Annotated in this window: 50 protein-coding genes (2 of these 50 running past the window's edge); 30 read left to right on the top strand and 20 right to left on the bottom strand. The window is 71.8% G+C overall.

Annotation, left to right across the window (positions count from 1 at the left end; all coding sequences use genetic code 11):
* The 3 genes in view from AB0M54_RS05855 to AB0M54_RS05845 are tightly spaced (each overlapping or abutting the next) and all read left to right on the top strand, a layout consistent with a single transcriptional unit that may run on beyond the window.
* Positions 1–1401, top strand: the 3' portion of a protein-coding gene (locus AB0M54_RS05855) for an FAD-binding dehydrogenase (RefSeq protein WP_364320008.1). Its footprint begins 240 nt before the window's first position; only the last 1401 of its 1641 coding nucleotides appear in the window; its start codon lies beyond the left edge, outside the window; its stop codon occupies positions 1399–1401.
* Positions 1398–2780 (top strand): acyclic terpene utilization AtuA family protein, encoded by a 1383-nt coding sequence (locus AB0M54_RS05850; protein ID WP_364469382.1) that lies wholly within the window; start codon positions 1398–1400, stop codon positions 2778–2780. Before AB0M54_RS05855 ends, AB0M54_RS05850 begins: the two co-directional genes overlap by 4 nt.
* The gene (locus AB0M54_RS05845) at positions 2770–3090 is read left to right on the top strand and encodes a DUF4387 domain-containing protein (protein WP_364320004.1); all 321 of its coding nucleotides are present in this window, start codon (positions 2770–2772) and stop codon (positions 3088–3090) included. The genes AB0M54_RS05850 and AB0M54_RS05845 overlap by 11 nt, the downstream gene beginning before the upstream one ends.
* Here AB0M54_RS05845 and AB0M54_RS05840 read toward each other — a convergent pair.
* Positions 3064–3633, bottom strand: a complete 570-nt coding sequence (locus AB0M54_RS05840; RefSeq protein WP_364320002.1) for a helix-turn-helix domain-containing protein — start codon at positions 3631–3633, stop codon at positions 3064–3066. The two genes, AB0M54_RS05845 and AB0M54_RS05840, sit on opposite strands and share 27 nt — an antisense overlap.
* 85 nt (positions 3634–3718) lie before the next feature.
* On the opposite strand from AB0M54_RS05840, the gene AB0M54_RS05835 reads away from it, so the two are divergent.
* Positions 3719–4600 carry an SDR family oxidoreductase gene (locus AB0M54_RS05835; RefSeq protein WP_364469380.1) on the top strand — a complete coding sequence of 294 codons (882 nt, stop codon included), beginning with the start codon at positions 3719–3721 and terminating at the stop codon, positions 4598–4600.
* Positions 4601–4604: 4 nt separating this feature from the next.
* Here the strand turns inward: AB0M54_RS05835 and AB0M54_RS05830 are convergent, their stop codons facing one another.
* Positions 4605–5684 carry a hypothetical protein gene (locus AB0M54_RS05830; RefSeq protein ID WP_364319998.1) on the bottom strand — a complete coding sequence of 360 codons (1080 nt, stop codon included), beginning with the start codon at positions 5682–5684 and terminating at the stop codon, positions 4605–4607.
* Between the two features lie 392 nt (positions 5685–6076).
* Between AB0M54_RS05830 and AB0M54_RS05825 the strand changes: the two genes are divergently transcribed.
* Complete coding sequence (locus AB0M54_RS05825; RefSeq protein ID WP_364469378.1) at positions 6077–14818, top strand: DNRLRE domain-containing protein; 8742 nt, start codon at positions 6077–6079, stop codon at positions 14816–14818.
* Between the two features lie 75 nt (positions 14819–14893).
* Entirely contained in the window at positions 14894–15259 is a 366-nt protein-coding gene (locus AB0M54_RS05820) for a DUF2750 domain-containing protein (RefSeq protein ID WP_364319994.1), read from the top strand.
* Between the two features lie 28 nt (positions 15260–15287).
* On the opposite strand, the gene AB0M54_RS05815 is transcribed toward AB0M54_RS05820, so the two are convergent.
* Complete coding sequence (locus AB0M54_RS05815) at positions 15288–17363, bottom strand: ATP-binding protein (protein ID WP_364469376.1); 2076 nt, start codon at positions 17361–17363, stop codon at positions 15288–15290.
* 168 nt (positions 17364–17531) lie between these two features.
* Here AB0M54_RS05815 and AB0M54_RS05810 point away from each other — a divergent pair, with 168 nt between their 5' ends.
* Entirely contained in the window at positions 17532–18122 is a 591-nt protein-coding gene (locus tag AB0M54_RS05810; RefSeq protein ID WP_364469374.1) for an RICIN domain-containing protein, read from the top strand.
* 51 nt (positions 18123–18173) lie between these two features.
* On the opposite strand, the gene AB0M54_RS05805 is transcribed toward AB0M54_RS05810, so the two are convergent.
* On the bottom strand, positions 18174–19697 hold the full coding sequence (locus AB0M54_RS05805; protein WP_364469372.1) for a M1 family metallopeptidase: 1524 nt from the start codon (positions 19695–19697) through the stop codon (positions 18174–18176).
* Between the two features lie 102 nt (positions 19698–19799).
* Here AB0M54_RS05805 and AB0M54_RS05800 point away from each other — a divergent pair, with 102 nt between their 5' ends.
* Complete coding sequence (locus AB0M54_RS05800; RefSeq protein ID WP_364469370.1) at positions 19800–21356, top strand: serine/threonine-protein kinase; 1557 nt, start codon at positions 19800–19802, stop codon at positions 21354–21356.
* Positions 21357–21361: 5 nt separating this feature from the next.
* On the opposite strand, the gene AB0M54_RS05795 is transcribed toward AB0M54_RS05800, so the two are convergent.
* Genes AB0M54_RS05795 through AB0M54_RS05785 form a run of 3 tightly spaced genes read right to left on the bottom strand, consistent with a single transcriptional unit; the run spans position 21362 to position 23776 of the window.
* Positions 21362–22063: a VIT family protein gene (locus AB0M54_RS05795; protein ID WP_364469368.1), complete on the bottom strand. Its 702-nt coding sequence runs from the start codon at positions 22061–22063 to the stop codon at positions 21362–21364.
* 50 nt (positions 22064–22113) lie between these two features.
* On the bottom strand, positions 22114–23247 hold the full coding sequence (locus AB0M54_RS05790; RefSeq protein WP_364469366.1) for a hypothetical protein: 1134 nt from the start codon (positions 23245–23247) through the stop codon (positions 22114–22116).
* Complete coding sequence (locus tag AB0M54_RS05785) at positions 23183–23776, bottom strand: SigE family RNA polymerase sigma factor (protein WP_364319980.1); 594 nt, start codon at positions 23774–23776, stop codon at positions 23183–23185. The genes AB0M54_RS05790 and AB0M54_RS05785 overlap by 65 nt, the downstream gene beginning before the upstream one ends.
* A gap of 98 nt (positions 23777–23874) precedes the next feature.
* Here AB0M54_RS05785 and AB0M54_RS05780 point away from each other — a divergent pair, with 98 nt between their 5' ends.
* A complete protein-coding gene (locus AB0M54_RS05780; protein ID WP_364469364.1) occupies positions 23875–26325 on the top strand; it encodes a tetratricopeptide repeat protein in 2451 nt (816 codons plus the stop codon).
* Here the strand turns inward: AB0M54_RS05780 and AB0M54_RS05775 are convergent.
* From AB0M54_RS05775 to AB0M54_RS05750, 6 genes are all read right to left on the bottom strand, one after another.
* On the bottom strand, positions 26319–27095 hold the full coding sequence (locus tag AB0M54_RS05775) for a glucose 1-dehydrogenase (RefSeq protein WP_364319976.1): 777 nt from the start codon (positions 27093–27095) through the stop codon (positions 26319–26321). The two genes, AB0M54_RS05780 and AB0M54_RS05775, sit on opposite strands and share 7 nt — an antisense overlap.
* A 70-nt stretch (positions 27096–27165) precedes the next feature.
* Entirely contained in the window at positions 27166–28347 is a 1182-nt protein-coding gene (locus AB0M54_RS05770; protein WP_364319974.1) for a UDP-N-acetylglucosamine--N-acetylmuramyl-(pentapeptide) pyrophosphoryl-undecaprenol N-acetylglucosamine transferase, read from the bottom strand.
* 6 nt (positions 28348–28353) lie between these two features.
* Positions 28354–28962, bottom strand: coding sequence for a D-Ala-D-Ala dipeptidase VanX (gene vanX / locus AB0M54_RS05765; protein ID WP_364319972.1), 609 nt, complete (start codon positions 28960–28962; stop codon positions 28354–28356).
* The gene (gene vanA / locus AB0M54_RS05760; RefSeq protein ID WP_364319970.1) at positions 28952–29998 is read right to left on the bottom strand and encodes a D-alanine--(R)-lactate ligase; all 1047 of its coding nucleotides are present in this window, start codon (positions 29996–29998) and stop codon (positions 28952–28954) included. The genes vanX and vanA overlap by 11 nt, the downstream gene beginning before the upstream one ends.
* A complete protein-coding gene (locus AB0M54_RS05755) occupies positions 29991–30956 on the bottom strand; it encodes a D-isomer specific 2-hydroxyacid dehydrogenase family protein (RefSeq protein ID WP_364469362.1) in 966 nt (321 codons plus the stop codon). Before AB0M54_RS05755 ends, vanA begins: the two co-directional genes overlap by 8 nt.
* A gap of 415 nt (positions 30957–31371) precedes the next feature.
* Positions 31372–32226: an SDR family oxidoreductase gene (locus AB0M54_RS05750; protein ID WP_364469360.1), complete on the bottom strand. Its 855-nt coding sequence runs from the start codon at positions 32224–32226 to the stop codon at positions 31372–31374.
* 88 nt (positions 32227–32314) lie between these two features.
* Between AB0M54_RS05750 and AB0M54_RS05745 the strand changes: the two genes are divergently transcribed.
* The 11 genes from AB0M54_RS05745 (at position 32315) to crcB (ending at position 41852) form a co-directional block, all read left to right on the top strand.
* A complete protein-coding gene (locus AB0M54_RS05745) occupies positions 32315–32857 on the top strand; it encodes a helix-turn-helix domain-containing protein (RefSeq protein ID WP_364469358.1) in 543 nt (180 codons plus the stop codon).
* Positions 32858–32879: 22 nt separating this feature from the next.
* Positions 32880–33488, top strand: coding sequence for an SDR family oxidoreductase (locus AB0M54_RS05740; RefSeq protein ID WP_364469356.1), 609 nt, complete (start codon positions 32880–32882; stop codon positions 33486–33488).
* Positions 33489–33569: 81 nt separating this feature from the next.
* On the top strand, positions 33570–34622 hold the full coding sequence (locus AB0M54_RS05735; protein WP_364469354.1) for an NAD(P) transhydrogenase subunit alpha: 1053 nt from the start codon (positions 33570–33572) through the stop codon (positions 34620–34622).
* On the top strand, positions 34619–34915 hold the full coding sequence (locus AB0M54_RS05730; RefSeq protein WP_364469352.1) for an NAD(P) transhydrogenase subunit alpha: 297 nt from the start codon (positions 34619–34621) through the stop codon (positions 34913–34915). The genes AB0M54_RS05735 and AB0M54_RS05730 overlap by 4 nt, the downstream gene beginning before the upstream one ends.
* Entirely contained in the window at positions 34912–36300 is a 1389-nt protein-coding gene (locus AB0M54_RS05725; RefSeq protein ID WP_364469350.1) for an NAD(P)(+) transhydrogenase (Re/Si-specific) subunit beta, read from the top strand. The genes AB0M54_RS05730 and AB0M54_RS05725 overlap by 4 nt, the downstream gene beginning before the upstream one ends.
* Before the next feature lie 139 nt (positions 36301–36439).
* Positions 36440–37303, top strand: a complete 864-nt coding sequence (locus AB0M54_RS05720) for a WD40 repeat domain-containing protein (protein WP_364319954.1) — start codon at positions 36440–36442, stop codon at positions 37301–37303.
* A gap of 57 nt (positions 37304–37360) precedes the next feature.
* The gene (locus AB0M54_RS05715) at positions 37361–39250 is read left to right on the top strand and encodes a hypothetical protein (protein WP_364469347.1); all 1890 of its coding nucleotides are present in this window, start codon (positions 37361–37363) and stop codon (positions 39248–39250) included.
* Positions 39251–39272: 22 nt separating this feature from the next.
* On the top strand, positions 39273–40121 hold the full coding sequence (locus tag AB0M54_RS05710; protein WP_364319950.1) for an EamA family transporter: 849 nt from the start codon (positions 39273–39275) through the stop codon (positions 40119–40121).
* 142 nt (positions 40122–40263) lie between these two features.
* Positions 40264–40746 carry a hypothetical protein gene (locus AB0M54_RS05705; protein ID WP_364319948.1) on the top strand — a complete coding sequence of 161 codons (483 nt, stop codon included), beginning with the start codon at positions 40264–40266 and terminating at the stop codon, positions 40744–40746.
* 294 nt (positions 40747–41040) lie between these two features.
* Positions 41041–41481, top strand: a complete 441-nt coding sequence (locus AB0M54_RS05700; protein ID WP_364469345.1) for a CrcB family protein — start codon at positions 41041–41043, stop codon at positions 41479–41481.
* Positions 41478–41852 carry a fluoride efflux transporter CrcB gene (crcB, locus tag AB0M54_RS05695; protein WP_364469343.1) on the top strand — a complete coding sequence of 125 codons (375 nt, stop codon included), beginning with the start codon at positions 41478–41480 and terminating at the stop codon, positions 41850–41852. The genes AB0M54_RS05700 and crcB overlap by 4 nt, the downstream gene beginning before the upstream one ends.
* A gap of 433 nt (positions 41853–42285) precedes the next feature.
* Here the strand turns inward: crcB and AB0M54_RS05690 are convergent, their stop codons facing one another.
* Both AB0M54_RS05690 and AB0M54_RS05685 read right to left on the bottom strand, forming a co-directional pair.
* Complete coding sequence (locus AB0M54_RS05690) at positions 42286–43680, bottom strand: serine hydrolase domain-containing protein (protein ID WP_364469341.1); 1395 nt, start codon at positions 43678–43680, stop codon at positions 42286–42288.
* 450 nt (positions 43681–44130) lie between these two features.
* Entirely contained in the window at positions 44131–44604 is a 474-nt protein-coding gene (locus AB0M54_RS05685; protein ID WP_364319940.1) for a hypothetical protein, read from the bottom strand.
* 102 nt (positions 44605–44706) lie between these two features.
* Between AB0M54_RS05685 and AB0M54_RS05680 the strand changes: the two genes are divergently transcribed.
* Positions 44707–46641 carry an EAL domain-containing protein gene (locus AB0M54_RS05680; RefSeq protein ID WP_364469339.1) on the top strand — a complete coding sequence of 645 codons (1935 nt, stop codon included), beginning with the start codon at positions 44707–44709 and terminating at the stop codon, positions 46639–46641.
* On the opposite strand, the gene AB0M54_RS05675 is transcribed toward AB0M54_RS05680, so the two are convergent.
* Positions 46625–47434, bottom strand: coding sequence for a phytanoyl-CoA dioxygenase family protein (locus AB0M54_RS05675; protein WP_364469337.1), 810 nt, complete (start codon positions 47432–47434; stop codon positions 46625–46627). The two genes, AB0M54_RS05680 and AB0M54_RS05675, sit on opposite strands and share 17 nt — an antisense overlap.
* Before the next feature lie 53 nt (positions 47435–47487).
* Here AB0M54_RS05675 and AB0M54_RS05670 point away from each other — a divergent pair, with 53 nt between their 5' ends.
* Together AB0M54_RS05670 and AB0M54_RS05665 are read left to right on the top strand one after the other, a co-directional pair.
* Positions 47488–48492 (top strand): LacI family DNA-binding transcriptional regulator, encoded by a 1005-nt coding sequence (locus AB0M54_RS05670; protein WP_364469335.1) that lies wholly within the window; start codon positions 47488–47490, stop codon positions 48490–48492.
* Between the two features lie 78 nt (positions 48493–48570).
* Positions 48571–48873 carry a hypothetical protein gene (locus AB0M54_RS05665; protein ID WP_364469333.1) on the top strand — a complete coding sequence of 101 codons (303 nt, stop codon included), beginning with the start codon at positions 48571–48573 and terminating at the stop codon, positions 48871–48873.
* On the opposite strand, the gene AB0M54_RS05660 is transcribed toward AB0M54_RS05665, so the two are convergent.
* Together AB0M54_RS05660 and AB0M54_RS05655 are read right to left on the bottom strand one after the other, a co-directional pair.
* Entirely contained in the window at positions 48852–49097 is a 246-nt protein-coding gene (locus AB0M54_RS05660; RefSeq protein ID WP_364469331.1) for a hypothetical protein, read from the bottom strand. The genes AB0M54_RS05665 and AB0M54_RS05660 overlap by 22 nt on opposite strands.
* A 77-nt stretch (positions 49098–49174) precedes the next feature.
* Positions 49175–49948, bottom strand: a complete 774-nt coding sequence (locus AB0M54_RS05655) for an SDR family NAD(P)-dependent oxidoreductase (protein WP_364469329.1) — start codon at positions 49946–49948, stop codon at positions 49175–49177.
* A 156-nt stretch (positions 49949–50104) separates the two neighbouring features.
* On the opposite strand from AB0M54_RS05655, the gene AB0M54_RS05650 reads away from it, so the two are divergent.
* Genes AB0M54_RS05650 through AB0M54_RS05640 form a run of 3 tightly spaced genes read left to right on the top strand, consistent with a single transcriptional unit; the run spans position 50105 to position 51346 of the window.
* Positions 50105–50563 (top strand): SRPBCC family protein, encoded by a 459-nt coding sequence (locus AB0M54_RS05650; protein ID WP_364319929.1) that lies wholly within the window; start codon positions 50105–50107, stop codon positions 50561–50563.
* Entirely contained in the window at positions 50563–50907 is a 345-nt protein-coding gene (locus tag AB0M54_RS05645) for a metalloregulator ArsR/SmtB family transcription factor (RefSeq protein WP_364320484.1), read from the top strand. The genes AB0M54_RS05650 and AB0M54_RS05645 overlap by 1 nt, the downstream gene beginning before the upstream one ends.
* On the top strand, positions 50900–51346 hold the full coding sequence (locus tag AB0M54_RS05640) for an SRPBCC domain-containing protein (protein ID WP_364469327.1): 447 nt from the start codon (positions 50900–50902) through the stop codon (positions 51344–51346). The genes AB0M54_RS05645 and AB0M54_RS05640 overlap by 8 nt, the downstream gene beginning before the upstream one ends.
* Before the next feature lie 104 nt (positions 51347–51450).
* On the opposite strand, the gene AB0M54_RS05635 is transcribed toward AB0M54_RS05640, so the two are convergent.
* Positions 51451–52899 (bottom strand): PepSY domain-containing protein, encoded by a 1449-nt coding sequence (locus tag AB0M54_RS05635; protein WP_364469325.1) that lies wholly within the window; start codon positions 52897–52899, stop codon positions 51451–51453.
* Positions 52900–53000: 101 nt separating this feature from the next.
* Between AB0M54_RS05635 and AB0M54_RS05630 the strand changes: the two genes are divergently transcribed.
* Genes AB0M54_RS05630 through AB0M54_RS05615 form a run of 4 tightly spaced genes read left to right on the top strand, consistent with a single transcriptional unit; the run spans position 53001 to position 57238 of the window.
* Positions 53001–55064 carry a cytochrome c oxidase assembly protein gene (locus AB0M54_RS05630; protein WP_364469322.1) on the top strand — a complete coding sequence of 688 codons (2064 nt, stop codon included), beginning with the start codon at positions 53001–53003 and terminating at the stop codon, positions 55062–55064.
* Positions 54991–55560, top strand: coding sequence for a copper chaperone PCu(A)C (locus AB0M54_RS05625; RefSeq protein WP_364469320.1), 570 nt, complete (start codon positions 54991–54993; stop codon positions 55558–55560). The genes AB0M54_RS05630 and AB0M54_RS05625 overlap by 74 nt, the downstream gene beginning before the upstream one ends.
* On the top strand, positions 55557–56690 hold the full coding sequence (locus tag AB0M54_RS05620) for a Dyp-type peroxidase (protein WP_364319920.1): 1134 nt from the start codon (positions 55557–55559) through the stop codon (positions 56688–56690). The genes AB0M54_RS05625 and AB0M54_RS05620 overlap by 4 nt, the downstream gene beginning before the upstream one ends.
* Complete coding sequence (locus AB0M54_RS05615) at positions 56687–57238, top strand: copper resistance CopC family protein (protein WP_364469318.1); 552 nt, start codon at positions 56687–56689, stop codon at positions 57236–57238. The genes AB0M54_RS05620 and AB0M54_RS05615 overlap by 4 nt, the downstream gene beginning before the upstream one ends.
* Before the next feature lie 30 nt (positions 57239–57268).
* Here AB0M54_RS05615 and AB0M54_RS05610 read toward each other — a convergent pair whose 3' ends face one another.
* Positions 57269–57671, bottom strand: the 3' portion of a protein-coding gene (locus AB0M54_RS05610; RefSeq protein ID WP_364469682.1) for a methyltransferase domain-containing protein. It continues 389 nt past the right edge of the window; only the last 403 of its 792 coding nucleotides appear in the window; its start codon lies beyond the right edge, outside the window; it ends in the stop codon at positions 57269–57271.

Genomic DNA, 57671 nt, shown 5'->3' with positions numbered 1-57671 from the left:
TTCGACCGGGACGAGGACGCCTGGCCGCGGCGCTGGGCCGAGGCGTACGTCGACTTCGCGGCCGGCGAGAAGCGCTCGTGGCTGCGTACCCAGGGGATCAAGCTCTTCCCGATCGTCGGCTGGGCCGAGCGGGGCGGTTACGACGCGACGGGGCCCGGCAACTCGGTGCCGCGCTTCCACATCACCTGGGGTACGGGGCCGGGCGTGCTCGAGCCGTTCATCGCGACCGTCCGTTCGTCCCCCAGGGTGACGCTCGCCTTCCGCCACCGGGTCGATGAGCTGACGACCGCCGGCGGTCGTGTCACCGGTGTCTCGGGGGTGGTGCTCGAACCCAGCGACGTCCAGCGCGGCCAGGCCAGTTCAAGAGTCAAGATCGGCGATTTCGCGTACGAAGCGCAGGCCGTCGTGGTGACCTCCGGCGGCATCGGGGGCAACCACGACCTCGTACGAGCTGCCTGGCCGGCGCGGCTCGGCCCGCCGCCGGACCACATGATCAGCGGCGTGCCGGCGCATGTGGACGGCCGCATGATCGGCATCACCCAGGCGGCCGGCGGCGCGGTGATCAACCCGGACCGGATGTGGCACTACGTCGAGGGCATCCAGAACTGGGACCCGATCTGGGCCAACCACGGCATCCGCATCCTGCCCGGCCCGTCGTCGATCTGGCTGGACGCGCGCGGGAACCGGCTGCCGGTGCCGCTCTACCCGGGCTTCGACACCCTCGGCACCCTCGCCCACCTGCGCACCACCGGCCACGACCACAGCTGGTTCGTGCTCACCCAGAAGATCATCGAGAAGGAGTTCGCGCTCTCCGGCTCGGAGCAGAACCCGGATCTGACCGGCCGCAGCGTCCGGCAGGTGCTGGGCCGGGTGCGGGCCGGGGCGCCGGGGCCGGTGGAGGCGTTCAAGCGCAACGGCGCCGACTTCGTGGTCGCGACCGACCTGGACGAGCTGGTCAAGGGCATGAACGCGCTGACGCCGGCGCCGCTGCTGGACGCGGCCGAGGTGCGGCGGGTGGTCGAGGCGCGCGACCGGGAGCTGAACAACACTTTCACCAAGGACATGCAGATCGCGGCCATCCGCAACTTCCGCACCTACCGCGGCGACAAGCTCATCCGTACGGCCGCCCCGCACCGGATCCTCGATCCCGGCGCCGGGCCGCTGATCGCCGTACGCCTGCACGTGCTGACCCGCAAGACGCTCGGCGGCCTGCACACCGACCTGGACGGCCGGGTCCTCGACGCCGCCGGCGAGCCGGTGCCGGGGCTGTACGCGGCCGGCGAGGCCAGCGGGTTCGGTGGTGGCGGCATGCACGGCTACCGGTCGCTCGAGGGCACGTTCCTGGGCGGCTGTCTCTTCTCCGGACGCCAGGCCGGTCGCTCTCTGAAAGGAACCTTGTGACCCAGGCCGAAAGCAAAGTCGAAGTACGCATCCTCGTCCCGTCCGGCATGCTCGGCTCGGGCTTCCCGGCCTCCATCGTGGACCGGGGACTGGAGCTGGGCGCGGACGTGATCGCCGTGGACGGCGGCTCGACCGATTCCGGGCCGCACTATCTCGGCACCGGCACCGCCAAGACCACTGCCGCGGCGGTGAAGCGTGACCTGCGCATCCTGCTGCGCGCCGCGGCTACGGCCCGGATCCCGCTGATCGTCGGCTCCTGCGGCACCAGTGGCACCGATTCCGGCGTCGACTGGGTCTTCTCCATCGCTTCGTCGCTGCTGGACGAAGAGGGCCTCGCCCTGCGGATCGCCCGGATCTACAGCGAGCAGCCGGCCGCCGACCTCAAGGAGCGCCTGGACCGGATCCACCCACTCGCCCCGCACGGCGACCTCGACCCCTCGACCCTGGAGAGCTGCGAGCACATCGTGGCGATGATGGGCCACGAGCCGATCGCCGACGCTCTGGCCACGGGAGCCGACGTGGTGCTGGCCGGCCGCGCGACCGACACGGCCGTGGCGGCGGCGTTCCCGCTCATGCACGGCATGCCGGCCGGGCCCACCTGGCACGCCGCGAAGATCGTCGAGTGCGGCGCGCAGTGCACCACCAACCCGCGCTCCAGCGGCGTCTTCGCCACCATCGACGCCACCGGGTTCACCATCGAGCCGCTCTCCGACGGTGTCGCCTGCACACCCCACTCGGTCGCGGCGCACATGCTCTACGAGACGGTGAACCCGTTCTCGATGCGGGAGCCGGCCGGCACCCTGCAGGTCGCCGACGCGGTCTACACCGCGCTGGACGACCGGCGCGTACGCGTGGAGGGGTCGCGTTTCGAGCTGGCCGAGCAGTACACGAACAAGCTCGAAGGATCAAGAATCACCGGGTACGAGACGATGTCGTTCACCGCGATCCGCGACCCGCACATCCTCGGCCAGCTCGACACCTGGGCCGCGCTCCTGCGCCGGATCCTCACCGAGCGGGTCAGCCAGACGCTCTCGCTCGGGCCGGACGACTACGCGTTCGACATCCGGCTCTACGGCCACAACGCGGTGCTCGGTGCCCTGGAGGAAGCGACCGCGCCGCCCCGCGAGGTCGGCGTGATGCTGCTGGTCAGCGCGCCCGACCAGCCGACGGCCACGGCGATCGCGAAGATCGCCAATCCGCTCATGCTGCACCTGCCCACGCCGGACATGGACTACCTGCCCAGCCTGGCGTTCCCGTTCTCGCCAGCGGAGACCGAGCGCGGCGCGGCGTACGAGTTCGTGCTCAACCACGTGGTCGACGTGGACTCTCCCACCGCCCTGTTCCGCACCGTCATGCTGGAGGCCGGCGATGTCCGATAAGGTCGGCGACCTCGCCGTCGAGGTCCGGTCCAAGAACGCCGGGCCGTTCTGGACGACGATGGAGCTCTTCATGCGCGACGAGAGTGGCTTCCAGGCAGTGTCGTTCGTGGACGCCACCGTGGTCGCCCGGCTCTACGACGTCGCCGAGGACAGCGTGCAGATCTTCCGCATCCCGTCGCTGAAGGCGGTCAAGATCTCGTTCCCGCGCCCGGTCACCCAGGGCAGCCTGCGGGACCGGGACATGCACGCCGGCCAGCACCACGTGCCGCTGGCCCAGTTGGCGTTAGAGGGCGGAGCTCGCGGCGCGTAGCTCTTCCAGGGCCGGGAGGGCGTAGTCGGCCAGGTCGTCCTCGCGGTCGCCCTCGGACCAGGCCGCGAAACCCCGGCTGAAGGCGAGGGCGCCCAGCTCGGCCGCGACGGCGGCGGTCGCGTCGGGCACGCCGCGGGCGATCAGCGCCGCGGTCATCGCGGCGGCCAGGCTGACGCTCTTGAGGGCGGCCCGCTCCTGGAGTTCGGCGCTGGCCGCGACGGCCGCCTTCAGCCGGGGGGCGATCTGGCGGTTCACCGGACCCATCGCGCTGGACACCCGCCGCAGACCCTCGGCCACCGCCTGGAGCGGGCCGGACCCGGCGGGCACCTCGGCGATCCCCTCGGCGAGCAGCCGGCTCAGCGCCTCCTGCCCGGCCACCAGCAGCTCGCGCTTGTCGGGGAAGTGCCGGAAGAAGGTGCTCTTGGTGACGCCGGCGCGCTCGGCGATCTGCGCGACCGTGGTGTCGTCGTACCCCTGCTCGGTGAACAGGTCGACCGCGGCCACGACGAGACGTTCACGCGCGCCGGGTTCCCATCGAGCCATGGGTCCATCATAGGTGACGGGACTTTGGTCCCATCACGGTGCTACGGTGACGGGACAAGAGTCCCATCACTTGCGGGAGCGAACCATGCGCGTCTTCATCACCGGCGGCACCGGCCTGATCGGCTCCGCCGTCGTGGCCGAACTGCTCGGCCACGGTCACACCGTTCTCGCCCTCGCCCGGTCCGAGGCCTCGGCGGAGGCCGCCGCGACGGCCGGCGCCGAGGTGATCCGGGGCGGCCTCGCCGACCTGGACACCCTCCGGGCCGGCGCCACCCAGGCCGACGGCGTGATCCACCTGGCCTTCAGCAACGACTTCAGCAGCGCCGAGGCGGTCGCGAACGCGGTCGCCGAGGAGACGGCCGCCCAGGAGACCCTGGGCGAGACGCTCCTCGGGAGCGACCGTCCCTTCGTCACCGTGTCGGGCACACCCTGGATCCCCGGCCGCGCCTCCACCGAGTCGGACCCGACGTCGACCGAAGGGCCGGTCGGCGGCCGGGGCCGCGCCGTCGACGCGGTCCTCGGCCTGGCCACCCGCGGGGTGCGGAGCACGGCCATCCGCCTGCCCCGCACGGTGCACAACAACGGCGACGGCGGGTTCGCCGGCCTGCTGACCGCCATCGCCCGCCGGACCGGCGTCTCCGGCTACCCCGGCGACGGCACCCAGCGGTGGCCGGCCGTGCACGCGCTGGACGCCGCGGTTCTCTTCCGGCTCGCCCTGGAGCAGGCGCCGGCCGGAACCGCCTGGCACGCCGTGGACGACGAGGGCGACCAGGTGCGGGACATCGCCGAGGTCATCGGCCGGCGCCTGGGCCTGCCGGTCGAGGCGGTGCCGGCGGAGAACTTCGGCCCCCTGGGCGCGATCTTCGCGGCCGACCAGCCCTCGACCAGCACGCACACCCGGCAGGCCCTGGGCTGGGAGCCGAAGCACCCCAGCCTCCTCGAGGACCTGGCGAACATCCAGCCGTGAGCGGTCAGCTCTTCCAGTCGTGGATGACGTGCAGCTCGGGGGCGCCGCCGGCCGGCGGGACCGTCACCGCGTACAGGTGTTCCATGTCGTCGGACCAGGTGAGGCCGCGCGGGGCGAGCACGTCGTCGCTGATGTCGATGCGTTTCTCGGGGACGACGCCGCCGGTCTCGTAGAGGTAGATGTCGTCGGCGGTCGAGCGGACGCCGCTGACCACGTAGCAGTCGTCGGGCGCGGCGGCGACGGCCAGCGGGTGGTAGCCGGTGTAGTAGGAGCCGCGGCCGGACAGGTCGGCGGTCGCGTACGCCTGGGTGGCGTTGCGGCCGCCGGCGCCGGTCAGCAGCGTCTCGCCGTACTTGTCGAGGCCGATGTCGAACAGGTTGCTGCCCGGCGCGGTGGACGACGCCCGCTGGGTCAGCCCGTTGTCCTCGTTGATGTCGTAGACGTACACCGTGGACAGGCTGAGGTTGAGCTGCGCGGCGACCAGCGTCCCGGCCTCGAACGGCTGGTCGTACTCGGCCGGCGTCGACGGGTGGGCGGCGAGCAGCGGCGCCCGCTGGAACCGAAGGTCACCCTGCACGTTCAGTTCGTAGACCGGCTCGGGGTCGGGGTTCTCCTCGGTCGGCTCGGGCCAGGTGACCCGGCCGATGCCGCCGTTCCAGTTGCCGTCGCAGCCGTGGCCGAACCACAGCACGTCACCGGCGTAGACCAGGTGGGTCGGGCAGGTGTTCGCGGGCAGCTGGATCTTGTCGCTCTCCTTGAGGGTGTGCACGTCGATCTCGGTGATCGCGTCGCCCGCGGCCAGCGCCGCGTACACCCACTCGGTGTCGTCGTCCTGGGCCAGGCCGGTGGCGCCGTACTGGTTCTTGATGTGTTTGACGACCTGTCCGTCGAGGTCGGTGACCGTGATGCCGTTGGACGATGCGCCGCCGCTGACGAAGACCCGGTCGTGCTCGTCGTTGGCGACCAGATCGCCGTAGCCGGGCAGGCCCAGGTCGGTCTCGGCCCGGGCCGGGCCCGCCGCCGCGAGAACGCCGAGCGTGGTCGTCAATAAGACAGACGACGACGCCGCGAGCGCACGTTTCATGGACAGCCTCATTTGTACTCCCCCCGTGGGCCACAAAAGCCTTGGCGGAGGAAGGCTATCCACACCAGTCATGATCGCGCGGGGCAGGTCGAATGCGATTATCGGCTTCCGGGAAAACGGACAATCTGTCACGGGGGAAGAGACTGACCATTGAGGATGGTCGTTGCTGTTGTCGTACCGCGCTGCTAGGTTCACGGGCAGTTGCCTCATGGCAACCACACACACGGGGGGCCGGATCTGCTCGGTCCGACGCGCACAGCACGCGTCCTTAAAGGTTGTTACCGAGACGGCCGACAGACGTTCACAAAGGCTCTTCGTAATGGCGCACTCCCACCTTTGGTCAAGGGCGTGCGGCGATGAATCTTGCGCAATTCCGCAACGGGGGAACCGGAATGCAAAGCACACCCGACCGCACCCGCCGGCGCCGGCGCACCGCCATCGGCGCCGGCCTGCTCGCCCTGGCCGTCGCCGGGACCACCGCCGTGGTCGCGCCCCGCCTGACGCGGGACGACGACACCATGTCACCGGCGCAGATCGAGGCCGCCCAGGAGGCCGCCGACAGAGCCGCCGGGCTCCAGCCGGTGCGCGGCCGCCCGGTCGCCGAGACGCCACCCGGGCCGGGCAGCACGCTCGCCCACCCGGCGCAGGCGCCGGCGGCCAAGGCGATCCCGGCGGTCAAGCGGGTGGCCGAGGTGGTGTCGGCCCGCACCGCCAACACCAAGGTCTGGCGGCTCGCCGACGGCCGGACGCAGGCCGAGGTCGGCGCGTCCCCGGTGCACTACCGCGACGGCAACGGCCGGTGGCAGGAGATCGACACCCGGATCGGGCGCTCGAACGCCGCCGGTTACCCGTACGCATCGGTCCGGAACACCTTCACCGGCCGCTTCGGTGACCGCACCGACCGCCTGGTCCGCTACGACCTGGGCGGCCGTTCGATCGGGGTCGGCGTGGACGCGGCCCCCCGGAGCGTGACGCCCAAGGTGTCGGGCAGCGCGATCACCTACCCCGACGTGTTCGGCCCGGCCGACGTGGCCTACGACGTGACCTCCTCCTCGCTCAAGGAGAAGATCGTCCTGGACCGCGCGCCGACCGGCGCGGCGACGTACACCTTCCGGCTCTCGCTCGACGGCGTCACCGCCGCGCGGCAGGCCGACGGCTCGGTCGCCTTCGAGGCCGACGACGCCGACGGCCGGCCGCTGTTCTACCTGCCCAAGCCGTTCATGTACGACAGCGGCGCCGGCGCGGCGTCGGCCACCGGCAGCGGGCACAGCACCAAGGTGACCCAGACGCTCAGCGGAACCGGCCGCGAGCTCAAGCTCACCGTGACCGCCGATCAGGCGTGGCTGCGCGACCCGAAGCGGCGCTACCCGGTCGTCATCGACCCCACGATCAAGGTGCAGCCGCAGGTCGGCTCGGCGCAGGACGGGATGGTCAACTCGTACGAGCCGGCCACCAACTACGACACCAACTGGCGCCTGTCGGTCGGCACCAACCCGCTCGACGCGGGCGGCACGGCCACCTTCCGCAGCCTGGTCAAGTTCCCGCTCACCGAGGTGCCGACCGGCACCCGCCTCGACTCGGCCGAGCTCAAGCTCTACTTCGACCAGAACATGCTCAACTCGTACGACGACGTGGAGATGGACGTCGAGGCGCACCGCGCCACCGTGCCGTGGGCCGAGAACTCGGTCACCTGGAACACGGTGAAGAACGCGGTCGGCGAGCTCGGCGCCAACACCGAGCAGGTCGACAACTCCGACCTCACCAAGGTCGCGGCGGCCGGCGAGTGGAGCTCGGTCACGGCGAGCACGGCGCTCGGCGGGTCGTACCGGGCCAACAGCGGCAGCAAGACCGGCGACACGTTCACCTGGGTGCCGCGGGTCACCGAGGCCGGCGCGTACGAGGCGTTCGTGCACTACGTGCCCGGATCGGACCGGGCCACCAACGCCCCGTACACCGTCTACCACGCCGGCGGCACCACGCCGAAGACGGTCAACCAGACCACCGGCTCCGGCAGCGGCAACTGGGTCTCGATCGGCACGTACAACTTCAACGCCGGCACCACCCACAAGATCGTGCTCGGCGACGTGGCCAACAAGACCGTGGTCGCCGACGGCGTCCGGCTGGTGAAGAACGGCACGGCCCACCGCGGCAAGAAGCAGAACCACGCCTGGCACTCGTTCAGCGTCCGCAACATCGCGCAGGGCTGGGTCGACGCCCCGTCGACCAACAACGGCTTCATCATGAAGACGCCGGACGAGACCAAGGTCCTCAGCGGCGTGCGCTACGAGGGCGCCGAGAACGCCTTCGGCGGCGAGGTCGACACCTTCCCGACGCTGCTGCTGACCTGGGGCAAGCCGGGTGTGACGCTGCAGATGCCGACCACCATCCGGTCCACCGGGGCCGAGCTCGCCTGGAGCGCCTACGCCGGCGACGACCTCCTCGAATACCAGGTGCACCGCAGCACCTCGCAGAGCTTCATCCCGACCGACCGCACCCTGGTCGCCCCGGTCCGGGCCGACCGCACCACCTACAGCGACACCAGCGGAACACCCACCCCGGCGAACAACGCGACCGAGTTCGGGCCGCCGTCGTACTACATGATCGTGGTGAAGACCCGCTCCGGCGAGCTGATCCCGTCGCCGGCCGAGCAGGTGCAGCTGCCCAAGGCCGGCCACATCGTCCGGGTCCTCCAGGGCAACTCCACCGACACCACGCTGACCAGCCTGGAGCCCACCACCGGCCACGACGTGCTGGACGGCGGCGGCCTGGTCCAGATCGGCAACAACGGGTCGAAGTTCGGCACCAGCCGCACGGTGGTGAAGTGGCCGAGCATGACCGGGCTGCCGGCCGGCACCAAGGTGCTCAAGGCCACGGCCAGCATGTGGGGCGCGTACTCCGAGGGCGGGACCGGCGCCCGCTTCCAGATGCACGGCCTGACCCGCGACTTCGACGAGGCGACCGGGTCGTGGGACCGGGCCAGCAGTGCCGCCGCCTGGACCACGAAGGGTGGTGACTACACCGCCGGGGCCGCCTCCTACGTCGACAACATCGGCACCGACCCGCGCTGGCAGAACTGGGACGCCACGTCGCTGACCCAGGGCTGGGTCAACAACGCGAGCACCAACAAGGGCGTGCTGTTCCGGCTGGCCAACGAGACCTCGCCGACCCAGCGGGTGCTGTTCACCGCGGGCGAGGTGCCCGACATCCGTCAGCGGCCCCGCCTCGAGGTGATCTACACGGCGCCGGCCACCGAGAACACCTACTACGCGCCGACCGTGCCGTCCCGGATGATCCCCGGCGACGAGTACACCGCGCCGGTCACCATCACCAACTCGACCAGCTCGACCTGGGCCAAGAACGACTGGGTGCTCTCCTACCGCTGGGAGCTGGCCGACGGCACCGACGTCACCAACGCGGACAACCAGCGGGAGACCGCGCTGCCGGTCGACCTCGCCTCGGGCGCCGTGACCACGGTCAACGCCAAGATCATGACGCCGGTCCGCTTCGACCAGGGCAACAAGCGGCAGAAGTACGTCCTCAAGTGGGACCTGAAGAACAAGACCACCGGGCAGTGGCTGTCGCAGGTGTGGGAGATCCCGCCCCTGGCCCAGCCGATCACCGTCGAGGACCCGACCTCCGACCAGCTCGGCCTGGAGAAGTTCTACCAGTACACCGGGCAGAACGCGGGCGCCGGCTCGACCGTGATGGTCAACCAGTTCTCCGGCAACGCGGTGTTCAGCTACAACGCGTTCAGCAACCCGAGCCGCGGGTTGTCCACGTTCCTGCGCCTCTCGTACAACAGCCAGGACAGTTCCAACTCCTACATCGGGTACGGCTGGTCGCTGTCCACCTCCACGGTGACCCGGCTCGGCTCGCCGCTGCAGTTCAGTGGGCTCGACCCCCGCTGGCCGGCCAAGATCACGCTGACCGACGGCGACGGCACCAGCCACTGGTTCGACCTGAACAAGCACGACAGCACCAACGAGAAGGACTGGGACTACGACAGCCCAGCCGGCGTGCACCTCTATCTGCAGCGCAACGGCGACAGCGACCCGATGCGCACCTGGGTGATGACCCGGCCCGACCGCAGCCAGTTCGCCTTCGACGCCGACGGCTACCAGACCGCGGTCATCGACAAGAACGGCAACGACCTGCGGTTCACCTACGAACGGGCGAAGATCGGCAACCGCAACACCGGGGTGCTCAAGTACATCACCGACGCCACCGGCCGGCGCACGCTGACCTTCGAGTACTTCAACCCCGGCGACGACTTCGACTACTTCGTCGGCAACAGCGACGACCGGCGCAGCGCGTCCAACCTGGCCAACGCCCAGATCGTCAACCAGCTCCGGGCGATCACCGACGTCACCGGCCGGCGGGTCACGCTCACCTACAACGACAAGGGTCAGCTGCGTGAGCTGATCGACGGCCAGGGCGACCCGGGCGAGAAGCCGTTCGGCTTCTACTACGACGACACCCTGCTCAGCCCGAAGCTGGTGCGGGTGGACGACCCGCGGGGCAATGGCACCACGATGGGCTACCACCCGGCGTCGGCCGGCGCCCTGCTGAACGGGCGCACCGAGCGGGTCAGCGACCGCAACGACAAGGCGACCGCGTTCACCTACCGCGACCCGGACGGCACCACCGGCTCGTTCATCGAGAACGTGGTCACCGACGCCAACGGGCACACCTCGACGTACTCGATCGACGGCTACGGCCGGCCCACGCTGCTGACCGACGCGAAGAACCAGAAGACCGAGCTGACCTGGGACGCGGACAACAACGTCCGGCGCATGAAGGAGCCCAACGACGCGGTCACCACCTGGGTCTACGACGAGAAGACCGGCCTGCCGCTGGAGATCCGCGATCCGGAGGCGAACAAGAACAACTGGCCGGCGCAGAAGATGGAGTACCGCTTCGGGCTGAAGGGGCACACCGCCGAGCTGACGGCCAAGACCAGCCCCGAGGGGCGCAAGCACACCTTCGGGTACGACCAGTTCGGCAACCTGACCTCGGTCACCGACCCGAAGGGCAACGCCACCTCCGAGGACGGCGACTACACGTCGAGCTACACGTACGACCGGTGGGGGCAACAGCTCACCTCGACCGACGCCAACGACAACACCACGAAGTACGAGGAGTACGACCCGGTCGGGTACCCGAAGCGGATCATCGATGCGCTGAACCAGGTCGAGAAGTACGAGTACGACGGGGTCGGCAACGTCGTGTCGGTCACCGACGCCGCGGACAAGACCTCGACGTACACCTACGACATCTTCGGCCGCCCGCTCAGCACCCGGGAACCGAAGGACGCGGCGAACAATGTCTACATCTTCACCCCGGGCAAGAAGTACGACGGCAACGACAACGTCGTGAGCGACGAGGCCGCCAACGGCGCCGTCCAGGAGATGGGCCACGACCCGGTCGACCGCCTGGCCTTCTGGAAGGAGCCCAGGGACGCCTCCGGGACGCCCGAACGGATCACTACCTACGACTACGACAACGTCGGCAACCTGCTCAAGCAGACCGAGCCCAAGGGCACGCTCACCGCGAACCCCGACGATTACCGGACCAGCTACACCTACAACGAGCTCAACCAGGTCCTGAAGGCCCGGGACGCCGCCGGCGGCGAGATCACCGCCACCTACGACAACGTCGGCAACATCAAGACCGTCGCCGACCAGCGCAAGTCCGCGACGACGGACCCGGACGACGTCAACGTCAAGTACGACTACGACCTCAACGGCCGGAACACGATCACCACGGACGCCCTCGGCCACACCTCGAGGACCGAGTACGACAAGGACGGCAACACCACCGCCCGGGTCGACGAGGACGGCAACAAGACCCTCCTCAAGTACGACCCGCGCGCGCTGCTCGAGGAGCAGAAGGTGCCGCACAAGCGCGCGGACAACGGTGACACCGTCTACCGCACCACGCGCTACCGGTACGACGAGGTGGGCAACCAGACCCATGTCGAGTCGCCGCGCGGCGTGGACACCGCCGAGGCGAACGACTTCACCGCGGTGACCGTCTACGACGTGCTGAACCGGGTGAAGGAGCAGCGGGAGCCGTACGACCCCGGCGACGCCGAGCAGCGGTACCGCACCGCCGACACGACACTCTACGAGTACGACGTGGTCGGCAACCAGCAGAAGGTGAGCGCGCCGCCGTCCGACGGCGAGGACAAGCGGGCCGACACCACGTACACGTACTGGGACAACGGCTGGAACAAGACCAGCACCGATCCGTGGAACGTCAAGACCGAGTACGACTACGACACGATCGGCAACCAGACGTCCCGCAAGCTCACCGGCGGCGGCAAGACGCGCCAGATGAGCTGGACGTTCTTCCCCGACGGCAAGCAGAAGACGCAGCGCGACGACGGTGACGGCGGTGACAAGCCGCGCAAGAGTTTCGAGTTCGGCTACGACCCGAATGCCAACATGACGCAGATGCTCGACAAGAGCAACGACGCCAAGATCGACACTTACGCGATGTCGTACGACGTCGTCAATCGCATGGACAAGGTCGTGGAGAAGCTCGGCGACTCGACCAAGAACACCACGACGTACCACTACGACATCAACGACAACCTGCTCAAGCGGGTCCACGACAAGACGTTCTCCGAGTACGTCTACGACACCCGGGACCTCATCTCCAGCGTCAAGAACGGCAAGACCGAGAACGACGCCGACGCCAAGACGACGACCTTCACCTACACGCCACGGGAACAGGTGAAGACCGAGAAGAAGGGCAACGGCAACACCGTCACGTACGACTACTACCTCGACACCAAGCTCCAGCACCAGGTCGAGAAGAAGTCGAACGGCTCGACGGTCGTGAACGAGCACACGATCGAGTACAACGCCAACGGCAACCGGTCCAAGGACACCGGCAAGAAGCAGAACGCGGACAACAAGTCGGCGAACATCGACACGACCACGACCTACCAGTACGACCCGCGGGACCGGGTCCGCGAGCAGGTCAAGACCGGCAGTGGCGCGAGCACGGAGAAGTACCGCCACGACGCCAACAGCAACGTGATCTGGCAGACCGTCAAGAACGCCGAGACCACGTTCGACTACGACCGGAACCGGCTGAAGACCTCGACGACCTCGGGCATCCAGACGAAGTACGAGTACGACGACTTCGGCCGGCAGACCCGGACGGCCCTCGCCCAGAACAACACGGAGATCGAGAAGTACGAGTACGACGGTTTCGACCGGGTCACCAAGCACATCAAGACTCCCGGCGGCACCACCGAGTACACCTACGATCCGCTGGACCGGCAGCTCACCCGCAAGCAGAACGACAAGACCACGACGTTCTCGTACCTCGGGCTGACCGACCAGATGCTCTCCGAGGAAGAGGGCGGCAAGCTCCGCAAGAGCTACCAGTACGGGCCCGACGGCCAGTTGCTGTCCCAGGCGAAGTTCTCCGACAACGGCAGCTTCGAGACGTCGTACCAGGGCTACAACCCGCACACCGACGTCGAGCAGATCACCGACGAGCAGGGCGACTCGCGGGCCACCTACGGGTACACCGCATACGGCAAGAACGACGACAGCCAGATGACCGGCGTCGACAAGCCGGACGCGGCCAACCCGGAGGACCCGAACAAGGAGCCGTACAACGCCTACCGCTACAACGGCAAGCGGTTCGACCAGTCGTCCGGCGACTACGACATGGGGTTCCGCGACTACGACCCCGGCCTGAACAGGTTCCTCACCCAGGACAACTACAACGGCGCCCTGGACGACATGAACCTGACCACCGACCCGTTCACCAACAACCGGTACGCGTTCGGTGGCGGCAACCCGATCTCGCAGGTGGAGATCGACGGGCACTTCTCGCTCAGCGACATCGGGCACGCGGCGCTCGACGTGGCCGGCCTGGTGCCGGGTGTGGGCGAGGTCGCCGACCTGGCCAACGCGGCCTGGTACGCGGCCGAGGGTGACTACGGCAACGCGGCGTTGTCCGCGGCGTCGGCCGTCCCGTTCGCGGGTTACGCCGCCTCGGCGGTCAAGGGCGCCAAGTACGCCGCCAAGGGCGTGGACGCGGCACAGTCCGCGGCCAAGGGAGCCGACGCCGCGCGCAGCGGCGCCAAGGCGGCGGACGGGGCGCAGTCCGCCGGTAAGGCCGCTCCGTCACCGGCGAAGGCGAGCTCCGGGGGCGGCGGCGCCACCGGCGGCACCAAGGCGGCGGGTGGTGGCGGCAGCGCCGGCCCCGCGAAGGCCGGTGGTAGCGGCGGCGGTCCGGCCAAGGGCGGCGGGGGCGCCCGCACCGGCGGCGGCAGCGGAGCCAGCAAGACCGGCGGCGGCGGTGGCACCTCGGCCTCACGCGGCGGGAGCTGCACGTCCAACAGCTTCGTACCCGGCACCGCGGTGCTCATGGCCGACCGGACCTATCGCGACATCGAGGACGTCGAGCTGGGCGACGAGGTGCTCGCCACCGACCCGGAGCTGGGCGTCACCGCGGGCCGGCCAGTGACCACGCTGATCGAGGGCGACGGCGAGAAGCATCTCGTCGAGGTCACCGTGGACACCGACGGCGCGGCCGGTGACCGGACCGGCTCGGTCGTGGCCACGGACGGCCACCCGTTCTGGGTCGACAACGACGGCGCCTTCCTCGACGCCGGGGCGCTGACCGCCGGTGACGAGATCCGCACCGCGGACGGCAAGCTGGTCACGGTCCTGCACACCAGGGCCTGGACCGAGGTGCGGAAGGTCCACAACCTCACCGTCGAGGGCATCCACACCTACTACGTCCTCGCCGGCGACGCCCCGGTGCTCGTGCACAACTGCGGTGGGCGCTGGAAGCGTGGTGAGGACTACTCCAAGCCGAACAAGAAGGGCCAGCCGCCGTCACTGTCCACCATGCGTAAGCGGTTCTGGAAGAACGAGGCCATGGAGCCGGCCGCCGCCGACCAGTACGGCGCCGCGAACGTCGCCCGGATGGAGAAGGGCGGAGCCCCGCAGCGGACGCGGCCCAACGGCAACACCGAGTCGATGGAGCTGAGCCACGAACCTATCCCCGAACGTGACGGCGGTATGTTGCTCACGCCGCGGTGGCCCGAGGATCACGTCAAGATGGACCCGGGTGGCCATCGCCACCTCCCACCCGACTACTGACAGTTCGGACCTGGACGCGGCCCCGGGAATGTCCCGCGGGCCGCGTCCCGGTCCGGCGATCGAGGAGGAACCCCGGTGAGTACGAGCGGAGCACAGGCCGCGGCGTTCTTCCGCGACGTCGCCAAGAACCACACCGTGTGGTGGGTCCGCGACGACGACGGCAGCCCGACACCGACCGTGACCGGCGGAGATCGGGCGTTCCCCTACTGGTCGACCGAGGCCCGCGCGAAACGGGCCGCCGCCCTGTGGGGTGATGAGTTCCGGGCGGTGTCGATGCCGCTCGACCATTGGCGGGACAAGGCGCTGCCCGATCTCGCCAAGGGCCGATTCCGCGTCGGCATCAACTGGAGCGGCGACCAGCTGACCGGCTGGGACTTCACCGTCGACGAGGTCCTCAACCGGCTCGCCCATGCGCTCAGCGCGCCGCCGTACGACAAGTAGCGGACAGGGGTAGCCGGCGCCGAGACGGTCAGGGCAGGGGCGTGAAACGGAAGCGGCCCGCCCCGGCCTCGGCGGGGGCGGTGGCGGCCAGGCGGGCCGCGTACTGCCGAGGGCCGGGGAATTGGACCGTGAGGTAGCGGTCGTGGCCCACCGACCTCAGCAGGACCGTCCCGTCGCCGTCCACCGGGACGACCTTCAGCCATTCCCAAGGGCCGAGCGAGGCGGCCGTGAGCCGCAGGGTGGTGTCGCCGGGGCGGCGCGGCCGGGCCGAGACGAACCGCTTGCGGGCGGCGTAGCCGCGCAGGTGGACGATGCTCGGGTCGGCCCGGCGGCGGCAGACCTGGAACTGCTCCCAGGTGCCGTACACGCCGGGACTGGTCCGGGCCCGCAGCAGGCCGGTGTCGGCGCCGTAGTAGCCGTCCTCGGCGGCGGTCAGCATCCCGGTGTCCACGGCCAGCAGGCCGGTCGGACCCTCGGCACACCACCAGCCACCGCCGGTCTCGCTGCCGCCGGTCACGCCCAGGGCCAGGACCGCGGCGAGCGCGCCCGCGATCAGGCGGCGGCGACGGATCTGGCGGTGGTGGCCGGTGGCCTCGGCCTTCTCCCGGCGGACGCTCTCGTCGACGAACCGGCGCTCCAGCGGGCTCAGCGCCGGCTGCCAGGACGGCGCGGCGGCCCAGTGCCGGGTCAGCGCCAGCCGTGCGCCGCGATAGAGGACCCCGGGGTCGTACCCCAGCTCCTGCCAGACCGTGGCCGACTCGGTGAGCTGCCGGTGCGCCCGCAGCGTCTCCCGGCTCTCCTCCTTCCACTCCCGCAGCCGTGGCCAGGCGTAGATCAGCGACTCGTGGGCCAGCTCGACGCAGTCCCGGTCGGCGGTGAGCAGGCGCGCGTCGACCAGCCGGTCGACCACCCGCGCCTCCCGCGCGGTCGAGCCGATCTGCGGCCGCGGGACCGGCCGCCGCCGCGCCCCGCCCCGGTCGTCGATGTCGACCATCCGCAGCAGAAGGCGGCGGACCACGCCGCGATGCTCCTCGTCGAGGCCGGCGTACACGCTCTCGGCGGTCGCCGCCACCGCGCCGTCCACGCCGCCGGCCGCCTCGTACCCGGCCAGGGTGACCGTGGTCCCCCGGCGGCGGCGCCAGGCCTCGAGCAGCGCGTGGGACGCGAGCGGGAGCGCGCCCGGGCGGCCGGCCACGTCGGCCACGATCGCCGAGACCAGGGCGCCTTCGACCCGGGCGCCGACCCGCTCGGCCGGCTTCACCACGGCGTCGCGCAGCTCGGCCGGGCTCATCCCGCCGACCAGCACGTGCCCGTCGGCCGACGCGGCCAGCAGCTCCGGATGCTCCACGAACCGGGCGTAGTGGTCGGCGCGCACCGCGAGGACGACCCGGGCCCCGCACTCCCCCACACCCAGGGCCACCAGGGCGGCGATGAAACCGGCCCGCTCGGCGGGGTCCACGCCGGCCGCGAACACCCCCTCGAACTGGTCGACGACCAGCAGCAGCTCGTCCTCGAAGGCCGCCCGCACCACCAGGCCCGCGCGGGCGGGGTCCTTGGCCAGGTCGTCGAGCAGCGCGCCGGCCGGGATCCGGGCCGGCCCGGCCAGCCGCACCGCGAGCTCGGTCAGCGGGGTCGTCCCGGGCACGAGCAGCATCGGCCGCCGGCCCTCGGCGTGGGCGATCAGGCCGGCCCGGACGATCGAGGACTTGCCGACGCCGGACGGGCCGAACACCACGACCAGGCGACGCTCGGTGAGCCGGCGGGTCAGGTCGTCGACCAGCCGCCGCCGGCCGAAGAACAGCTCGGCGTCGCCGGCCTGGAAGGGCGCGAGACCGACGTACGGGATGCGCTCCTCCGCCGCGGGCTCGCCGGCCGGCGGCGGCGTGGTCCGGGCCAGCTCACGCCACCGGGCGGTCCACTCCTCGGCATCACCGCCACAGGCCTCGACGTACGCGCGGGTCACCGGCAGGGTCGGCAGCCGCCGGCCGGAAGCCGCCGCGGCCAGGGTCGCGGCCGAGAAATTGGCCCGGCGGGCCAGCGAGCGGTACGCCGGGTTCCCGGCCGTCTCGCGCAGCGCGCGCAGGCCGGCGGCGAACTCGGCCACCGGTTCGTCAGTCGTGTCGAGCGGTCGTTCCGGCCGCGGCATCCCATACCCCCGTAGTGGGTTGTCCGACGTTGTCTGAAGATCAGTTGTCCACGATGGAGTACGGAAGCAGGACAACCGGCGGACCACTACGAAGGAGACCGACATCCGACAAACGAAAGGACGACGATGCCTCGAGTTCAGTCAGGCCGCCTGCGCCGCCTCACCGCCGTCGCAGCAGCGGCTCTCATGGGGGTGACCGTGCTGCTGGGATTGTCGGCACCGGCCGCCGCCGCGCCCTACTACCAGCGGCTCCACAACCAGTTCGGCAACCGGCTGTGCCTGGACGCGGTGAACGACGCCACCAGCAACCCGGGCCACAACGGCGACCGGGTGCAGCTGTGGACCTGCGAGCCGACCAACTACTGGCAGTGGTGGGAGTTCCAGTCCGCCGGCACCCACAACGGCAATCCGGTCTTCAAGATCGTGAACTGGTGGGGCGGGACGCGGTGCCTGGACGCCAGGACGGACGGGAGCACCAACCCGAACGTCGAAGGCGATCCCGTCCAGATCTGGAACTGCGAGAGCGGCGCGGCCAACCAGCTCTGGGAGTTCGAGCGGAACACCCGCCGGATCAGGAGTCTGTACGGCAACCAGTTGTGCCTGGACGCGCGGTACGACGCCGGCGGCAACCCGAACCAGAACGGTGACAAGGTCCAGATGTGGACCTGCGGTGGCGGCTCGTGGCAGGAGTGGCGCCGCACCGAGGTCTCGGAGTGAGCCCCGGGGGTGGCGACCGGACGAGCTGCCGGTCGCCACCCCCGGTTCGGATCAGCGGTGCCTTGCCGTGGCGGCGGCGGGCGCCGCGGCCGCCTCGGCCGGGTCGACCGTCCAGTCGGGGTGACCGGGCATCGGCGGCGTCGTGGTGCCGTAGAGCCAGTCGTTGAGGAACGGGCGCAGGTTCTTGCCGGAGACCGCGGAGGCCAGGTTGACGAAGTCGTGGGTGTCGACCGACTTGCCGCGGTTCAGCTTGACCCACTCGCGCTCGATGCGCTGGAAGTCACGCTCGCCGACCTTCTGCCGCAGGGCGTAGAGGACGAGCGCTCCCCCGTCGTACACGTTGGGGTTGAAGACGTCCCAGATCACGTCGGCCTTCAGCGGCCGGGCGACCGGGCCGTAGTCCTTGCGGAGCTGGTCGCCCTCGGCGTACACCTGCTTGAAGTAGGCCTCGCGGTTGGGCATGCGGGTGTACTGCTGGAAGACCCCGGTCTCCTCGGCGTACTCCAGCTCGTACCAGGTGGCGTGGCCCTCGCTCTGCCAGACGCTGCTCCACTCGCTGGGCGCGACGCTGTCGCCGAACCACATGTGCGACAGCTCGTGCAGCATGATCGGGTCGAGGATGTACTTGGGCCGGGCGAACAGGCTGGTGTCGTACAGCGAGATGGTCTGGGTCTCGAGCGCGAAGCCCAGGCGGGTGTCGACGACCAGCGAGCCGTAGTTCTCGAACGGGTACTTGCCGACCTTGTCGATCATCCAGGTCAGCTGGGAGCGCTCGACCTCGGCCTTGGGCAGCAGGTCGTCGGCCAGCCGGCGGGGGACGACGTCGCGGATCGCGATGCCGTTCACCGGCGGGCGCTTCTGCAGCACGAAGTCGCCGACCGCGGCCTGGATCAGCTCGCTGGCCAGCGGCTTGGCCTCACGGTAGGTCGACGTGACGTACCCGTGGTCGCGCTTGTCGCTGACATGCGTGCCGTTGGCGACGGCGAGCCAGCCCACCGGAGCGGTCAGGGCGATGGTGTACGTCGCCATGTCACTCGGGTGGTCGTTGCTCGGGAAGTAGTTGTGCGACTGGTCCGGCTGCCCGGCCATGAACGTGCCGTCGGTGGTGGTCACGAAGCCGGCCGGGGAGCTGGCGTTGGCCTCGATCGGCGTCGCCGTGTAACCGCTCACCCGCACCCGGAAGCGCTGGCCCTTGGGCAGGTGGCGCCTGGGGGTGATGACCAGCTCGTCACCCTGACGGGTGAACTCGGCCCGGTCGCCGTTCACCCGGACGACGCCGACCGAGTCGCCGCCGAAATCGAGGTTGAACCGGGACAGGTTCTGGGTGGCCAGCGCCGTGATCGTCACGTCACCGGTCACCGTCTGCTTCGGATCCTTCTCCGGGTACGTCACATGCAGGTCGTAGTTCTGCACGTCGTAGCCGCCGTTGCCGAGCAGCGGATACAGCCGGTCACCGAGCCCGGCCGACCCGGGCGTGGGTCCGGCGCCCCCCGCGTACGCCGGCGCCGCGGCACCGACCGACCCGACCAGCACCGCCAGTAAGACGGCGAGGCCCTTCTTTGGTTGCGTTCTCATGGCCGGTGACGTTACGCGCCCATCCCATCACCGCAATTCGATATCTCTGCAATCAGCAGTCAACGAGTTTGCGATCTGTCCACGGTGGGCATGCGGTCGACCGTGAGGCAGGGGCAGACGATCGGCGATCGCTACCGCTTGCGGGAGCCGCTGGGCAGCGGCGGGATGTCGGTGGTGTGGCGCGCCGACGACGAGGTGCTCGGGCGCGAGGTGGCCGTCAAGGTCCTCTCCGCCGACGTCTCGGCCGACCCGATGGCGCTGACCAGGCTGTACTCCGAAGCTCGGGCCGCGGCCGGCCTGCGCCACGACAACGTCGTCGAGGTGTACGACTACGGCGAGACCCAGAGCAACGGCGTGACCATGCCGTACGTGGTCATGGAGCTGGTCCAGGGCCGCCCGCTGAACGCCCTGCTCAGCGGCGGTCCACTCCCCTGGCGGCTGGCCATGCTGGTCGGCACGCAGGTCGCCGCCGCCCTGGCCGCCGCGCACGACCGTGGCGTCGTGCACCGCGACGTCAAGCCCGCGAACGTGATCGTCTCGGCCGGCGGCGTCAAGCTGGTCGACTTCGGCATCTCCGCGGCGGTCGGCGAGCGCGACAACGAGGCCGGGCAGATCTTCGGTACGCCGGCCTACCTGGCGCCGGAACGCCTGAGCAGCGGGATGGTCCGGCCGGCGACCGACGTGTACGCGCTGGGCCTGCTGCTCTACATGATGCTGGCCGGGCGGATGCCGTGGAACGCGTCGACCACCACCCAGATGCTGCGCGCCCACCGCTACCGCGACCCGGCCGCGCTGCCCGCCGTGCCCGGCCTGCCCGCCGAGGTCGCCGACCTGGTCCGGACGTGCCTGGCCAAGGCGCCGTCGGACCGGCCGCCGGCGATCACCGCGGCCCGGGTGCTGCGCCAGGCGGCCGGCCTGCCGCCGCTGACCCTGCTGACCGGCCTCGGCGAGCCGGGCGGCGACGCGGCCGACGTGAACACCGAGGTGCCGACGGAGCCGGTCAGCACCGCGCCGGTGCTGCTCCCGTTGCACCGGCGGGCACTGGCCTGGCCCGGGCGGCACCGCCTGGCCGCCGGCGGCGCGGTGCTGGCCGCGGCCCTGGCGGTGGGCGTGATGTGCTGGCCGGCCACCGCGCAGGAGCGCCCGGCCGCGGCCCCCGTCCCCCTGAGCTGCCAGGTCAGCTACACGATGCGGGTGGTCGGCGAGGGCAGCGCGGCGGCGACGGTGACCGTGACCAACACCGCCACCGAGGCGATCGACGCGTGGACGCTGGCCTTCCAGCTGCCCGGCGACCAGCGGCTGGCCGGCGGGTCCGGGCTGCGCCAGTCCGGCGACGTGGTCCAGGCCCGGGGCCACGCGCTGGCGCCGGGCAAGGCGGCCACCAGCTCGTTCACCGCGACCTACGGCGACGCGGCCACGCTGCCGCAGTCGTTCACGCTGAACGACGTCGCCTGCCGTTCCGAGCTGTCCGTGCTCGGGCCGGCGACGATGATCACGGCCAAGCACACGCGGCCCACGCCCGTCGCCAAGATCACCAAGACCGCGACGAAGGCGAAGCCCCGGGCCGTCCCGCGGAAGCGCCACCCGGTGATCCGGAAGGTGCCGAGGCATCCGGCGCCGCCGCGGCTGCCCTTCCCACTGCCGCGCCCGCGGCATTGAGTGCTTCAGCCGATCGCGGTGCCGACCAGGTGGCCGATGACGTAGGTGACCGCCATGGCCAGCGCGCCGCCGGCGACCAGCCGGGTGATCGCCCGCCGGGTGGCGGCCCCGCCCAGCCGCGCGCTCAGCCAGCCGGTCAGGGTCAGCGCGACGGCCACCGCGACGAACGTCACCGGGACCCGCGCCGAGGCCGGCGGCAGCAGGATCGCGATCAGCGGGAGCAGCGAGCCGGCCGTGAACGCCAGCGCCGACGCGCCGGCCGCCCGCCACGGGCTGGTGAGCTCGTCCGGGTCGATGTGCAGCTCGGCGTCGGCGTGGGCGGCGAACGGGTCCCGGGCCGTCAGCTCCTCGGCCACCACCCGCGCGGTCGCCGGCGTGAGCCCCTTGGCCTCGTAGAGCGCCGCCAGCTCGTCGAGCTCCTGCTCGGGGAAGTCGGCCAGCTCGCCGCGCTCCTTGTCGAGCAGCGCCCGCTCGGTGTCGCGCTGGCTGCTCACCGACACGTACTCCCCCAGCGCCATCGACACCGCCCCGGCGGTCAGCCCGGCGACGCCCGCGGTCAGGATCGGCCCGGTGGCCGTGGTGGCGGCGGCCACCCCGAGCACCAGCCCGGCGGTGGACACGATGCCGTCGTTGGCGCCGAGCACCGCGGCCCGCAGCCAGCTGAGCCGGGTGAAGATGGCCTGGTCGTGAGGTTCTCCGGGGTGCACGGGCCAAGAGTAGGCCGCCCGCTCCGGCGGAGCGGGCGGCCCGGCGGTGGTCAGAAGTCGACCTTGGCCCACTTGCTCTGGTCGGCCAGGTCCCGCAACTGCAGGCCCTCGGCGATCTTCTTGATCTCGGCGTCCGACAGGGTGGAGCCGTTACCGTGCAGGCCGATCCGGTAGTCGTCGTGGACGACGGCGCAGCTCTCCCGGCCGGGCGTGCAGTGCACGCCCTCCTTGTCGGTGTAATCGGCCTTGCCCGGGTCCAGCCCCTTCAGCACGGTGATCTGCAGGTGGCCGGGCAGGACCTCGTCGATGCGGGTGGCGGGATCGGCGACCGGGCCCTTGTGCAGGAAGACCTCCGAGACGAATTCACTGGTGTCGGCCGGGGTCTGCCGCACCGCGACCGCCTGCCAGCCATCGGGAAGGTACCCGAACCGGTACGGAACCCTCAGGTCCTGCTTGCCCGCCGTGGTCAGGCCGGCCGCGATCTGCGCCGCCTGATCGCGCGGGAGGTCCGGACCGCCGTAGTTGGGCAGCAGCGTGGCCCACGCGCCGTCGTCATACTGCCAGGCCAGGGCGGCCATGACGCGCTTCTTCGACTCGTCGACGGGTGAGATGTAGGTCCAGTCCCGGCCCAGGGCCTCCCGGCCACCCACGGTCATCGGGTAATGATCGCCGATGATCAGGGTCGCGTTACCGGCGCCACCGAACGTGCTCGTGTCGTACACGTCCTTGTCGTAGACGGTGATCGTCGCGACGGCCAGCGGGTACGTCGACCCCTCGCCGAGCGTGATCCCGTCGTGGTAGACCGGCAGCTCGACGTAGCCGTCGGTGATCTTGGCCGCGGGACCGATCCGGAAGGCGCCGACCCGGTACGCGCCGAGGTCGGTGCTGAAGCTGACCTTCTTGACCGGGAGCGGCGGATCGATCCGCTCGGCCGGCGGCGGGGAGAACGACGACTGGGGTGTCGGCTGACCCGCCGCCGGCACGCCGCCGGGCCCGGCCCCGCCGGGCCCACCCAGGGTGGTCACGCCGACGGCGACGGCCACGGCGAGAACGGCGGCCACGCCCGATCCCAGGGCGACGCTCTGCCAGGCCCGGGCGCGGCGGGCCCGGCCGATGATGTCATCGGTGGTGGTTTGGGCCGGAGGCGGCGGCGTGCTCTCCAGCGACTTCAAGACGTCCCGCATGTGATACGACACGTTCGTTCCCTTCGTCCTCGTCGTGCAGGGTGATGTCTTCGGCGGCCAGCAGGGCCCGCGCCGTGGCCAGCCCTCGTGAGCTCTGGCTCTTGACGGTGCCCGGCCGGCACTTGAGGACCTCGGCGGTCTCCTCGACGCTGAGGCCCTCGAGGAACCTCAGGACGAGCACCGCGCGCTGCCGCGTCGGCAGCCTGCTCAGCGCGGCGTGCAGACGAAGCCGTTCGTCGATGGCGCCGGCGTGGTCGGGCAGCGCCACGTCCGGCAGCGCGGCGCCGTACGAGCGTTCGCGCCGCCACGGCTTCCGCTTCTCGCTGATCGCCGCGCGAACCACCATGGTGCGGGCGTACGCGTCCGGGACAGTGACCTTGTGCCAGCGCCGATACAGCTTGGCGAGGGTCCCGGCGGTGGCGTCCTCCGCCGTCTGCCAGTCGCCACACGTCACAAAGGCAAGGGCCCGCAATTGATCGAATCGGTTGCGGACGAACTCGCGAAAACTGTCCGAGTCATCGGTGTCCACTCCGTTGTGCTCCCTCCGTCGCGCTAAGAGGCTTGCCGCGGGCGAAAGGGTTGCACGCGCTCGCCAGTTTTTCTGAGCCGGCGTGGTATCAAGTGGGCGTGTTCGGTCGACTCGTGGCGCAGCATCGGCGACGGCTGGTGCTCACCCAGGAGGAACTGGCGTCGCGCACCGGCCTGAGCGTTCGTACCCTGCGGATGCTGGAGTCGGGCAGCGGTCGGATCCCCCGGCCGAGCTCGGTGCGCCTGCTGGCCGACGCCTTCGGCCTGGCCGGCACCGAGCGCGAGAAGTTCGTCGGGCTGGCGCTGCAACCGGCGGTCGAGGGGGCGCCCGCCGAGCTGCCGGCCGACGTGCCGGCCTTCGTCGGGCGGGCCGGCGAGCTCGACCAGCTCGATCAGACGCTGTCCGGCGCCGGGCCGATCGTGGTCTCGGCGGTCGCGGGCACGGCCGGGATCGGCAAGACCGCCCTCGTCGTGCACTGGGCGCACCGGGCCGGCCACCACTTCCCGGACGGCCAGATGTTCATCGACCTGCGCGGCTATGACCCGGGTGAGCCGGTGTCGCCGGGCGACGCGCTGGCCCGGCTGCTGGGCTCGCTGGGCGTTCCCCGCGAGGCGGTGCCGCGTGACGTCGAGGAGCGGGCGGCGCGGTTCCGGACGTTGACCACCGGCCGCCGGATGCTGCTGGTGCTCGACAACGCGGCCAGCGCCGAGCAGGTGCGGCCGCTGCTGCCGGGCAGCGGCTCCTGCCTGGTCGTGGTGACCAGCCGGGACGCGCTGGCCGGGCTGGTCGCGGTCAACGGCGCCCGGCGGCTCGACCTCGATCTGCTGCCGCGGCCCGACGCGTTGCGGCTGCTGCGCGGGCTGGCCGGCGAGCGGGTCGACGCCGAGCCGGAGATGGCCGCCACCTTGGCCGAGCTGTGCGGGCGGCTGCCGCTGGCGATCCGGATCGCCGCTCAACTCGCCGCGTCCCGGCCGCGGCTGCCGCTGGCCGACCTGGTCGAGGAGCTGGGCGACGAGCGCCGCCGCCTCGCCGTCCTCGACACCGGCGACGATCCGCGGGCCGCGGTGTCGACCGTGTTCTCGTGGTCGATCCGGCATCTGGCGCCGCCCGCTCGGCACCTGTTCGCGCTGCTCGGCCTGCATCCCGGCCCGGAGTTCGGGCCGGCCGCGGCGGCCGCGCTGGCCGGGACCGACGTGCCGGCCGGGCGGCGGGCACTCGCCGCGGTGGCCCGGGCCCACCTGGTGCAGGAGAACGGTCCCGGTCGCTATCGGATGCACGACCTGCTCCGGGCGTACGCGGTGGAGCGAGCCGTGGCCGAGCTGCCGGCGCCGGACCGCCGGGCGGCGCTGGACCGGCTGTTCGACTACTACCTGGCCGCCGCCGCGGCCGCGATGGACACCGTCTACCCGGCCGAGGCGAAGGGCCGGCTCAGCGTGCCGCCCTCCCCGGTCCCCCTCGGTGACCTGGCCGAACGGGAGGTGGCGGCCCGCTGGCTGGACACCGAGCTGCCGGTCTTCGCCGTGGTGGCCGCGTACACGGCGACGCACGGCTGGCCGGGTCACACCGTGCGGCTGTCGCAGACCCTGGGCCGCTACCTGGTCGGCGGCCGGCACGTCGACGCCGGGGTCGTGCACTCGCTCGCGCTGGAGGCGGCGCGGCGGCTCGGCGACCCGGCGGCCGAGGCCGAGAACCTGCGCGGGCTGGGCATCGCCAGCGTGCGCCAGGGCCGGTACGCCGCCGCGATGGACCAGATCGAGCAGGCCCGCCTGCTCTACCAGCGGGCCGGTGACGCGGCCGGCGCGGCCCGGGCGCTGGCCAACCTCGGCGCCGTCGAGCATCGGCGGTCCCGGTTCGCGGCGGCGGCCGGCCACCTGCGCCGGGCCCTGGCCGAGTACGAGCGGCTGGACGACGGCCCCGGGATCATGCGCTGCCTGATCAATCTCGGGTCGGCCGAGCTGCGGGTCGGGCGGGCCCACGAGGCCCGGGCGCATCTGGAGCGGGCCCTCGACGCCGCCCTGGCCGCGGACGACCCCGACCAGGAGGCCGCGACCCGCAACAACCTGGGCGACGTGGCGATGCAGCTGGGCCAGGTCGAGGCCGCCCGCGAGCAGTACGAACGGGCGCTGGCCCGGTTCCGCGAGCTCGGCGACCACAACGGCGTCGCCTGGTCGCTCGACTGCCTGGGATCGGTGCACACCCGCCTCGGCGACCCGTCCGCCGCGGAGGCGTACCACCGCCAGGCTCTTGATCTGTTTCAGCAGGTCAAGGACCGGGACGGGGAGCAGTGGTCGTGGAACGGGCTGGGCGAGGCGGCCTTGGCCGACGGGCGGCCCGACGACGCGCTGGCCCATCACGCGGCGGCCCTGGCGGCGGCCAAGGACACCGGCGACCCCAAACAGCAGGCCCGGGCGTACGCCGGGCTCGGCGCGGCGCACGACGCGCTCGGCCACCCCGGGGAGGCCCGGCAGCACCGGGAACGGGCGCTCACGCTCTATGCCCACCTGGGCGTCCCCGAGGCCGGAGCCCTCCGTGCGCAGCTCGGTCAGTAGACGGTGTAGCCGCCGTCGATGACCAGCACCGAGCCGGTGACGAAGGCCGCCGCGGGCGAGCAGAGGTAGACCACCGTGGGCGCGATCTCCTCGGGCATCGCGTACCGCTGCTGCGGCGCGTCCTCGATCCACATCCGGCGCAGCTCGGGCCGGTCGACCGGCGCCATCTCGGTCTTCACGTAACCCGGCGCCACGGCGTTGACCCGGATGTGGTCCGGCGCCCACTCCGCGGCGAGCGACTTGGTGAGCTGGTGGACGGCGGCCTTGGAGGCGTTGTACGGCGCCTGGGCCTGCGGCCGGTTGACGATCAGGCCCGAGATGGAGCCGATGTTGACGATGCTGCCACCGCCACCGGCGCGCAGATGACGACCGGCGGCCAGGCTCACCTTCCACACCGCGCGCACGTTGAGGTCGAACACCTGCTGCCACTCGTCGTCGGTGGCCTCCACCGCCGGGTTGTGGAAGCAGGCGCCGGCGTTGTTGACCACGATGTCGAGCCCGCCGAGCAGGTCGGCCGCGGCGTCGACGCCGCGCTCCACCTCGTCGTCGCGGGTCAGATCGGCGCTGATGCCGTGTACGTGCAGGCCGTCGCCGGCGAGCCGCTCGACCGCCTCCTGGTTCGCGCCGGCGTTACGCCCGACGAATGCGACCGACGCGCCGCAGTCGGCCAGCGCCCGCGTGAACGCATAGCCGAGGCCCCGGTTACCACCGGTGACCAGAGCCTTCTTGCCGGCCAGCGAAAACGCCTCGAGTCCGCGCGGAAATTCCATGCGGCCAGCTTAGGGCCTGTCCTGTCGATCAACCGGGGCTGCGGCTCTCGGCTGATCGACAGGAAAGGCCCTAGGTCGAACCCGCCGGGCTCGCGGTGGCGGTCAGGATCTCGGTCACGACCCGGGCGGCGGCGTCCCGGCGGCCCCGGGCCGAGGCGGCCGCGGACATCGCGGTGCGGCGGGCCGGGTCGGTCAGCACGCCGAGGACGCTCGCGTACAGGTTCTCCGGGGTCGCCGTGTCCCCGTCGAGCATGATGGCCGCGCCTTCCTCGGCCAGGCGGCGGGCGGTGACGCGTTGCTCGTCGCCGGCGGCATACGGGTACGGGACCAGGACGCACACCTGGCCGAGCGCGGTCAGCTCGGCCACGGTGCCGGCGCCGCTGCGGGCCACGACCACGGCCGCCGCGGCCAGCAGGTCGGGCATCTCGTCGTGGATGAAGTCGACGGCCCGGTAGCGGTGGGCGAGGTGGGCCGGAAGCTCGCGGGCGACCTGCTGCATCGCGACGTAGCTGTGGCTGCCGCACTGATGCACGACCTGGCAGTGCTCCAGCAGACCGGGCAGCACGCCGGTCAGCATCGTGTTGACCTGCTGGGCGCCGATCGCGCCACCGGTCACCAGCAGCAGGGGCACGGCCGGGTCGAGGCCGAACGCGGCCAGGCCCTTCGCCGGGTCGCCGTTGAGCACGGCGGGCCGGATCGGGTTGCCGGTGACGACGGCCCGGCTGCGGGCGCGGGGCGGCAGGTGTTCGAGCGAGGCCTCGTGGCTGAGCAGGACTCGGGTGGCGACCCGGGCCAGGATGCGGTTGGCCAGGCCGACGCCCAGCGTCTGCTCGTGCATCAGGTAGGGCACGCGGAACAGGGCGGCGGCGAGCCCGATCGGCACCGAGACGAACCCGCCGGTGCTGAACACCACCGCCGGCCGGGTCCGCGCCACCGTGATCACGGCCTGCAGGATGCCCAGCGGGATGCGGAACGCGTCGACGACGTTCCGGGCCAGGTCACGGGGCTGGAACGAGCGGCGGAGCTTGCCGGTGGTGACCGCCCGGAACGGGATGGCGTGGCGGGCCGCGATCTTGGCCTCGAGGCCGTCGGCCACACCGACCCACAGCAGCTCGGGGGTGGTGCCGATCTCGGCCAGCCGGGCCTGCAGGGCTTGGATCGTCGTCAACGCGGGGTAGGTGTGTCCGCCGGTGCCCCCGCCGGTGACGATCATCCGAAGCGCCTGCAGGCGCCGCGAGCTGTAGAGGGACAAGCCGAGCTACTCGACCGGGAAATCGAAGTAGGTGTCCGGGTAGGGCTCGTTCTCGAGGGTGTAGTGCCACCACTCGTTGGCGTACGCCAGGAACCCGGCGGACTCCATGATCGAGCGCAGCTGCTGGCGGTTCCGCGCCTCGTCCGGCCCGACCCCCTCGGCGCCGTGATGGGAGAGCTCGTCCATCAGGTCATGGTCGCCACCCATCGGCGTGAGCTCGCCGGTGGCCAGGTGGTAGATCGTCAGGTCGACCGTGCTGCCGCGGGTGTGGCCGGACTTGGTGGCCACGTACCCCTTCTCGAACATGTCGGCCCGGCTGATCCGCGGGTGGTACCGCTGCTTGATCCGGTCGTCGTCGGGCTCCTCGGCCCACCGCATGAAGCGGTCGACGGCGCGCTGGGGGCGGTAGCCGTCCCAGAGCAGCAGCCCGAAACCCAGCGTGGCCGCCTTGTCCCGCGCGGCGGCGAGGGCCTCACACAGGGCGTTGGAGCCGACGATCCGGTTCACCAGGTAACCATCCACCGGCTTGCCGGTGAAGTTGTCCCAGGTGGCGTACTTGGCGTCCCAGCGGACGCCGGGCACGGCCTCGTCGACGTAGGAGAAGTCAGTTTCCATCGGACTTGACCGCCAGCGCCGCCGACACCAGCCGGTCGATCACGTCGCCGAGCGAGAGCCCGGCCGCCTTCATCATCCGCGGGTAGCGGCTGTAGGAGGTCATCCCCGGCAGCGTGTTGACCTCGTTGAGGATGAAGTCGCCGCCCTCGGTGAGGAACATGTCCACCCGGGCCAGCCCCCGGCAGCCGAGCGCGGAGTAGATCGCCTTCGCGGTCTCCTGGGCCAGCTTGATCAGCGCCTCGGAGATGTCGGCCGGGACGACGAAGGTGGAGTTCTCGGAGCCCTCCTCGGGCTTCTCCTCCTGGTGGATCCGGAAGAAGCCGTGGGACAGCGCGATCCGGTCGGGCACGCCGACGAACAGATCGGTGCCGTTGCCCAGCACGGCGCAGCCGACCTCGCTGGCCACGACGGCTTCCTCGATCAGCACCTTCGAGTCGTACTGCCGCGCGACGGCCAGCGCTTCGCTCAGCTCTTCCTTGCTGGTCACCTTGCTGACGCCGAACGACGAACCCGACCGGGCCGGCTTCACGAACACCGGGTAGTCGAGCTGGTCGGCGTCGATGCCCTGGCTGGGCGTGACGATCCAGAACTTGGGGGTCGGGATCCCGGCCGCCTTGGTCACGACGTAGGCCAGGGACTTGTCCATGCACAGAGCGGAACTCTGCACATCGCACCCCACGTAGGGCAGGCCGGACAGCTCGAGCAGGCCCTGCATCGCGCCGTCCTCGCCCATCTTGCCGTGCAGCACCGGGAACACCACGTCCAGCTCGACCGTGCGGTAGCCGTCCTCCTCGAGGATCTGCAGTCCACGCACGCTGGCGTCGGGCGACAGCACGGCCGGCCGGGTGTTGCCGGCCTCCCAGTCCGGGCCGGGGGCGTCGCAGAGCTTCCAGGCGCCGTCCTTCGCGATCCCGACGTAGAAGGGCTCGTACTTCTCGGGGTCGAGACTCTTGGCGACCTCCTGCGCGGACTTGATCGAGATGGGGTGCTCCTCGGACTGGCCGCCGAAGAGGATTCCGATTTTCGTCCTAGCCACGCTGATTCTCGCTTTCAAACTTCAGACAGTTCCTGATGGAATTTTCAACAGTGTCGCTCAAGGCGTGATCGGTGTAGAACGCCGTGTGCGGGCTGACGAACACGTTCGGCATCTCCTGCAGCCGCAGCAGGGACTTGTTCTCGATGGGTGTCCGGCTGCGGTCGGCGTAGAAGATGCCTTCCTCGCCTTCGAGGACGTCCAGCGCCGCGCCGCCCAGTTTGCCGTTCTCCAGGGCCGAGATCAGCGCCTCGGTGTCGATCAGCGGGCCGCGCCCGGTGTTGATGACGTAGGCGCCGGGCTTCATCTGCTCGATGCGCTGACGGTTCAGCAGGTGGTACGTGTCGGCGTGCAGCGGCGTGTGCAGCGTGACGATGTCGCTCTGCTGGAGCAGTTCGTCGAGGGTGGCGTTGACCAAGGGGTTGGCCGCGTTGCTGTCGTACGCCATGATCTGGCAGCCGAACCCGCGCAGCCGGTCGATCACCGCGGAACCGATGCGCCCGGTGCCGACCACGCCGACGGTCATGTCGCGCAGTTCCCGCCCGCGGACGTCGTGCAGCCGGTAGTCGTGGATGTCGCCCCGCCGGATGATCGACTTCGCGTTCCGCACCGCCATCAGCATGAGCATCAGGGTGTAGTCGCCCACGCTGTCGGCCGAGTAGACGATGTTCTCGACCGCGAGCCCGACGGACGCGGCGTACGCGATGTCGATGTGGTTGAAACCGATGCTCCGGGTCGAGATGTACTCCACGCCGGCCTGCTTGAGCGCGTCGAGCGTGGCGTTGGTGATCCTCGTCTTGTGGCTGACGCTGATGTGCCGGTTGCCGTGCGCCAGGGCGACGTTGGCCTCGCATATCGGCTCGTCCGTGATGGTGGGTACCACGCCCAGCCGGGGCGCCGCCGACCGGAACAGGACGGCCTCGTCCCGCTCACAGCCATAGATCGTGATTCCCAGCGTCACGTGCGGTTCCTTCCGTGTCGGCGTGGCCCGAGCCGCGCCGTCCAGCTTGTCCCCACTCACGACGCTGCGTTGCCGGTGAGCGCGCGGCCACGGCGGGTTGCCGTCACGAGCAGCAAATCCAGCAGCCGAGGATAACCAACGCGCGCCGCGGGCCCTCGGCGGCACTGCTCTGCGGTATATCAGCATCTGGCGCGGGCCCGAGTGCCATGGATAGGTAAGAACCAGCCCTACGAGCGAGAGCGGCCATCACAGAGAGTCGATCGGCGACCACAGCACCGAGGGGCCGGCACCTGCTCGAAGTCACTCATGCGGCCCGAGGATACACAGCCGCGCCACGTTCGTCATCACCGGAGAGTGAGCAATTCGCGCGTCGGTGTGGAGTGATCATGAGCTCCTCGATCAGGTCCTCCGGAAATTACACAAACGCCCCGACACCCATGTCCCCGGCCACGATCCGGGCGGTCTCCTCGGCCGCCTGGCTCAACGAACCCAGCGCCGCGACCTGGACCGGCGGGGCGACCACGACCCGCGGGGGCCGCTCGCCGTCCGCGGTCTCGACCAAGGCCACCACGGCGTCGGACACCTCGCGCGCGTCGCCGCCGTGTTCCGCCGAGCGGGTGGTGATGGCGGCGACAAAACCGCCGAGCGCCGCGCCGTAGGGCTCCATCCGCTCGGCGTCGGCCGGGAACGCGCCGTTGGCGCCGATGCTGGTCGGGTACGGCGCCGCCTCGACGACCACCGACTCCACCCCGAACGGCGCGAGCTCGTGCCGCCACGCCTCGGTCAGGCTGCCCAGCGCCGCCTTGCTCGCCGCGTACAGCCCCGAGAACGGCACGGTGACCCGCCCGGCGATCGATCCGATCTGGATCAGCACGCCACTCCTCTGCCGCCGGAGCTGGGGCAACGCGGCCCGGCTGACCCGCAGCGCCCCGAGCACGTTCACGTCGAGCTGCCGCGCCGCCTCCTGGTCGGTGAACGCCTCGACCGGCCCCGCGAAGATCATCCCGGCGTTGTTCACCACCGCGTCCAGCCGCCCGGCGTCGTCCAGCACCGCCGCGACCGCCCGGTCCGCCGCCGCCTGATCGGTCACGTCGAGCTCGACGACGGTCAGATCCGGCGAGTACGCCGTGAGCTCCGCGGCCGCCTTCGCATTGCGCCCCCGCACGTCCCGCAGCCCGGCGAAGACCCGGTGACCGCGGTCGGCCAGCGCTTCCACGGTCAGCCGCCCGAAGCCACTGCTCGCCCCGGTCACCAGCACCACACGCTTCATCGTCGCTCCCTCGTCCGGTTGAAATGGGGTACCGCCCCACTTAACTGGGGTGGCACCCCACTTGTCAACGACCTAGGATCTCGGACACATGAGAGCCGACGCGAAACGCAACTACGACCAGATCCTGGCGGCGGCCGAGGCCGAGATCGCCCGGTCCGGCGCGGATGCCTCGCTGGAGAAGATCGCCCGCGACGCCGGCGTCGGCTCGGCCACGCTCCATCGCCACTTCCCCTCGCGCCAGTCGCTGCTCGAGGCGGTGTTCCACGACCGCGTCGAGGTGCTCTGCGCGAAGGCCCGCGAGCTGAGCACGGCCGCCGATCCGGGCCGGGCGCTGGCCGGCTGGCTGCGCGACCTGGCCGTGTTCGGTGCGACCACCCGCGGGCTGGCCGAGGCCATGCTCTACGCGACGCCCGCGGTCAGCGACTGCGAGGTCATGCTGCGCGACGCCGGCGGCACGCTGATGCGGCGGGCCCAGGCGACCGGGGACGTCCGGGCCGACGTCGCCATCGACGACCTGCTGACCGTGGCCAACGCGGTCTCGCTGGCCACCCGCGACGCCACCGACGCGGCCCGGCTGGTCACGCTCGCCATCGAGGGCATCGGCGGCCCGGCCGGACACAGTGGAGGTTGACGGCCGGGGTCACTGTTCGGGCATGAGTCGTGTCGTCGTTCTGGGGGCCGCCGGGCGTACCGGTCGCCTGATTGTCGAGGAGGCGGCGCGGGCCGGCCATCAGGTCACCGCTGCCGTCCGCACCCCATCGAATCTTTCTCACGAGGTCCGCGCCGACGTGCGCGACCCGGCGAGCCTGCGGGACGCGATCCGCGGTCACGATGTGGTCGTGTCGGCGATCGGACCACCCGGGCGCCGGTCGAACGGGCTTTACTCGGCGGGCGCGCGAGCCACGGTCGAGGCGATGCGGGCGGCCGGCGTCACCCGGCTGCTCACGATCAGCTCGGTCGGCGTGCGCCCCGACGACCCGAACTTCTCCTGGTGGTACCGCTACCTGGTGCGGCCGATCGCCAAGGACCTGTACGCCGACATGCGGCGCATGGAGGACATCGTGCGCGCCACCGACCTCGACTGGACGTTCGTCCGCCCGACGTACCTCCAGGACCGCCCGGCCACCGGCGCCTATCGGGTCGGCGACAACGAGATGCCGCCCGGTGGCCTGCGGATCACCCGCGCCGACCTGGCCGGCTTCATCGTCGAGGAGCTTGATCAGCACCGGTGGTCGCGACGGGCGCCGAGCCTGGCCGAATGAGGTGACCGCTTGACCCACGCGCCCCGCGGGTGTTGCCTCTCTACTTAACGAAGGTTCAGGCCCGCGGCGAACGGAGCGTCCATGACGACGATCGGCGTGATCCGCGAGACGGCCCCCGGGGAACGGCGCGTGGCGCTGGTGCCGGCCGATGTCGGCCGGCTGCGCGGCGCCGGTCACGAGGTCGTCGTCGAGACCGGGGCCGGCGCGGGCGCCTGGCACCGGGACGAGGCGTACGCGGCGGCGGGCGCCCGGGTCGCCGGCCGCGCGCAGGTGTACGCCGACAGCGACATCGTGCTGTGCCTGCGCCCACCGGACGACCTCGACGCGCTGCACAGCGGACAGACGCTGATCGGGCTGCTGGGCCCGCTCGACGATCCCGGGGCGCCACAACGGCTGGCCGCGGCCGGGGTGACCGCGCTCAGCCTCGACCGGCTGCCCCGCACGCTCAGCCGGGCCCAGGCCATGGACGCGCTCACCTCACAGGCCAATGTGGCCGGCTACAAGGCCGCGCTGCTGGCCGCCGACGCATACGGCGGCTTCCTGCCGATGCTGGTCACCGCGGCCGGCACCACCCGCCCGGCACGGGTGCTGGTGCTCGGCGCCGGGATCGCCGGACTCCAGGCGATCGCGACGGCCCGGCGGCTGGGCGCGGTGGTCACCGGGTACGACGTCCGGGCCGCCGCCCGCGCCGACATCGCCTCGACCGGCGCGGCTGTCCTCACCCTGGACGCCCCGGCGGCCACCGGCGAGGGCGGCTATGCCCGGCGCCTGACCGACGAGGAGGCGGCCGAGCAGCGGCGGGCGCTCGACGAGGCGGTGGCCGGTTTCGACATCGTGATCACGGCGGCCCAGGTCTTCGGCGGGCGGCCTCCCCTGCTCGTCACCGCGTCGGCGATCGCCGAGCTGCGACCCGGCGCGGTCGTCGTCGACGTGGGCGGCAACGTCGCCGATGCCTCTTCACCGGGCGTCACCATCGTCCGGGCGCCCGACTTGGCCGCCCGGGTTCCGGAAGCGGCCTCCGCGGCGTACTCGAGAAATGTCTGTGCCCTTCTCGCCACGCTCCCGATCGACCCGGCCGACGAGGTGCACGCCGCCCTGCTGATCAGCCCGGTCGCCGAGGGGGTGGCGTCATGAGCGCGCTGCTGATGGCCGACATCACCGTCTTCGTGCTGGCCGTCCTGGTCGGCTTCGAGGTGATCAGCAAGGTGCCGGCCACGCTGCACACGCCGCTGATGTCCGGCGCCAACGCGATCCACGGCATCGTCATCGTCGGCGTGATGCTGCTCGCGGCCACCACGAACTCCCTGGCCGGGTATGTTGTCGTGTTCGTCGCGGCGGCCTTCGCGGCGATGAACGTCACCGGCGGCTACGTGGTCACCGACCGCATGCTGACCATGTTCCGCACCGGCCGGAAGGCGCGGTCATGAGCGGCTTCGACACCACGGTCCACCTGGTCTATCTCGCCTGCGCGAGCTGCTTCGTGATCGGGCTCCACCTGATGAACGCGCCGGCCACCGCCCGCCGCGGCAACCAGGTGTCGGCGGCCGGGATGGGCGTCGCCGTCCTGGCCACGGTGGCCGTGCTGGTCCACGGCGGCCAGATCACCGCGGGCGCGGTCGTCGCCCTGGCCGCGGGCGTCGCCGCCGGCGGCGTGGCCGGGCTGGTCGCCGCCCGCCGGGTCCAGATGACCGCCATGCCCCAGCTGGTCAGCCTGTTCAACGCGGTCGGCGGCGGCGCGGCCGCCCTGATCGCCCTGGGTGACGCGCTCGGGCACGCCACGGCCCTGATCACGACGGTGCTCGACCTCGTCATCGGCGCCCTGACCCTGAGCGGCTCCCTGGTCGCCTCGGGCAAGCTCGCCGGGCTGATCCCGGGCCGGCCGCTGATCGTGCCCGGCGGGCGGTGGATCACGCTGCTGCTCGCGCTGGCCACGGTCACGCTGGCCGGGCTGCACCTGACCGGCCGGGGCGGCGTCGCGGCGCTGGGCGGGATCGCGGTCGCGGCGCTGGCCGCCGGGGTGCTGCTGACCCTGCCGATCGGCGGCGCCGACATGCCGGTGGTGATCTCGCTGCTCAACGCCTGCACCGGCACGGCCGTCGCGATGGCCGGGTTCATCGTGGGCAGCAGCCCGCTGATCATCGCGGGCGCCCTGGTCGGCGCCGCGGGCGCGATCCTGACCCAGCTCATGGCCACGGCGATGAACCGGTCGATCGGCTCGATCCTGGCCGGTGGCTACGGCACCGGCGACGAGTCCCCCGCGGCCGTCGGCGGGGCGCCGGTCCGCGAGATCACCGCCGAGGACGCGGCGCTCCAGCTGGCGTACGCGAAGAAGGTCGTGGTGGTCCCGGGTTACGGCCTGGCCGCGGCGCAGGCCCAGCACGAGGTGGTCGCCCTGGCCCGGGCGCTGGCCGAGCGTGGCGTGCACGTCAGCTACGGCATCCACCCGGTGGCCGGCCGGATGCCCGGTCACATGAACGTGCTGCTGGCCGAGGCCGACGCGCCCTACGAGCAGCTCAAGGACCTCGAGGAGATCAACCCCGCGTTCCCGGGTACGGACATCGTGCTGGTCGTGGGGGCCAACGACGTGACCAATCCGGCCGCCCGCCGGCCCGGCAACGCCGTCTCGGGAATGCCGATCCTGGACGTCGACCGGGCTCGCGGCGTCATCGTCATCAAGCGCTCGCTGGGCCATGGCTACGCCGGCATCGACAACGAGCTGTACGCGCTGCCGAACACCTCGATGCTGTTCGCCGACGCCAAGCGCGGCCTCGGCGCCCTGCTCACCGGCCTGCGCGAGTACGCACCTCAATAATTCGGCCTTTCGAGGCAACCCGATGATCGGCCCTTGCCAATGCCATGATCATGCTCGAATATGAATCCGCAATCTGACCCGACAGATGTTTGCCGTGGCGGCGGCTCACTTGTCACATGTTCTCGCGTGTGAGGGGCCATTGTCCGCCGATCGAAATATCGCGATCGCATTCCGCGGGGACGGGAACCGGCTCGCGCTCGGATCGCCCAGCCGCGAGCTGATCCTCTGGGACACGTCGTCGCCCGGCCGCCCGGTCCAGATGGGCGCCCTGAGCGGCGGAGGCGGAATCACCGTGGCCGCCTGGAACCCCGCCGCCGTGGCCCTGCTCGCGACCATCTCGGCCGACGGCAGCGTGGCCGGCTGGCGCGTCGTCGACGACCGCCCGCCCCAGCTCACCGCGACGATGCCCGGCTCGCGGGAACGGCCGCAACACCTGGCCTGGCTGTCCGAGGGCAAACGGCTGTTCGGCGCCACCTCGGTCGGGCACATCACGGTGTGGGACACCGACGGCACCCCGCGGGCGCGCCGGGGCCGGTCGATCGAAGGGCTGGTCATCGCCGCGTACGGCTGGGCCTCCGCCACCGTCCTGGTCTCCCACCTCGGCCACCTCGAGATGTGGAACCCGGCGACCCAGTTCGCGAAGTCGCGCCTGCTGACCGGCCGGGTCGTCGCCTCGGCGCATTCCGGCAGCCTGCTGGCCCTCGCGCACGAGGACGGCCTGATCGAGATCGTCGACCACGAACTCGAACGGGTGGCCGGCATCCGGCACCGCGCCCCCGCGCCGGCCGCCCTGGCGTTCTCCGAGGACAGCCGGGCCCTGGTGGTGGCGGCCACCGACGGCTCGCTCACGGCGCTCGGCGCCGATCGCGACATCTGGTGGCACCGGCCGGGCGACGGGACGCCACCCGCCGCGATGGCGGTCGCCTCCGGCCTGATCGCCGTCGTCGGAAACCGCGGCCACGTGACCATCCTGCGCATGGCCGACGGCTCCGAAGCGGGGTAGATCCATTGGCGGACGTCGATTGACTTGATCTTGCGACCGCCACTACTGTCCGGCCGCGTGTACGGGGTGATGGCGTGGTTCGCCGAGAAACCGGTTGCGGTTGAATGGATCGAGCGTCACGCGGCCGCCGCGGCGCCGTTGATCCCCGACGAATATCGGCGCCACGAGATCGGCGGCGACGACTGGGGTGTGCGGGTGCGCCACGCGCCGCCGGGACCGTTCCGGTGGCCGGTCGTCGCGACCGGCGACGGCATCACCGCGGTGTCGCTCGGGCTGCCGGTCGGGCTCGACACCTCCGGCGGCCCGGTCCGGCTGGCCGGGCGGCTGCTCGCCGGCGAAGACGTGCACGCCGACGTGGTGCCACCCTTCACGTTGATCGCGGTCGACCGTGCCGAGCGGTTCGCGATCCAGCAGGACTGGCTGGGCATGGGACGGCTGTTCACCGCGACCGCGAACGGTGTCACCGCCTTCGCCGACCGGCCCAGCCTGCTCGCCGCGTTCCTCTGGGGCGCCCGTGAGCCGGACGTCGAGGGCTGGTGCTCGTACACCGCGAGCGGGCACTTCGGCGGCGACCGCTCCCCCATCCGCGGCGTGCGGCTGATCAGCCCCGGCGAGCGGTTCACCGGCGCCCGGCGCCCGGACGGCGGCTGGACCGTGACCTCATCGCGGCGGCGGTCGGTCGACGACGTGGTCGCCTCGGGCCTGGCCGCGCGGGCGGCCGGGCCGGACGCCGCCGTCGCCCTCGCCACCGAGGGCCTGCTGGCCACGGCCAAGGGCATCGACGGCCTGTACGGCGACGACATCACTATCGGCCTGTCCGGCGGCAAGGACTCCCGGGTGATCGCGGCGGCGTTCCTGGCCACCGGCCGGTCGGTCGGCTTCTCCACCAATGTGGATGTGCCGGCCGAGGGTGAGACGGCCCAGGAGCTGATGCGGATCGCCCGGGCGAAACACGGGATCGAGCCGCCGCACCGGCTGGCCCACGTCGCCGCCCCCGCCGACGTGCTCGGGGTGAAGCTGGCCGACCGCACCCGGCGCCTGCAGGATCTCTACGACTTCCAGTTCCCGTCCACGTACGTGGTGCGCCGGGCCGCCGCGCGCCAGTTGCCCACCCCGCGCGGCGCGTCGATCAGCGGCGCCGGCGGCGAACTCGCGGTCGCGTACTGGTATCCGGCCGATCCCGCCACCGACCTGGACCGGGACGTCGCCCGGCGGACCGCCGTCAGCCACCTGACCAGCGCCGTCCCGGCCGGCACGATGGACCCGGACGCGCACGCCGCCGAACGCGCCCGCATCGCCGCCGTGGCCGACCGCGCCGACGCCCTCGGCCTCGAAGGTCAGGCCATCGTGGACTACGTCTACCTGGTCGAACGGGTCCGCCGCTGGTACACCTCGGCGTACCTGTTCGGCGTGTTCACCCCGTTCCTCTCACCGGCGTTCGTGGCCGCGTCGTTCGCGCTGACCGCCCCCGAGAAGCGGGCGTGGACGCTGCACCGCGGTGTCCTCGACCGCTTCATCCCCGAATGGTCGGACGTGCCGTTCGTCAGCGGCCGGGCGGTCACCCGGTCGACCGCCACGGCCGTCTGGGACGGCGACGGCGTGCCGGCCATCAGCGACCTGCTGGACACCACCGGCGGCCCGCTGACCGCGATCATCCGGCCCGCCGCCGTCCGCGAGGCCCTGCGCGACTGCGTCGGCGGCGCACCCGCGGCCCACCGGCGGTCGTCGCTGCTCCAGCAGTTCACCACCCTGGCCGTCGCCACCCACACCCTCCAGCCGGACGCGGTACGCCACGTCACCCCCACCACGTACCGCCGGCTCACCGCGCCCCGGCGGACCATCCCCGCCCGGCGGCTGCTCGGCATCGCGGTGCGGCGGTTCCGGTTCGTCCGGCGTACCCGGCTGGGCCGGCGCCTCTGGTCGGCCGTCCGTGATCGGCTGACCTGAGCCACCTGGTAGACCTGGGGACGTGACCGTCGCCCTGGCCCTGTTCGCCGCGCTCAGCTACGGCGTCGGCGATTTCGTCGGCGGCCTCGGCGGCCGCCGCTCCCACCCCGCCCTGATCCCGATCGCCGTGCAGATCGTCGGCGTCCTGGCCGCCGTCGTCTCGGTGCTGGCGATCGGCGGAACCCCGACCCCGCACGTGCTGCTGTGGGGGGCGATCAGCGGCCTGGGCAGCGGCATCGGCAACGCCTGCCTGCTCCGCGGCCTCGCCGTCGGCCGCATGAGCGTCGTCGCGCCGCTGAGCGCGGTGATCACCGCGGCGCTGCCCGCCGTGGTCGGCCTGCTGGCCGGCGACCGGCTGACCTGGTGGGGCTGGGCCGGCATCCTGCTGGCGCTGCCCGCCGTGGCCCTGGCCTCCCGGTCCTCCGACGGCGGCGCCTTCCGACCGGCCGACATCGGCTACGGCCTCGGGGCCGGCGTCGGCTTCGGCGTGCTGTTCGTGGCCCTCGACCGGGCCGGCGCCGACGGCGGGGCCTGGCCGCTGCTGCCCGGCCAGGTCGTCGCCCTCATCGTTGTCCTGGCCGTGGCGGCGCCACAGATCCGCTCGATGCGGCGCGCCGGCCGCCCCCTCCCCCTCGGCGCGGCCCTCCGCTGGGGCGGCGCCTGCGGCTTCCTGGGCTCCTGCGGCAACCTGCTGTTCCTGCTGGCCACCGGCGCCGGGCAGCTGACCATCGCCGCCGTACTGACCGGCCTCTACCCCGCCGTCACGGTCACCCTGGCCGCGATCATCCTGCACGAACGCATGAACCGCAGCCAGCGCACCGGCCTGGCCGCCTCGGCCGCCGCGATCGTCCTGATCGTCACCGGCAGCTGACCCGCCGAACCCGGCCCGCCGCTCAGCCGCCGGGTTCGCCCGCCACCTAGCCGCCGGGTACGGTCCGCAGCTCAGCCGCCAGGTTCGGCCCGGCGGCTTCGCTGCCGGTTCGGTCCGGCGGATCGGGGTTTTGGTCCGGATCATGATGGGTACGGGCTCGTTCGTGCGTACCGACGTCATTGCCCGCGCCGCGCTCCTCGGAGCCGCCGCCGGCGCACGCAGCGCCACCCCTCTCGCCGCCCTCGCCCAACGAACCGGCAACCCGTGGGTCAGGGCCGCGGCGGCGGCGGGCGCGGCGGGCGAGCTCATCGCCGACAAACTCCCGGGTACGCCCAGCCGGCTGCGCCCCGCCCCACTCGGCGGGCGCCTGGTGCTGGGAGGGCTGGCCGGCTTCCTGTACGCCCGGCGCAACCACACCAACGTCGTGCTGCCCACCATCGCCGCCGCGGCCACGGCGGTCGGCGCCAGCTACGCCGGGGCGGCTTGGCGGGCCTTCGCCGCGCAACACCATTTCGCGGTGCCGGCGGCACTCCTCGAGGACGCCGCCGCCCTGATCGTCGCGGCCACGGTCGCCAACGACGACCCCCTGCCGCCCGAACCCGCCGCGCTCACCAACCAGCCCTGAGCCAACCGCGGCGCCCACCGAGCCGGCGCGATCGGCGGGGTCCCTTGTGTCGCGCTACCACCGACGGCTTCTCGGCAACATGATCGGTATTCTGGGCGGGCAGGCGCCCTCCGGGACCTCGCGTCCGGTCAGGCACCAGCGCCCGGCCGGCGCTAACCTGGTCGGCCGGCTGCGCGACGGTGGGGCTCGCCGGACCGGAACCGTGGCCGTGCGCGGCCGCCAACAGTCCTTACCTGGCCCTCGTCGTGCGCGCCCGCATGCGGGGTGAAGACCATCAGGTAGGAGACGCCGACCGTGACCGACCCCGTCCTCGGCCGGCCGGACCACCCCAGGCCGCCCCGGCAGGCACAGATCCTCGCCGTGATCGCGGCCGGCGGCGTGCTGGGCGCCTGCGCCCGCTACGGTGCCGGCCTCCTCTGGCCGACCACGCCCGGCGCCTTCCCCTGGACCACGTTCTGGATCAACGTCACCGGTTGCGCCCTGATGGGTGTCCTCATGGTTCTGATCACCGAGCGACCCCGGCCTCACCCGCTGATCCGGCCGTTCCTCGGCACCGGGGTGCTCGGCGGCTACACCACGTTCTCCACCTACGTCATCGACGCGCAGCACCTGTTCGACGGCGGCCTGCCCGGCGTCGCGCTGATCTACCTCGTCGCCACTCTGGCGGCGGCGCTGCTCGCGCTATGGGGCGCGGCCGCCGTCACCCGTGGGCTGACCAGGACGGAGTCCGCGTGAACTGGCTGATGGTCATCGCCGGCGCCATGATCGGCGCGCCCCTGCGCTATCTGATCGACCGGGCCATGCAGGCCCGCTTCGGCACGGCGTTCCCGTGGGGGACGTTCGTCGCGAACCTGGCCGCCTGCATCGGCCTCGGTCTGCTCACCGGCGCCGCGGGCGCGGTCGCGGTGCCCGACGCCCTGCAACACCTGATCGGGCCGGGCCTGTGCGCGACGCTGAGCACCTATTCCACCTTCTCCTTGGAGACGGTCCGCCTGGCCGAGACCGGCGCGATGTTCCGCGCCGCCGCCAACGCGATCGGCAGTGTGGTCGCCGGCCTCGCCGCCGCCTATCTCGCCAGCCATCTCGCAGCCGCGCTGCTCGGTTGAGCAAGGACCGCGCAGCCCGAGCTCCGAAGGCCCAACCCTGTCTGTATACCTTGTCGCCGGGGCCGCCGTGTCGACCACCCCGGCCTCCCTCGCCGATCACCTGCCGACCACCCGGCCCCGGCATTACCCCGTCCGACACCAGCGACGCCGAATGGCAGGTCCTGGCCCCGCACGTGCCCGCCGGGACCTGCCGCGGACGCCCGATCATTTACCCGCGCCGCGACGTTGTGGACGCGATCCGCTACCCACCCTGCGATCCGCTACCCACCCTGCACGGCCGAACGGGCACCCGGGGCGACCTCTACTGGGCGATCCAACGCGACGACGTCTGGCCGTCCACCCCTTCGACCGCGTTTACGGCATCGTCGACTGTCCCCCCTGACCCTGATTTAGGCAGGCGACACGGCCGAGCAGGCACTCCCTCAGCCGCCGGTCAGAGGGTGTCCGCCCTCAAGGCGACGGGGCCCAGGGTGTTCGACCCCGTCGTTTGAGCCGGCTCGGCCTCGGCGGCCAACCCGGCCTGCCCGCCGCAGAACACCACGTTGAAGAGCTTCTGTATCGCCTTCTTGCCCGCCTGTGCCTTGGACATCGCGACGTCGTCCACGTAGGTGATGGAGGCTTCTAGGGTCCTGGTGCCGTCGGGCGTGCTGTACATCAGCGCCGCGGAGCCTTGGACGCTGCCGTTGTGGGTGAGTATGGTGCCGCTGCAGTTCGGGCCCGTGTCCTGCACCATCAGCCCGAGGCCGTAGCCGTAGGCGCCGCTCTTCGGGTCAGGCTTGCGCATTTCGGCCAGCAGCCGGCCCGGGAGGAGTCTCCCGCCCAGCAGCGCGGAGAAGAACGTGTGGAGATCTTCGGTGGTCGAGATCATGTCACCGGCGCTAGAGATCCAGGAGGGGTTCTGGCGGGTGATGTCGACAGTCTTCCACTGCCCGGCATCCTCGTATCGGTAGTAGCTGTGGGCGTGCGGCCCGCGGATCTCGGGCGAGGTGCCCGGTACCACGGTGTCCCGCAGCCCGAGCGGCCGCAAGATCCGCCGCTGCATCTCGTCGGCGTACGAGCGGCCGGTGACTTTCTCGATCAGCAGCCTGGCCAGCACGTAGTTGGTGTTGGAGTAGTTCCAGTCCGTCCCCGGCTCAAAGCGCGGCGGATTGGACAACGCGAACCGCACCAGCTCCTCCGGCCGGTAGGTGTGGAATCGGTTGTCCACCCACTCCTTGCCCGCCCACGGGATCCCCGGCACGACCGTCCCGTCGTCGTAGTACTCGCCGGTGAAGTTGAACAAACCGCTGGTGTGTTGCAGCAGCATCCGCACCGTGATCCGCCGGTCCAGCCCGAACTTGGGCAGGTAATAGACCGCCGGGGTGTCCAGCCCGATCTTGGCTTCGGCCACCAGTTGCAGCACCAGGGCCGCGGTGAAGGTCTTGGTGTTGCTGCCGATCCGGAACCGCCCGCTTGTCGGCGGCTTCGCGGCCTCGCCCAGCTTGCGCACCCCGGCGCTGCCGACCCAGTCGCCCCGCTCATCGTGCACGCGCAACTGCACCCCGGCCAACCCGGCATCGACTATCTCCTGGATGGCCTCCTGCAGCTCCGGGCGATCCTGCCCTGCAGCGACCTTGGGCACGGCCATGCTGTCCGCGCCGGCCACCCCGGGTGCGCCCACCCCGGCCAGCAGCGTGACCGCCAGCGCCGTGACCCCCACTCGCCGCAAGACCCGCACTATCCGGACCCTGTTGTTTTCGGTACCGCTGGTTACTCCTGGAACCTTGTGCTCAGCCTTGCCGGGGATGCCGTGTGTCACGGCTCCAGAGTTGTCCACGTAAAGGTCCATGGCATCAAGATGGCACGTCTATGACGCCACAGCAAGCCATGTTGGCTCACAATGGCATCATGAGTGGCGCTATTTGGCACCACTGAGGAAGGTTCTGGTCAGCCGCACGAAGGGTTCGCAAACCTACGGAGGTCAATCGTCCAGTCAGCGATCCAAGCGCCGCCGGGCGGACGCGTCCCGAACTTCCCCGGCCTGGACCTCGTCGAACCCGGCGTGGTCACCAGCAGCCGATGGCGACCGGACACCCCAGCGGATGCCCCAGCCCGCGGCCGAGGTCGATGCGGTCTGCGGGGTGGCGAAGAATCCATGATCGACACGACCGGCGGAGCCGGCCACGGGCCGGACGGAGCCCTTCCTCATGTCACGCCACCACGCCGGACGCGAGCCCGACCGTCGATCTTCACCCTGGCCGCCGAGCACCCAGACCCCTTATTTACCAGGGTCTAAGGGTCAGTCGTTGAGCTGGGCGCGTTCGATCTCGGCCAGCGCCGCGTTCAGATGCGGCGTCAGGTCGGCGCCGGGAGCGAGGTCGGCCAGCAGCAGCGCGCTGTGCCGGGCCAGGGTCTCGGGGGACGGGCGCGGCGCGGTCTCGTCGTCGTCGTGCACGCCGAGGGCGCCGGCCAGCAGGATCAGGAGGACGTGCGGGTCGACCTCCGGGTGCCAGGCGGCCGAGGTGCGGGTGCAGCGTTCGAGCACCGCGCGCACGTCGTCGCCGTCGACGCCGTCGGGATGGGTTCGTTCCAGCAGCACCCGTACGGTCGTACCCAGGATCAGACCCACCTGGGCGGCGTCCAGCGCACCCAGCTCGACCGCCGCTTTGTCCACGGCCTCCACGTCGTGGGCCCGCGCCGCCTCCACCGCCTCGACCGTCGCCGCCGCGATCGGCCGCGCCGCCGCGGGCAGGTGCCGCCAGGTCTGCGTCATCCCGAAACCCTAACCGCCGGCCCGCCCCCTCCGGCCGATCGACTCAGGTTCGCGGCGGTTCGGCCGATCGGCAGGAGGTCCGGGTACAGCGGTGGAGGCAGGATGCGCGCGTCGCGGGGAATGACCGTCGCTTTCGGCGCGATTCTCGCCGTGCTGTCCGGTCTGGCCGTGCTGGGCAGCTGGCGTCAGGCGGAGATCGTCGACCAGCTGGCCGCGGACGCCGACAAGATCGATTCTTTCCAGGAAGCCATCTACCTCTCGCAACGGGAGATGGCGCTGGTGCAGGCGGTGCTGAACGAGCCGGACGGGGTGGAACGCACCGAGCTTCTCGCGCTGCACGACCGGACCCACGCCGCGATCGATCGGCTCGCCGCGACCATCGACCCGGAGCACCGCGTCACCGCCGAGCGGATCGCCGCGCGGCAGGACGCCCTGGAGCCGACGGTCCGGAGCTACCTCGTGGCGGTGGACGAGGGCAACGTCGCCGCCGCGCGCGTCATGCTGGAGCAGGACGTCGAGCCGGCCATGGACGCGCTCGCGGCGAACCTGCAGACGATCGTGACCGCCGAGTCGGCGACCTACCTGCGCGCCCGGGCGGGCGCCGAGAGCGACTCGCGGCTGCTGCTCCTGGGCAGCGCCGCGATCTTCCTGCTCGGCCTGACCGTGCTGACGCTCTACAGCCGCTCGGAGCGTACCCAGCGCCGGCAGATCGAGCACCTGGCCGGCATCGACGCGCTGACCGGCCTGCCGAACCGCACCGCGTTCGCCGCCCGGGTCGGCGACGCTCTCGACAAGAAGGGCGAGCAAGGCGCGGAGGCCGATCCGCCGACGGTCATCGTCGTCAACCTGGACGGGTTCCGGGACGTCAACGAACGGTTCGGCCATCGGATCGGCGACCTGCTGCTGATCGAGGCCGGCCGGCGCATCATCGCCATGGTCCGGGCCGAGGACACGGTGAGCCGGCTCGGCGGCGACGACTTCGCGATCCTGCTGGCGGACCGCCGCGAGCCGGACCGCCGCGAGCCGGACCGCCGCCTGGGTCTCGACGAGGACCTGGCGAAACGCCTGCACGAGGGGTTCCTGGCGCCGTTCGCGCTGGACGACGTCACGGTCGACATCGAGGTCAGCGCCGGCGCGGCGACCGCCGAGCCCGGCGAGGACGCCACTGCCCTGCTGGTGCACGCGGACCTGGCGATGCACGGCGCGAAGAAGCGACGATCCGGATTCCGGAGATTCAGACCCGAGGAGGCCCAGGGGTACGCCGCGCGGATCACGATGCTGGGCGACCTGCGCCGGGCCCTGGAGCACGGCGAGCAGCTGACCCTGCACTATCAGCCGAAGATCGACCTGCTCGGCGGCGCTGTCGCCGGTGTCGAGGCCCTGGCCCGCTGGCACCACCCGGTCGAGGGCATGGTGTCACCGGCCGAGTTCATCCCGGTGCTGGAGACGACCAGCCTGATCCACGACTTCACCGACTGGGTCCTGACGGCGGCCCTGGCGCAGGCGCGGCGGTGGGACGACGCCGGGCGGGCGCTGCCGGTGTCGGTGAACATCTCCACCCGTACCCTCCTCGACCCGGGTTTCCCCGACCGGATGGCCGAGCAGCTGCGGACCGCGGGCGTCCCGGGCGAGCTGCTGTGTGTCGAGATCACCGAGTACACGGTGATGAGCGATCCGGGTACGACGATCGGGGCGCTGCGCCGCATCCGGGACCTGGGTGTGAAGACGTCCCTCGACGACTTCGGCACCGGCTACTCCTCGATGGCGTACCTGAAGACCCTGCCGTTGGACGAGCTCAAGATCGACCGTACGTTCGTCCGCGACATGATCACCGACGCCGGCAGCCTGGCGCTGGTCGAGTCGGCGGTCACGCTCGGCCACAGGCTGGGCCTGACCGTGGTGGCCGAGGGCATCGAGGACGCGGCCACCGGCGAGGCGCTCGCCGCGATCGGCTGCGACCTGGCGCAGGGCTTCCACTTCGCCCGGCCGCAGCCCGCCGGCGACCTGCCCGGCCTGCTGCTCACGCCTCGCCCATGACCAGCCCCTCGATGGTGTGCTTCTGGGTGATCGGGGTCAGCTCGTCGACCACGGGGCAGCGCAGGTGGTCGCGGGCGGCGGCGGGCAGCGACTCCCAGTAGCCGTGTGTGACGGCCAGGTCGTGCTTGTCGCCGTTGCCGGCGCCGGGGGCGTCGACGCCGAGGACCAGGACCGGGCGCGGGTTCGCGGAGTGGTTCTGGGTGCCGCGGTGGATGGTCAGGGCCGAGCGGGCCGAGATGTCGCCGCGCTGAGGGAACTTGCGGACCGCCCGCTCCTGGTAGCGCGGGTACCGGTCCTTGGGCGGGAACATGCCGTGGTCGAAGTCGGGTTCGTGGTCGAACTGCGTACCCGGAGCGATCTCGAAAGGCCCCATGTCCTCGGCGGTGTCGACGGCCGTCAGGTTGAAGGCCAGGGAGTTGAGCACCCGCTCGGTCCGGGTGATCTCGGGCGCCGGGAAGTCGCGGTGCCAGGGCTGGTTGACCGCGCCGGCGAGCGGCACGTCGAAGCCCAGTTCGACGATCTCGTAGCCGGGGCCGAGCACCGCCTCGCTCACCCCCATCACCCACGGGTGGGCGACCAGGTCGGCGAACCCGCGCAGCTGCTCGGGGTGGATCTCGACGTAGTAGCGGTTGGGGCCGCGGCCGACCGCCCCGCCGGGACGTTCGAGCGCCTCGGCGAAGGCGACGTTGATGTCCTCGCGCATCCGGTCGGCCCACTCGGTGGTGAACGCGCCCTTCAGCGCGGTGATGCCGTCGGTGTAGATGGCGTCCCGTTCGGCCTCGAAGTTCGTCATGCCACCCATGTTGCAACGTGGCATGCAACGTGGCAAGTGGTAGATTGCCGCACGTGGCGGCCAATCTCCGACAGGTGGCAGACCGGGCCGGCGTCTCGGTCCGCACGGTGTCCAACGTGGTGTCCGGCTTCGCGCTGGTCGCGCCGGACACCCGCGAGCGGGTGCAGCGCGCCCTCGACGAGCTGGGCTACCGGCCCAACGCGGCCGCCCGCCACCTGCGCGGCGGCCGATCCGGCCTGGTCGCGCTGGTGATCCCCGAGATCGCGTCGCCCTACTTCAGCGAGCTGGCCGCCCACCTGGTGCGCGCGGCCGAGGCCCGCTCGTGGATGTTGCTGGTGCAGCAGACCGACGGCGACCCCGAGCGCGAGCGCCGGCTGTTCGACGGCGTCCGGGGCCAGACGGTCGACGGCCTGATCCTGAGCCCGTGGGCGCTGTCCCCGGCCGACCTGCGGAGAAATCCGGATGCCACCCCGATGGTGCTGCTCGGCGAGCAGGACGCCGACGGGCTGCTCGACCACGTCGCCGTGGACAGTGTCGCCGCGGCCGCCGACGCCACCCGCCACCTGCTCTCGCTGGGCCGGCGCTCGATCGCCGCGATCGGCGCCCAGCCCCACCTGCACAACGGCACGGCCGCCCGCCGCCTCCTCGGTTTCCGCCAGGCCCTGGCCGAGGCCGGTGTGCCCGCCGACCCGGCCCGGGAGATCGCCGTCGACCGGCTCCATCGCGCGGACGGCGCGGCCGCGATGGCCCGGCTGCTCGACCGCGGCGCCCCGGTCGACGCGGTGTTCTGCTTCAGCGATCAGCTCGCGCTGGGCGCGATGCATGCCGCGGCCGAGCGCGGGGTGCGGGTGCCGGAGCAGCTCGCGGTGGCCGGTTTCGACGACATCGAAGACGGCCGGTACGCCGGCCCGACGCTGACCACGATCTCCCCCGACAAGCAGGCCATCGCCGAGGCCGCCCTCACCTGCCTGGCCGACCGCCTGGCCCGCACCCCCTACACCGGCCCGGCCCGCCGCATCACGATCGACCACACCCTCCTGGTCCGCGGCAGCGCCTAACTTGCGCTCCGAGCCCGTCACGCGCGAGGCGAACGACTGGGCTCGCGTCGTGCCGATCGGTTAGGCGAGGATGAGGCGGTGAGCGATGACCCGGTGACACCCACTCCCGTGGCGGCCGTGACGGTGGCGGCGGAGGTTCCGAACTCGCCCATCACCAAGATCCGTATCGAGACGCCCGGCGCGACGATCGAGGTCGAGGCCAAGGAGTCGCTCGACGTCGTGGCCCGCACCGCGCTCGACCTGTTCCACCGGGCCGGCGGCTGGCCCCAGGAGAGCGTCCGGGCCGCCGGTTTCGCCACCGCCGAGCGGCGCGACTCGCCGGCGGCCCAGCCGAGCAGCATGCCCTGGGCCCCCGGCGCCTACCCGATCCAGTCGCCGTAGCCGGGTTCAGGGGAGGAAGACCCTCGGCCGGTCGCCGCGCGAAGCGGCTTGTTGAACAGGGTCGGTTCGGTGGTCGGGCCGCCGGGCCGGAGCACCTCACCGATCTCGAGCAGCGACCGTCCCTCGCGCAGCGCCCGGCGCACCTCGCCGTCCGGCGCCTCCGGGTCGGTCGTGCGCACGTGCAGCTCGGTGCCACGGCCACCCGGCGCCGCCTGCAGCCGCACCTACCGAGCCCCGGGGAAGTCAAACCTCCGGGCCGGCCACGCGAGGGTGTGTCGGCGACCAAGCTGGTGGTGAAGCTCTAGTTCCGGTAGCGGGAGGCGAGCTGCGCGCTCTGGCCGCCGAACGCCGCCAGGTCGGCCCCGAACACCGACTCCAGCAGCCCGTAGTCCTCGACCCCGGGCGCGCTGACGACCTCGCCGCGGTCCAGCCCGGCCAGCGCGGCGGTGACCACGTCGGCGGCGGACATCCGGGGCAGCGCCGACAGGTCCATGCCCTGCACCTCGTGGAACTCGGTGGCCACGATGCCGGGGCAGACCACGTGCGCCTTGATCGGGGTGCCGGCCAGCTCGGCGTGCAGCGATTGCGTCATGGCGACGGTGTGGGCCAGCGTTCCGACGTAGACGGCCCGGCCCTGCCGCTCCGGGACCGGCGCGGTGGCCGAGAAGGCGAGCATGCCCGCGACGCTGACGATCGTGCCGGCGCCGCGGGCCAGCATGCCGGGCAGCGCGGCCCGGGTCAGCAGGGTGGGCGCGGCCACCTTGACCTGGACCAGCTCACGCGCCTTGGCCGCGGGCAGTTCCCCGGTCGGCATGTAGTGGGCCAGCCCCGCGTTGTTGATCAGCATCGTCAGCGGCCGGGCCGCGCACAGCTCGGCGACCGCGTCGATGCCCTGGTCGGTGGCCAGGTCGGCCACCACGACCTCGACGTTCACGCCGCTCAGCGACCTGGCCAGCTCCGCCAGCCGGTCCTTCCGCCGGGCCACGACGATCAGGTCGTGCCCGGCCGCGGCCAGCCGTTCGGCGAACGCCCGGCCGATCCCCGACGACGCCCCGGTGATGAGTGTTTCGTTCATGAGATCAAAGATCCCGCGGGGGTACGGGCGGAGCCAGAGCCCCGATCAGCCCGGGTACCGGCAGAGCCCCCTCAGCACCCATTCGCAACCGATGGTTGCACATCGGCCCGATGCGGACTACCGTCACGTGCAACCAAAGGTTGCAGGAGGCTGGACATGGAGCTGGGCAGTATCGAGCGGGAGCTCTACATCGAGGCGTCACCCGAGGTCGTCTTCGAGGTGGTCAGCAAACCCGAGCACGTCGCGCAGTGGTGGCCGGACGACGCGCGCTACGACCCCGTACCCGGATCGGTCGGCGAGCTCCGGTTCGGCGACCGCGACACCGGCCACGCCGTCGCGTTCACCGTGGTCGAGGCCGAGGCGCCGCGCCGGTTCTCGTTCCGCTGGACCCAGCCCGCCGGCGAGCCCGCCGCGGTGGGCAACTCGCTGCTGGTCACCTTCGACCTGGTCCCCTCGGGCGACGGGACGCTGGTGAAGTTCTCCGAGACCGGATTCCGCGAGCGGGGCTGGGAGGCCGCGGTCCTCGAACACGAGTACCAGGACCACACCACCGGCTGGGACCACTTCCTGCCGCGCCTGGCGCCCTACATCGCCACGCTGGCGGCCCGGCCGTGATGACCGCGGTCGACGACGACCTCTGGTCCGCGATCGGCGACCCGACCCGGCGCCGGATGCTCGACCTGCTGCTGGTCGACGGCGCCGCCACCGCGACCACGTTGAGCCGGCAGTTGCCGGTGACCCGGCAGGCGGTCGCCAAGCACCTCGGCGTCCTCGACCGGGTCGGCCTCGTCACGACCACCCCGGCCGGGCGGGAGAAGCAGTACCGGGTGGACGACGTCCAGCTGGCTCGTGCCGTCGCCCAGCTGGCGTCGGTCGGGTCGGCCTGGGACGCGCGGCTGCACCGGATCAAGCGGATCGCCGAGGCGATCCAGAAGACTCAGGAGGAGAACGATGGCTGACATCCTGCACCGGATCGGGATCAAGGACACCACCCCGTCCCGCGTGTACGAGGCGCTGACGACCGTGGACGACCTCGCCGGCTGGTGGACCGCCGACACCAAGGGCGACGGTGACACCGGTGGCGTGCTGCGGTTCCGGTTCCTGCCGGTCGGCGGCTTCGACATGGAGGTGATCGAGACCAGCCCGGCCGAGAGCGTGGTGTGGCGGGTGGTCGACGGCCCCGAGGAGTGGATCGGCACCACCATCGACTGGAAGCTGCGCCAGGACGGCGATTACACCATCATCCTGTTCGGACACCGCGGCTGGCGCGAGCCGGTCGAGTTCATGCACCACTGCAGCACCAAGTGGGCGACCTTCCTGCTGAGCCTGAAGGACCTGGTGGAGACCGGCCAGGGAGCGCCCGCCCCGCGAGACCTTCAGATCAGCGACTGGCACTGAGGTCGGTGCCGGCCGGAACTTCTGGGCGGCGGTCGACGACCAACTGATACGGGTGGGACGGCGTACCTCATGGCTTCGAGGCGCCGCCCCACCCGGTTTCGCGCTCAGCCCTGGTCGGCGCCCTGCGCCGAGGCCTCCTGCGGCGAGGTCAGCGCCACGCCCGCCGGGGCCGGGGACACCGGGATGCTCGCGGTGCGACGGCGGCGGCGGATGGTGGCGATCAGCACGTCGAAGGCGATGAAGGCGGCCAGCGGGACGCCGAACAATGGCAGGAAGTAGCCGACGGCCAGGATCACGGGTACGCCCACGACGATCGCCCAGGCCGGCAGCTTCTGCCAGGCGCCGGGCCCGACCGGCGGCGCGCCCACGATCGCCCGGCGGCCGGTGCGGGTCGGGCGCCGCTGCCACCACATGCGGTAGCCCCAGACGATGACGCAGATCAGGCCGAGCGCCAGCGCGGCCAGGACGATCTGGTTGGCCAGGCCGAAGAGGTCGCCCATGTGGGCGTAGATGCCGATCTGGGTGAGCTTGGCCATGAACGGCCAGTCGGCATAGTTGATCGTGTCGGTGATCTGGCCGGTGGCGCCGTCCACGGCGACCCCGTCGCGCCGCATCGGCCACCGGCCGTCCTGCTCGGTGACGCCCCACGCGGTCGCGTTGTCGCCGGGGACCGTGATCGCCACCGGTCCGTCGATGCCCGCGGCGGTCGCGGCCGGCCACACCTTGTCAATGGCGGCCGGGTCGACCGGGGTGTCGCCCGTGGTGGGGGCGCCGCCGCCGTGGTGGCCGCCGGCGGCCGGCGCCGCGGCGGCGGCGGTCAGCGTGGTGGACACCTCGGGGCGGCTGCCGTCCAGGGCGTCGACGGCGTTGCCGAAGTTCACGCCGGCGTAGTTCGACCAGGTCAGGCCGGTCGCCGACAGGAACAGCAGGCCGATCGAGAGCCACAGGCCGGTCGAAGCATGCCAGCCCCGGGTGCGGCGTACGCCCTTCTTCGCGCCGAGGTCGGGGCGCAGCATCCGCTTCCCGCGCTGCCGCCGGAACCACAGGATGACGCCGCCGAGCGCGATCACCCACAGCCAGCTCGCGGCGAACTCCGAGTAGAAGTAGCCGACCGTGCCGAGCTGGAGGTTGGTGTGCAGGTCGTCGAACCAGGTACGCAGCGGCGTGGTGGCCCACCAGATGGTCATCTGGCCGGTGACCCGGCCGGTGTACTGGTTCACGTACACCGTGTGCTGGTGTTCCTCGTCGAGGTCGGGCGAGGTGAAGTCGACCTGGGTGGTGGTCTCGGGCCGCCCCGGCCGCACCCCGATCAGGTCGCCGGTGGGATGAACCGCGCGGGCCGCCGCGAGCTGCTGTGACAGCGGGATCGCCTGGGCGCCGGCCGGGGCCGACACGGTCAGCTCGTCGGCGTACACCGCCTTCTCGATCTGTGGCGTGAAGACGTACGCGATGCCGGTCAGCGCGGCCACCAGCAGGAAGGGCGCCACCAGGAGGCCGGCGTAGAAGTGCAGCCTCAGCAGCAGCTGCCCGAATCCGGACCGCGCAGGCGACATGGGGCTCCTCGATTCTCCGGCACAAGGTGATCGCTCCATCGGTCGTCGGAAGGCGTTCGTGAGTTCCCAGGAACTTTTCATCGGGTTCCGGACGACTGTTCATGGTGCGCGCAGAAGTGAAGACCGCCGGGGCCGTGGCCGGGGCGTCCGTGGCCGCCCTGATCGCGGCGCTGGTCGCGGGGGGCGCGGTGGACGACGCCGTGCTGCCCGGCCTCCCGAGCCCGGGCCCGGTCACCGAGTGGGCGCTGCCCGCGGTCACCATGCTGGCCAACGCCGCCGGTGTGCTGGCCGTCGGTCTGACCATCACGGCGGCGTTCCTGCTGCCGGGGGACGGGCCCAGCGTGGCCGCGCACGGCTGGGTGGCGTTGCGCCGGGCCGGCGCGGCGGCTCTGGTGTGGGCGGTCGCGTCGCTGGCGCTGGTCGTGCTGACCGTGTCCGACGTCCTGGGCGTGCCGGTCGCGCGGCTCAGCGGCGCCGCCGTGGTCAGCTTCGCGACCTCGATCTCCCAGGGCCAGGCGCTGCTCGTGCAGGCCGGCCTCGCGCTGCTGGTGGTCGTGCTCTCCCGGGCCGGTGTCTCGCGCGGGGTGGCCGCGGCCGCCGCTCTCACGGCGATGGCCGCGGTGCTGCCGCCCGCGTTCACCGGTCATGCCGCGTCGGCCGGCGACCACCAGCTCGCGGTGACGAGCTTGGCCCTGCATGTGTTGTCGGCCTCGGCCTGGGTGGGTGGTCTGGCCGGGCTGCTGACGGTACGCCGGCATCGGCGCTTCGCCGGCACGGCGGCCCGGTACAGCCGCCTCGCCCTGGCCTGCTTCGTCGTCGCGGCGGTCAGCGGGGTGGTCAACGCGGCGGTGCGCCTGGAGCACTGGCCGGCCCTGTGGACGTCGCGGTACGGCGTACTCGTCATGCTCAAGGTGCTGGCGCTGGTGGCCGTCGGCGTGGCCGGGGCAGCCCACCGCGGCCGCACCCTGCCTCGGCTGCGAGCCGGTGCCCCGTACGCCTTCCTGCGGCTGGCGGCCGGCGAGCTGGTCGTGCTGGGCGCCACGATCGGGCTGGCGGTGGCGCTGTCACGCAGTCCCACGCCGGACGAAGACCCGCTCGCCCGGCCCGACCCGCTGGTCGAGCTGCTCGGCTTCACCCCGCCCGGCCCGCCGGGCGCGGCGCGGATGTTGGGCGACCCGTTGCCGGACATGTTCTTCCTGACCGCGGCGGCCGCGGGCATCGCCTGCTACCTGATCGGCGTGCTGCGGCTACGCCGGGCGGGGCACACGTGGCCGCTGAGCCGCACGGTGTCGTGGCTGGCCGGCCTGCTGCTGCTCGCCGCGATCACCTGCCTGGGCGTGGCCAAGTACGCCTACGTCCTGTTCAGCGTCCACATGGTGCAACACATGGTGCTGTCCATGGCGGTGCCGATCCTGCTGGTCGGCGGCGCGCCGGTGACGCTGGCGCTGCGGGCGTTGCGCCGACCGGCCGATCCACAGGTGCGCGGCGCGCGCGAGTGGCTGCTGGCGGTGACGCACAGCCGGGCCCTGCGAGGGCTGACCCATCCGCTGGTGGCCCTCGGGATCAATGTGGTCAGCCTGTACGGGCTCTACTTCGGCGGCTGGCTGGGCACGCTGATGCGGTACCACCTCGGGCATCTGGCCATGCTGGTGCACTTCGTGCTGGCCGGCTATCTGCTCTTCGGGGTGCTGATCGGGGTCGACCCGGGCCGCCGCCGCCTTCCGGCGCCGCTGTTGCTGGGCGTGCATTTCTTGGCGATGGCCGCGCACGCGTTCTTCGGCTTCGTGCTGCTCCAGTCCACCACGGTGATCGGGGCGGACTGGCCATCCGCAGCCCCGCCACCACCCTTTGACCTGGCTGAAGGCTGGTTTGCTGCCGTACACCCGGCCTGGGCCTCTGATCTGCTGACCGACCAGCGATTGGGCGCGGGGCTGGCGTGGGCGTTCGGCGAGATCCCGGGCGTGATCGTGCTGCTGCTGTTGGTGCGCCGGTGGATCCGGGCCGACGAGCGGGAACAGGCGCGGGTCGACCGTACCGTCGCAAAATCGGTTTTGGCGGGAACTTCGCGCGAGCTGGTCACGACCAACGGGCATGCGAACTCAGAAGCTGGCGACGATCATCCTGACCGCGACGCTCGCGAGCCTCGGCCTGACCGGTTGCGGTGACACCGGTGCCACGGCGGGCGGCACACCGGCGACCACACCGTCCGCCGGAGCGGTTGCCGCCTCGGCCCTGACCGTGAAGGACCCGTGGGTGAAGGCCTCGAAGGCCGGCGTGATGACGGCCGCGTTCGGGGTGCTGGTCAACGACACCGACGCCGACGTGACCTTGCGGGGCGCGGAATCGCCCGCCTCGCCGATGGAACTGCACGAGATGACCATGAAGGACGGCAAGATGATCATGCGGCCCAAGGAGGGCGGCTTCGTGATCAAGGCCAAGAGCACCCACGAGCTGGGGCCGGGCGGCGACCACCTGATGCTGATGAAGCCCGCGCAGGACATCGAGGCCGGCGACGAGGTGGCGTTCACGCTCGCGCTCGCCGGTGGGGCGAAGGTCGAGTTCAAGGCGATCGCCAAGCCGTTCGCGGGCGCCGGGGAGAGCTACGACCCGAGCATGCAGATGCCCTCGTCCGGCATGCCCATGTCCCCCATGGCGAAATGACGACCCGCCGTGGGCTGCTGGCCGGTGGCGCCGTCGCCGCCGGCCTCGGCGCCCTGACGACACCTTCTCCGGCTTCGGCTTCCGTTGATGTCGGCACGGCCATCATTCCCTTCCACGGCCCACGCCAGGCCGGGGTCACCCAGGACCCGCCCGCGCACGCCGCGTTCGTGGCCTTCACCCTGGCCGCCGGCACCGACCGGCGCGGGCTGGGCCGGATGATGCGGCTGCTCACCGACGACGCGGGCCGGCTGACCCAGGGCGTGCCGGCGCTGGGCGACACCGACGCGCAACTGGCCGTGCTCCCCGCCCGGCTGACCATCACGTTCGGCTTCGGTCCCGGCCTCTACCGGCGGGCCGGGCTCACCTCCCCGGTCGCCGACCTGCCCGCCTTCACCATCGACCGGCTCGAGAAGCGGTGGTCCGGTGGCGACCTGCTGCTCCAGATCTGCGCCGACGACCCGCTGACCGTGGCACACACCCAGCGCATGCTCATCAAGGACACCCGCCCGTTCGGGACGGTGCGCTGGGTGCAGCAGGGCTTCCGGCGCAGTCCCGGCGTGCAGGCGCCCGAGCACACCCAGCGCAACGTGCTGGGTCAGCTCGACGGCACCGCCAACCCGCGCGGCGCGGTCATGGACACCGCGGTGTGGAACCCCGACGGATCAACCACCGCGGTGGTACGCCGGATCCGCGCCGAGATCGAGAAGTGGGACCTGCTCTCGGTCACCGACAAGGAGCTGTCGGTCGGGCGCCGGATGGACACCGGGGCGCCGCTGAGCGGCCGGGCCGAGCACGACGAGCCCGACTTCGTCGCCCTGGACGCGTCCGGCCTGCCGGCGATGCCCGACTTCGCGCACGTGACCCGGGCCCACGTCACCGATCCGGAGCTGAAGATCCTGCGGCGGCCGTACAACTACGACGGCGCGCCGAACGCGGCCGGGCAGCCCGACGCCGGCCTGATCTTCGCGGCCTTCCAGCGGGACATCGCCCGTCAGTTCGTACCCATCCAGAAACGCCTCGCCGACAAGGATCTGCTCAACGAATGGATCACGCCGATCGGGTCGTCCGTCTTCGCCATCCCGCCGGGGTGCGCGCCCGGCGGCTGGATCGGCGAGCAGGTGCTGTCGTGAGGCGGGCCCGCGCCGCGGCCGGGCGCGCGGCGGTCGGGCTGGCCGCGGTGGTGGCGGTCCTCCTGCCGGGCACGCCGGTCTGGGCCCACACGTCGCTGGTGTCGGCCGACCCGGCCAAGGACGCCACGCTGGCCAAGGCGCCGTCGGCGGTGACGCTGGTCTTCTCGCAGAGCCTGAACCCGGACTTCACCACGATCGTGGTCAGCGACACGGCCCGGCGCCGCGTGCCGGCCGCCCCGCCGTCCATCCAGGACGGCGCCGGAACCGTTGCGCTGAGCGGGGCGCTGACCAACGGCGCCTACACGGTCGCCTATCGCGTGGTGTCCACCGACGGGCACACCGTGCAGGGCTCGTACGTCTTCACCGTGGCCGACCCGGCCCAGCCCGCAGCCGTGACGCCGTCGGCGGCGGCCGCCGCTCCCCCGGCGCCCGCGGACCGCGGCCGGCCCGCGCTCGTTGTGGCCGGGCTGGCGGCGCTGGCCGCCGCGGCGTGGTGGCTCGTCATGCGCAGGCGAGCGGCGGCCGGCCGCCCGCCCACGCCCGCGTAGGGACGCGGGACCTCGCGTGCCGGAAAACGGTCAGCGGGGCTTGCTGCCGGCGACCGCCCACATGGTCAGCACGAGCAGGAACGTGCCGTCCGCGGCGGCCTGCTCCACGACCTCGAAGAGAGCGTCGAGCTGCTCGCCCAGCGCCCCGGCCATCGCCGAGGTCCGCTGCAACGGAACCAGCCGGGATGCGGCGGCCACGTCGGTGTGGACGACCGTGATCGGCTCGGCCCGGAGGTCGGTCAGGCCGGCCCGCACCATGCGGCGGCGGAGGGTACGGCCGGAGGACATCGCCTCGGCGGCCCGGAGGGCCGACACCGCCTTGGTCGCTTCCCGCACCACGTCGCTGAAGCCGGCCGGGGAGCCGTCGACCAGCAGGCTCTCGAAGTCGGTGTCGATCAGGCACAGGCGGCCGCCGGGGCGCAGCACACGGGTC

Origin of the sequence: Actinoplanes sp. NPDC051470, assembly GCF_040682035.1 — a bacterium.
Classification (GTDB): domain Bacteria; phylum Actinomycetota; class Actinomycetes; order Mycobacteriales; family Micromonosporaceae; genus Actinoplanes.
The sequence above is the reverse complement of the archived record's forward strand: the minus strand, read 5'-3'. Positions and strand labels throughout refer to the sequence as shown.

What these genes read in the sequence shown, in the direction of transcription:
- AB0M54_RS05845 (WP_364320004.1), top strand. Translation starts at nt 2,770, where the DNA reads ATGTCCGATAAGGTCGGCGACCTCGCCGTCGAGGTCCGGTCCAAGAAC.
- AB0M54_RS05840 (WP_364320002.1), bottom strand. Translation starts at nt 3,633, where the DNA reads ATGGCTCGATGGGAACCCGGCGCGCGTGAACGTCTCGTCGTGGCCGCG.
- AB0M54_RS05835 (WP_364469380.1), top strand. Translation starts at nt 3,719, where the DNA reads ATGCGCGTCTTCATCACCGGCGGCACCGGCCTGATCGGCTCCGCCGTC.
- AB0M54_RS05830 (WP_364319998.1), bottom strand. Translation starts at nt 5,684, where the DNA reads ATGAAACGTGCGCTCGCGGCGTCGTCGTCTGTCTTATTGACGACCACG.
- AB0M54_RS05825 (WP_364469378.1), top strand. Translation starts at nt 6,077, where the DNA reads ATGCAAAGCACACCCGACCGCACCCGCCGGCGCCGGCGCACCGCCATC.
- AB0M54_RS05810 (WP_364469374.1), top strand. Translation starts at nt 17,532, where the DNA reads ATGCCTCGAGTTCAGTCAGGCCGCCTGCGCCGCCTCACCGCCGTCGCA.
- AB0M54_RS05805 (WP_364469372.1), bottom strand. Translation starts at nt 19,697, where the DNA reads ATGAGAACGCAACCAAAGAAGGGCCTCGCCGTCTTACTGGCGGTGCTG.
- AB0M54_RS05790 (WP_364469366.1), bottom strand. Translation starts at nt 23,247, where the DNA reads ATGCGGGACGTCTTGAAGTCGCTGGAGAGCACGCCGCCGCCTCCGGCC.
- AB0M54_RS05775 (WP_364319976.1), bottom strand. Translation starts at nt 27,095, where the DNA reads ATGGAATTTCCGCGCGGACTCGAGGCGTTTTCGCTGGCCGGCAAGAAG.
- vanX (WP_364319972.1), bottom strand. Translation starts at nt 28,962, where the DNA reads ATGGAAACTGACTTCTCCTACGTCGACGAGGCCGTGCCCGGCGTCCGC.
- AB0M54_RS05750 (WP_364469360.1), bottom strand. Translation starts at nt 32,226, where the DNA reads ATGAAGCGTGTGGTGCTGGTGACCGGGGCGAGCAGTGGCTTCGGGCGG.
- AB0M54_RS05745 (WP_364469358.1), top strand. Translation starts at nt 32,315, where the DNA reads ATGAGAGCCGACGCGAAACGCAACTACGACCAGATCCTGGCGGCGGCC.
- AB0M54_RS05740 (WP_364469356.1), top strand. Translation starts at nt 32,880, where the DNA reads ATGAGTCGTGTCGTCGTTCTGGGGGCCGCCGGGCGTACCGGTCGCCTG.
- AB0M54_RS05735 (WP_364469354.1), top strand. Translation starts at nt 33,570, where the DNA reads ATGACGACGATCGGCGTGATCCGCGAGACGGCCCCCGGGGAACGGCGC.
- AB0M54_RS05730 (WP_364469352.1), top strand. Translation starts at nt 34,619, where the DNA reads ATGAGCGCGCTGCTGATGGCCGACATCACCGTCTTCGTGCTGGCCGTC.
- AB0M54_RS05725 (WP_364469350.1), top strand. Translation starts at nt 34,912, where the DNA reads ATGAGCGGCTTCGACACCACGGTCCACCTGGTCTATCTCGCCTGCGCG.
- AB0M54_RS05705 (WP_364319948.1), top strand. Translation starts at nt 40,264, where the DNA reads ATGATGGGTACGGGCTCGTTCGTGCGTACCGACGTCATTGCCCGCGCC.
- AB0M54_RS05690 (WP_364469341.1), bottom strand. Translation starts at nt 43,680, where the DNA reads ATGGACCTTTACGTGGACAACTCTGGAGCCGTGACACACGGCATCCCC.
- AB0M54_RS05685 (WP_364319940.1), bottom strand. Translation starts at nt 44,604, where the DNA reads ATGACGCAGACCTGGCGGCACCTGCCCGCGGCGGCGCGGCCGATCGCG.
- AB0M54_RS05680 (WP_364469339.1), top strand. Translation starts at nt 44,707, where the DNA reads ATGCGCGCGTCGCGGGGAATGACCGTCGCTTTCGGCGCGATTCTCGCC.
- AB0M54_RS05675 (WP_364469337.1), bottom strand. Translation starts at nt 47,434, where the DNA reads ATGACGAACTTCGAGGCCGAACGGGACGCCATCTACACCGACGGCATC.
- AB0M54_RS05655 (WP_364469329.1), bottom strand. Translation starts at nt 49,948, where the DNA reads ATGAACGAAACACTCATCACCGGGGCGTCGTCGGGGATCGGCCGGGCG.
- AB0M54_RS05650 (WP_364319929.1), top strand. Translation starts at nt 50,105, where the DNA reads ATGGAGCTGGGCAGTATCGAGCGGGAGCTCTACATCGAGGCGTCACCC.
- AB0M54_RS05645 (WP_364320484.1), top strand. Translation starts at nt 50,563, where the DNA reads ATGACCGCGGTCGACGACGACCTCTGGTCCGCGATCGGCGACCCGACC.
- AB0M54_RS05640 (WP_364469327.1), top strand. Translation starts at nt 50,900, where the DNA reads ATGGCTGACATCCTGCACCGGATCGGGATCAAGGACACCACCCCGTCC.
- AB0M54_RS05635 (WP_364469325.1), bottom strand. Translation starts at nt 52,899, where the DNA reads ATGTCGCCTGCGCGGTCCGGATTCGGGCAGCTGCTGCTGAGGCTGCAC.
- AB0M54_RS05630 (WP_364469322.1), top strand. Translation starts at nt 53,001, where the DNA reads ATGGTGCGCGCAGAAGTGAAGACCGCCGGGGCCGTGGCCGGGGCGTCC.
- AB0M54_RS05625 (WP_364469320.1), top strand. Translation starts at nt 54,991, where the DNA reads ATGCGAACTCAGAAGCTGGCGACGATCATCCTGACCGCGACGCTCGCG.
- AB0M54_RS05620 (WP_364319920.1), top strand. Translation starts at nt 55,557, where the DNA reads ATGACGACCCGCCGTGGGCTGCTGGCCGGTGGCGCCGTCGCCGCCGGC.